Source organism: Halorubrum pallidum (assembly GCF_055380345.1).
Genome location: NZ_AP043945.1, coordinates 1608762 through 1665314, shown reverse-complemented (window position 1 = coordinate 1665314; position 56553 = coordinate 1608762). Strand labels below are relative to the sequence as shown.

Below are 56553 nucleotides of genomic sequence, written 5' to 3'. Positions count from 1 at the left end.
GCGTCATGCCAGTCAGTCCCCCCACGAGAAGCAGGTACCCGCTGTAGAATGGGTTCCCGTGGGGCCCCGCGACGCGCACGAACGCGAGCGTCGCGAGCGAGACGGCGGCGACCAGCGCGAGCACCGCCGCCGACAGCGGGTCGGCGACGAGTTCGATACCGATCGGCGGCGGGTAGCTCCCGAGCGCGTGCGATATCCGACCGCCCGCGGCGACGCTCGCGACGACAGCGGCGGTGATTCCCGCGAGCGCGGTCGTCGCGAGCGCCGCGACCGGCCAACCGACGTCGTCGTACCGGAGCCCCAAGGCGATCGGTAGCGTCGCCGCCACGAGCGGCACCGCGATGGCGATCGGGAGGAGCACGTCAGTCATCCGACTCACCTCCGCCGACGTCCGTCCGAGCGCTCTCGGATCGAGATCCGAGATCCGGGCCGTCGGGGATCGACCCCTCGTCGCGGAGCAGTTCGCGGAGGACGTCGGTTCGGAGCGTCCCGTACTCGTCGTAAATCCGGATACAGAGCGCGAGCCCCACCGCGGTGAGGCTCACGCCGACGACGATGGCGGTCAGTACGATCACGTGCGGGAGCGGGCTGACGTATGTCCCCGTCTCTGCGCCGCCGGACGGAACGATCGGGATCGCGCCGCCCTCCACGTATCCCGACGTGATGAAGAGCAGGAAGATGGCGGTCTGGAACAGATTCAGTCCGACGATCTTCTTCACGAGGTTGGGATTCGCTATCATCATGTAGAGTCCGATACACAACAGCAGCGCGAACGCGACGTACGCGTGTCTGGTCGTCAGAATCTCGACGGGACCGGTCGCCGTCGCGGCGACGGTCGCAGACGAGACCGCACCGAGTGCCGTCTCGCCCGTCATGCGTCACCCCCGTGGGGCTCGCGGCCGCCGTCAGCAACCGCGGCCGGCGACGCGGTCCCGTCTTCGGGTCCGTCGCCGTCATCGCGTTCGGCGTCCTCGTCGGCCGCGTCCGAGTCCGCCGGATCGTCCGGTTCGAACCCGTCGCCGTCGAGGGCGAAGCCGTTGGCGAGCAGGAAGAACAGCCCCATCAACACGCCGGCGACGAGGGGAGCGATCCCGAGGATCTCGACCCCCTCCAGCCCGTACTTGATCGGGATCGGTAGCAGGTCGTACTGGAGGAACGCGCCGCCGAGGGCGACCGGAACGAGCCCGATGCCGGCGAACGCGAGCGCACCGCCCACCGCGAGCGCGACGACGACCGTGTTCGCGAGCCAAGTACGGGTCGATTCGATACCGAACGCGAACGCGATCATGAACACGACCGCGGCCATGATCGCGCCGCCCTGGAACCCGCCGCCCGGCGAGCCGCCGCCGTGGAAGGTGACGAACAGCCCGTAGGTGAACGCGAACGGGGCGACGATCTTCACGGTCGGCATGATAACCTGACTCTCCGTGTAGGGGGTTCCCTGCCGCGTTTCGGAGTCGAGTCGACCGGACCGATCGACCGCCCGGTGCGGCGGGAGATCGTCCGCGTCGCGGTCGGCGTCGCTCATGCGAACACCTCCCGTTGGAGGACGATCAGGGCGGCGATCCCGCCGGCGAAGACGACGATCGCCTCGCCGAAGGTGTCGAACCCGCGGAACGCCGCCAACACGCCCATCACGGTGTTCTCGACGTGGACCTGCGCGTACGTCTCGGAGAGGTACCACTGGCTCACGTCCGGGTCCGACCACACGGGCGCGTCCGGCGAGCCGATTGCCGGAATCGACCCCATCGTGAGCAACAGCCCGGCGAACAGGAACCCGGCCGCGCCGGCCGCGGGGTAATTCACCGATTCGAAGGCGGCCTCGTGGTCGATCCGCGTCGTCTTCGCGAGCGTCAACAACAACAGCACGGTCGTCACGCCGGCGGAGATCGCGGCCTCCGTCAGCGCCACGTCCGGCGCGCGGTAGAACGTGTACAGCGCCGCCATCCCGAGGCTGTACGCCCCGAAGATGATGACGGCCGCGAGCACGTCTCGCGCGAACGCTGTCGCCAACGCCGTGAGCACGACGAACGCGAGCAGGCTCGCCTCGATGGCCGTGACCTGTGCCACGACGCCCGCCGTGACACCGCTTGCCCCCGTCATCGTCGCTCGTCCCCCTCGGTCCACGGAACGACTCCCTCCTCGAAGGCGGCCCGAGCGATCCCGTGGGCCGCCGTCGGGTTCGTCACGAAGATGAAGAACAGCAGGAGCACGCTCTTGAAGCCCGCGCCCTCCCAGCCGACGGTGAGCGCGACGGCCGCCAGTCCGAACCCCGCGCCGAGCGTGTCGGCCTGCGAGGCGGTGTGCGCCCGCGAGTACACGTCCGGCAGTCGGAGCACGCCCGTCATCGAGACGAACGAGAAGAACAGCCCGAGCAGGACGAAGACGACGATCAGCCCCACCCGAGCGGTCTCGATCGCGTCGATCACAACACACCACCCCGTTCGACCGTGAACTTCGAGATGGCGATCGCCATCAGGAAGTTCAACAGCGCGTACACTAAGGCGACGTCGAGGAACGTCGGCTCGTCCAGCGCCGCGGCCAACAGTCCGAGGATGACGACGGTGTTCGTTCCGAGGACGTTCACCGCCAGCACGCGGTCCTGCATCGTCGGGCCCTTCACCGCCCGATAGAGCATGCCGATCGCGAGCACGGCGAAGCCGGCCGCCGCGTATAAGAGCACGTCGCCGACGGTGTAACCGGCGACGACCGTCGCGTCGACGAGCGTCATCGGTCGGTCACCTCCGCGGCGTCCCCCGCCGACTCGTCGGTCGGGGTCGAACTCCGATCGCCCACCGCCACCGGTGTCTCACCCGTTTCCGCACCGCCGTCGGTCGCGGCGATCGGGAGGTCTTCGGTCGCGTCCGGCCCCTGCAATATCGCGCAGTCGTCGCGCTCTCGGGGCGTCGGGAGTCGGGCGGACGACCGCCCGTAGTAGACGAACCGGGTCCACCGCTCCAGGGACCCGTCGAAGAGCCCGTCGCGGGCCCACGGGATCAGCGAGTGGACGTAGAGGTCGCTGTCGCGGGCGCGGACCGTCAGGGTCCCCGGCGTCAGCGTGATCGAGTTCGCCAGCGTCATCAGCGGGAGCCCGCTCCCCACGATCACCCGCATCCGGTTCATCGTCGGATCGATCGGGAGTCGCGGGTCCAGTATCACCCGCGCGACGACGAGGTTCGCCATCACGATCTCATAGAGCAACACGGGAACGTAGATCGCGCCGCGAACCAGTCGCAGCGGCGTCCGCGGTAGCGCGGGATCCGCATCGAAGCTTATCCGCGAGAGGGTGATCGAGACGATCGCCGCGCTCGCGACGCCGGTCACCCAATCGAACCAGTACAGCGGATCGCCGAGCACGAAGTAGAACGCCAGCGAGAGGCCGAACATCGCGGCGAATCGAATCCCCGTCGCCTCGCTCCGGAGACGCTCGCGCCGCGTCGGTCGGGTCACGGGAGCGGTCTCGACGGTCAACTCCGTGTTCGACAGCGCGAACTCGAGCGGCTGGAGCAGGGTCGTGTTGCCGACGGGCGTGTACTCCGGATCCAACAGCACGGAGTCCACGTCGTTGTTCGCGGCGTACTCGGCCAACACGCGGACGTAGTCGTCCGGTCCGAAGAGGTAGTCGTCGGACCCGATGAGGTCGGTCACGATAGCGACGTCCGCCCCCTCGGCGTCCGAGTCTGCCAGGTCCGCCTCCGCCCACGCCGACACGCGTTCGAGGACGCGTTCGGCCGCGGCCGTTCGATCCTCGCTCTCCGGATCGCCGTCGCGCCACGAGGCGATCTCTACGAAGTGCACCGCCGAGAAGTCGCCGTCTGCCGCGGTCTCGATCGCGTGTGCGACCGTCGCGCGGAGGGTCGGCGTCCGTTCGACGGGCACGACGACCGCACCCGGCCGTTCGTCTCCGCTCGTCGCCCCGGAACCGCTCCCGGCGGCGGATCCCGACGGTACGTCAGGATCGGCCGAATCCGACTCGTCACCGGTGTCAGCCACCCACCACACCTCCGGCGGATCTGGGGATGACGGTCTCTGTGTGCATCGGTGTCTCTACCCGGATCCTTTTCCTACCGCCTCAAAACAGTTTGTATCCCAGCGGATATGGGCACGGCGGGACCCCGCGACCGGTCGACCCCCGTCTGACGTCCGCCGCGGACCGCCGCTCGTGGTCGTGTCCTCGCTCACTCGCTCCTGTCGAGAACGTCGGCGAGCCGGTCCGCGATCCGCCCCGCGACTGCGTCTTTCGAGCCGATGACTTCCTCGGGGTCCGTGCCGCTCTCGGCGACGAGGAGAACGCGCGTCTCGTCGTCGCCCATCACGCTCGCGTCGTTGGCGACGACGAACGCGAGGCCGACGCGGTCGCGGATCCGCTCCGCCTCCGCGATCATCGCCGCGTCGTCGCCGGCCGTCTCGGCTTTGAACCCGACGATTGGGAGGTCCGGGTACGCCTCGCGGACCGAGTCGATCAGCTTCGGTGTCGGCTCCAGATCGACCGACAGCGGCGATCCCGATCGGATCTTCTCGTCGACCGCGTCGGCGGTGAAATCCGAGATCGCGGCCGCGGATATCAGGGCGTCCGCCGTCGCCGCGGTCCGTCGACACGCCTGCATCATCTCGTCTGCGGTCTCGACGGCGACCACGTCGGCGTACGGCACGTCTGGTCCATCCTGAACGAGGGTGACCCGCGCGCCGCGGACGTACAACGCGCGAGCGACCGCGCGGCCGGTCTTGCCCGAAGCCCGGTTCGTTAAGATTCGGATCGGGTCGATGCGCTCTTTCGTCGCGCCGGCGGTGACGACGACGCGCGTCCCGGAGAGCGTCTGCGGCGTCGTCGCGCGGGCGAGCGCCGTGACGATCGCCGCCTCGTCCGCGATCTTCGCTTTCCCCTCTTCGATCCGAGGGTCGACGAGGTCCACGCCCCACGACTCCAACCGGTCGAGCGCGTCGAGCACGCCCGGGTGATCGTACATCGGCTCGTGCATCGCCGGGACCATCACGACCGGCACGTCCGCGCCGAGCGCGGTCGTCGCGCAGGTCGTGACCGGCGTGTCGTCGATCGCGGACGCGACCTTTCCCGCGGTGTTCGCGGTCGCCGGCGCGAGACAGAGGACGTCGGCCCAGCCGTCCCGACCACAGAGCTCGACGTGTTCGACGTCGCCGGTTATCTCGGTGACGACGGGCCCGTCCGTCGCGAAGTCGACCGCCCACGGATGGACGATGTTCGTCGCCGCCGGAGACATCACGGCGCGGACGCTCGCGCCCTGTCGGCGGAGTTCGTGTGCGAGTTCGACTACTTTCACAGCCGCGATGCTTCCGGAAACGCCGAGCGCGACGTTGACGCCCGCAAGCATCGACGGTGACCCCTCGGACATTATCGGACGGGTTTCGCCCGCGACGGCTTATAGGATGGCGTTGCGGTGGACGAAATAAGAATAAGACAGCGTTGCGGTGGGCGGATCGCTCACTGCGCGCCGGAGCGACGGGGCTCAGGCAGATTCGTTCGTCGAGTCGTTTGTCGAATCGTTCGTCGCCGGCTGTTGCGGTTCGGGGAACTCATCGGCCGCGAGCAACGCGCTCACCGATCCGGCGTCAAGCACGCTCAGAACTGCCGCGGCATCTCCGGAAACGAGAACGGCGCCCGCCTGAGCGTTCGTCTGACTGACGGTCAGGCCCTCGGTGTCGCTCGCGTACGACTCGACCGTCGAGGCGGCCTCGGTGAGGAGGTCGAGTTGGGTCTCTCGGATCTCGGCTTGCGCCTCCGTCTGAGAGAGGTTCCCGTCTTGGAGGCGCTGTTGGATGTCCGTCTGTGCGGCTTGGAGGTCCGACTGGATGTCGAGGGCGACGGTCGCGCTCGCGTCGTCCCCGCTGCCGTCACCGGAGGACTCACCGTCACTCGTTTGGGTCGACCCGTCGGAGTCTGTACCATCGGATTCGAGCGAGCTACAGCCGGCGAGCGAGAGCGTCGATCCGGTCGCCGCGGCCGCCAACACGCGTCGTCGTGGGGTCCCAACCATGGCTCCGCTCGTGGGGCAGTACACTTGTCGCTTCCGTCCGAGAGGCGCGGTTCACCTCCTCGTGGTGTCGTCGAAACCCGACGATGCGTGGGGTACTCGCGATCTGAACCGGTGTCGGGACGCGTCCGCTCGCGCGGCGCTCAGATACCGAACGTCGCGCGGAGCATGTCTCGGCTGCCGGGCCCGAGTCCGACCGCCAGCACGGTGATGAGAAGCATCAGCGTGTACCGCGGCGACTCCTCGAACATCTCGCCGTTGAACACCCAGACGACGAACGTCGCGGCCGCAAGCTTCACCAGCAGGAACGGCCAGGCGTCACCGGTGACGGCGACGACCGAGTCGGGGAGCAGCCGTCCGGTCCAGTCGACGATGAGGGCGTTGACCACGTGTTTCGGGACGAGGTTCGGCGTTCCCGTGAGCGCGGGCATCCAGTTGAGTCCGATGACGTTGGCGACGCCGTCGACCGCGTGCCCCCAGATGATCAGTATCCCCGCGAACCCGGTTCCTCGCCTGACCGTCGGCTCGTATCGGGTCGCGAGCGCCCACGTCACGGCCGTCGCGAGCGTCGCGATGACGAGCGTCGACACGAGGACGACGGGATAGAAATCGACGTAGTCCGTGGCCGCTGCGAGGTACGAGAGGTACCCGAGCGCGAGAGCGAGCGCTCCGACGCCCATCCCGAACAGCGGTCGCGCGTAGTCGTCGACTATCTCCCGCCCGGCGAGCCCGTACGCGGTGACGACGCACGCGAGCGTCGCGCCGAACACGGTGAAGTAGATGAACGGACTGATCAGGAACGCGCTCGCCGGAAACGGAATGAGCGGCTCGACGCCCGCGTCCATCGCCGCGATACCGGCGTCCTCGACCGTCCGGAGCGCTCCGCCGAGCAGCATGAACGGGAACAGCGCGTAAAAGAAGCGCAGTTCGTTACCGATGTCGAGCCGCCGGAGCAGGAACACGACGCCGACCAGCATTCCCAACAGGACGATCACGTAGCTCACGGTCGAAACCGTCGTGTATCCCGGGGAGGCGACGACCGCGCCGGCGTCGACGGCCTCCGCACAGGCGGCCGAACCGTCGAGGAGGGTCGTCCCGCCGGCGTCGCGAACGGCGCACTGTGCACCCTGCCCGTCGGCCGCGACCGGTCCCCAGAAGTACCGCCAGAGGAAGCGGTCGTACACGACTCGCGGGAACGCGATCGATCCGATCGCGAGAACGGCGGTGACGAGAACGACCACGGCCCCCCACGCCCGTTCCGACGACAGCTCGACGCGCCCTCCGTCCGTACTCATGCTCCCCGATGAGAGCCTCCCCGAGTTGAGCGTTCCGGTCCACCAACACCGACCCGACCGTCCCTACACCGGCGGCCCGTCCTCCTCGTAGTCGGTTTCGAGGATAATCATCGTCTGTGAACGCGAGAACCCGTCCACCTCCGCTATCCGATCGAACATCAGCTCTCGGAGGCTGTCGGTGTCGGCGGCGACGACGCGGAGGAGCACGTCCCACTCGCCGGTCGTCAGGTGAACCTCTCGGATCTCGTCGACGTCGCGGAGCTTGTCGAGTGCGTTCTCCTCGCGCCCCTGTTCGACCCGGAGCCCGACGAACGCGCTCACGCCGTAGCCGACGGCCTTGGGATCCACCGCGGCGTGATACCCCTCGATGACGCCCGCGTCTTCCATGCGGCCCACCCGATCGTGGACGGTCGCACTGGACATGTCGATCCGGCGCGCGACCTCGGAGAACGGGGTTCGTGCGTCCGCCTGGAGGATACGGAGAATGGCGCGGTCCGTCTCGTCGAGTTCCATGCACGTGATACGACTCTACTGGACTTGTCCCTTCCGACGCCGACAGGGAACGTACTACACCATCGATTTCGCCCGCGAACGCGGGTCAGACCTCGTCGTTCGCGTCACGTCGGCACTCGTCGTTCGCGTCGCGTCGGCAGTGAGGTCCTAGACAACGCATCGCACGGCAGTACGTGACTCCGCCGTATTCAAATATCCGCGCCAAGTCCACTCCGTATGGACGATATCGACGACCAGTACGCGCCCGCCGACGTCGAGTCGGCGGTCGACGAGTACTGGGACGACGCGGACGCCTACGAGGCGGCGAAAGAGGCGCACGCCGACGACCCGCCGTTCTTCTTCGTCGACGGGCCGCCGTACACCTCCGGGCAGATGCACCTCGGGACGGCGTGGAACAAGACGCTGAAAGACGCCGTCATCCGCCACAAGCGGATGACTGGCCACCGCGTCACCGACCGACCGGGCTACGACATGCACGGGCTCCCGATCGAGGTGAAAGTCGAGGAGGAACTCGGCTTCGAGAACAAGCGGGACATCGAGGAGTACGGGATGGAGTCGTTCATCGAGAAGTGCAAGGAGTTCGCCCTGCGCAACCGGGCGGCGATGGACGAGGACTTCCAGTCGATCGGCGTGTGGATGGACTGGGATGACCCCTACGAGACGATCGACCCCGAGTACATGGAGGCCGCGTGGTGGGCGTTTTCGAACGTCGCCGACAACGGGCTCGTCGAGCAGGGGAAACGCTCAATCTCGCAGTGCCCGCGCTGTGAGACCGGTCTCGCCAACAACGAGGTCGAGTACGAGGACGTCGAGGACCCGTCGATCTACGTGAAGTTCTCCCTGTCCGACCGGGAGGGGAGCCTCGTTGTCTGGACGACGACGCCGTGGACGATCCCCGCGAACACCTTCGTCGCCGTCGACGAGGACCTCACCTACAACGCGGTCCGCGCCGAGAAGAACGGCGAGGAGGAACTGCTCTACGTCGCCGGCGAGTGCGTCGAGGACGTCCTCCAGGAGGGGCGCTACGAGGACTACGAGATCGAGGCGGAACTGTCGGGAAGCGACCTCGTCGGCTGGGCGTACGACCACCCGCTCGCCGACCGCGTCGCCGAGTACCCCGACTTCGACGGGGCGGGTGAGGTGTACGCCGCCGACTACGTGGAGGCCGATCGCACCGGACTCGTCCACTCCGCGCCGGGCCACGGGGAGGAGGACTTCCACCGCGGTACCGAACTGGGCCTCGAGATTTTCTGTCCCGTCGGGCCGAACGGGGAGTTCACCGAGGCCGCCGGCGAGTACGCCGGCCGGTTCGTGCGCGACGCCAACGACGCGATCATCGACGACCTCGTCGCCGACGGACGCATGCTCGCACACGGGACCATCGAGCACAGCTACGGCCACTGCTGGCGGTGTGACACGGGTATCATCCAACTCGTCACCGACCAGTGGTTCATCTCGATCACGGACGTCAAGGAGGACCTCCTCGACAACATGGAGGAGTCGGAGTGGCACCCGCAGTGGGCGCGCGACAACCGCTTCCGCGACTTCATCGAAGACGCCCCCGACTGGAACGTCTCTCGCCAGCGGTACTGGGGTATTCCGATCCCGATCTGGGTGCCAGAAGACGCCGACCCGGACGACCTCGACGGTGACATGATCGTGATCGGCACTCGCGAGGAGCTGGCGGACCGGGTCGAGGAGGACGTCGATCCCGAGTCCATCGACCTCCACCGGCCCTCGGTTGACGACCTGACGATCGTCGAGGATGGCACCGCGTACCGCCGCGTCGAGGACGTGTTCGACGTCTGGCTCGACTCCTCCGTGGCCACGTGGGGCACGCTCGGGTACCCGAGTGACACCGAAGCGCACGACGAACTGTGGCCCGCCGACCTGATCATCGAGGCGCACGACCAGACCCGCGGGTGGTTCTGGTCGCAACTGGGCATGGGGACCGCCGCGGTCGGCGAGATCCCATACGAGAAGGTTATCATGCACGGATTCGCCAACGACGAGGACGGTCGCAAGATGTCCAAGTCCGTCGGCAACATCGTCACGCCCGAGGAGGCGATCGACCGTGCCGGTCGCGACCCGCTTCGGACCTACCTGCTCAGTCACGACCAACAGGGCGTCGACCTCGCGTTCGAGTGGGACGGTCTCGGGGAGATCCAGGGGAAACTCAACATCCTCTGGAACGTGTTCCGGTTCCCGCTGGAGTACATGGAACTCGACGGCTACGATCCCGCCGCGGCCGACCTCGACGACGGGGATCTCGAACTCGTCGACGAGTGGGTGCTCTCGCGGCTCCAATCGGTCGAGACGGAGGTCACGGACGCGTGGGCAGACTACCGCGTCAGCGACGCCGTCAACGCCGTGATCGAGTTCGTCACGCAGGACGTGTCGCGGTTCTACGTGAAGGCCGTCCGCGACCGGATGTGGGAGGAGGCCGACTCGGCCTCGAAACGCGGCGCGTACGCGACCCTCGCGACCGTCCTCGACGAGGTGATCCGGCTGCTCGCGCCGATCGCCCCCTACCTCACCGAGCGGATGTACCAGACGCTCGACGGGGAGGCGACCACGGTCCACCAGTTGGCGTACCCCGCGCCCGACGACGCGCTCCGCGACCCGGACCTCGAACGCGACGTGGCTGTCCTCCGAGACGTCGAGGAGGCCGCGGCCAACGCCCGCCAGCAGGCCGGCCGCAAGCTCCGGTGGCCCGTGCCGCGCGTCGTCGTCGAGACCGGAGACGACGAGGTCGCCGCCGCCGTCGAGCGGCTCGTGGACCTCATCGCGGACCGCGTCAACGCCCGCGAGGTGACCGTCACCGACGCCTTCGATGAGCTGGTCGAGACCGCAGAGCCGCAGATGGGCGAGATAGGCCCGGCCTTCGGTGGCGACGCGCAGAAGGTGATGAACGCGGTCCGAGGGGCGCCCCGAGAGGCCGTCGAGTCCGGTGACGTGGTCGTCGACGGCGAACCGATCGACCTCGACGACGCGATGGTCGAGTACGTCGCCGAGCCTCCGGAAGACGTCACCGGGACCGACTTCGACGGCGGCTCCGTCTACGTCGACACGTCGCTGACACCCGACATCGAGTCGGAGGGGTACGCTCGGGACGTGATCCGCCGGATTCAGGAGATGCGGAAGGAACTCGACCTCGACGTCGAAGCGCGGATCCGCGTCGGCGTGCTCGTCGGCGACGACCGCGTCGCCGGCTTCGTCGACGAACACGCGGATCTGATAGCCGGCGAGGTCCGCGCCGACGCGTGGCTCGACGATCCGAGCGCCGCGGGAGACGGAGGGCTCGTCGAGGAGTGGGACGTGGAAGGCGTTACGGTCACGATCGGAATCGAGCCGATCGCGTAGAGGATCGAGAGACGACGGCGGTGACGTCGAATCGAACGAACGCGCGCCCCTCGTCCGTGCGACCGCCGCCGATCGTCCGTTCTTCTACCGATTCCGTGAGGGATATTGACATCCCGAAACATATACGTGATCGCTTTCCCCATGGCTAGGTATGCATGTCCGGGCGGCCCGGCCCGACGACGCGGAGGCGCTGCGAACGGCCGTCTCGCGAGCGCGCGAGGCGACCGTCTTCGACGATATCGGAGCACCACTGCTCGACGTGTCTGCCGCCGGCGTGCGCGAAGCCGCCGCGGAGGCAGAGTGGTCGTTCCTGATGGAGGGCGACGACGGTCCCGTGGGCGTCGCCATCGCGCATCCCGACGTCCAGGGGTCGGAAGCGGAGCTGCTCGCGCTGTGGGTCCATCCGAACCACGCCGGAGAGGGTGTCGCCCCCGAACTGCTCTCGCGAGTCGCCTCCTCGGTGGGCGATCGCGACGTCGATACGCTCCGCGCGAGCGTCCCCGCCGATAGTCCCGGTGCACAGGAGTTCTTCAGCGCTCACGGCTTCGAGCCGTGTGATACGCGACGCGGCCCCGCTGGCGACGAGACGATCGTCGCCGTCGACGTGAACACGCTTCTGTGAGGTCACTCGGAGGCCAGTGCCGTCGGAGTTTGCCGGCGGGCGTCGGCCGCGGACCTCTGTGTCGGCCCGGCGACCGGTCTCTTCGCGACGCTCGCGTGTCGGTCGGCCCGGCTGACCGCCTCGTTATCTGAATCCCATCGCTTCGATCTGCTCTTGGTACCGGTTGCGAATGGTGACCTCGGTCACTTGCGCCACATCCGCCACCTCGCGCTGGGTCTTCTTCTCGTTACAGAGCAGCGACGCGGCGTAGATGGCGGCGGCGGCGAAGCCTGTGGGCGACTTCCCCGAGAGCAGCCCCTGTTCGGCGGAGACATCGATTATCTCCGTCGCCTTCGACTGGACCTCCTCCGAGAGCTGGAGCGAGGAGGCGAATCGAGGGACGAACTGCTTGGGGTCGACCGGCTTCAGTTCCAATCCGAGTTCCTGGGAGATGTATCGGTAGGTCCGCCCGATCTCCTTCTGTGGCACCCGAGACACGTCGGCGACTTCGTCGAGGCTCCGCGGAATGCCCTCTTGCCGACAGGCGGCGTAGAGTGCGGCGGTGGAGACGCCTTCGATGGAGCGGCCGCGGATGAGGTCCTCGTTGAGCGCGCGGCGATAGATGACTGAGGCGACCTCGCGGACCGAGCGCGGGACGCCGAGCGCCGAGGCCATCCGGTCGATCTCAGAGAGCGCGAACTGGAGGTTCCGCTCGCCTGCGTCCTTCGTCCGGATCCGTTCTTGCCACTTCCGGAGCCGATGCATCTGAGACCGCTTCTCCGAGGAGAGCGATCGACCGTACGCGTCCTTGTCCTTCCAGTCGATCGTCGTCGTCAGCCCCTTGTCGTGCATCGTTTCCGTGATCGGAGCGCCGACGCGCGATTTCGACTGCCGCTCCGAGTGGTTGAACGCCCGCCACTCCGGGCCGCGGTCGATGTTCCGTTCGTCGAGCACCAGCCCGCAGTCCTCACAGACGAGTTCCTGATCGGCGTCGGTGACGATCTCGGTCGAGTCACACTCCGGACACGAAAGCGTCTCCTCGTCCGACTCTCGCTCCGTTTCTCGCTCCTGTTGGCGCTGGCGGCTCGGACGTTCCATTATAAGGTTTCTGGTTATTGCCGCATTTAAGTCTTTGTCCGGTCGGCCGATCGCACGTCACCGTGACGCCGACGGCAACGCGATTCAACCGGCCGACTGCACCGCTGCGACACCGGTTTCGATCCCCGGAGTCGGCGGGGACCTATTCGGCGAACGGCCACGCGGTCCGAGCGACGAACACGAAACGTGACCGCCGCCGGCGGTCGGGACCGTTGCCGGCGGTCGGAATCGTCGCAGCTGGCTGACGGCCCGGTTCGCCGTCCGTCCGCGCCGGGGTCGGAGCGGCGTTCGCGGTCCGACGGGAACCTCCGAGGGCGCGAGTCGTCTCTTCTGGTATTAACGAACTGTTTTATATTTCATCCCCGTTCGTCGCGGTATGCACGCGACGCGATCCGACGGCGTCGATTCCGGTGAGGTCCGCTCGGACATCTGTGGGCACGATACGCGGGCCGAGAGGATCAGACAGAGCCGTCGTGTCCGTCCCGTCGATTCGGACGAACCGTAACAGATGGCATCGAAACGCTCACTCGCCGCCAAGTTGGGCGTCGTCACGGGCTTCGAGAACCCGCAGGCGGCACTCGAACAGTACCCGACGCCGCCCGAGTTGGCCGCACACGTCGTTCACCTCGCCGATCTCCACGGCGACGTCGACGGGCGGACCGTCCTCGATCTCGGCACCGGCACGGGGATGCTCGCGCTGGCGGCGGCTCTCCGCGGGCCCGCGCGCGTCTTCGGCGTCGAACTCGACCGCGCCGCGCTGGCGACCGCGACCCAGAACGAGCGTCGCGTCGCCGCGAGCGCCCCCATCCACTGGGTGCAGGCCGACGCGACGCGGCTCCCGCTTTCGGTTCCGGACCCCGTCACCGTCGTGATGAACCCGCCGTTCGGCGCACAGGACGGGAACCGCAACGCGGACCGCGGCTTCCTTTCGACGGCCGGCCGCGTCGCGGACGTCTCCTACTCGCTTCACAACGCCGGAAGTCAGGAGTTCGTCGACGCGTTCGTCTCCGACGAGGGCGGCGAGGTGACGCACGCGTTCGCGGCCGACTTCGCGATCGACGCCCAGTTCGACCACCACACCGAGGCGTCCCGCGACATCGACGCCGAGGTGTACCGGATCGAGTGGACCTGACGGATCGGCCGTCGATCGCGGCGCGTCCCGCCTCTACTGTCGCCCCTCGTAGCGCTCCTCCCTGGCGATCTGTACCCGCGTCTCGCCCCGTTCGGCGTACACTCGAGTCTCCTCTCGGACGAACGAGACCCCCCGTACCGTCACCGACTCGTTTGCTCCCGGCACGGGCGCGGCCTCGGTCGCCCCCTCGTGTTCGACCTGCAGTTCGAACCCGCGATCGACGGGGGCGAGGGTGACGTTCCGGCCGTCGATCCGGCCGTCGACGCGCGCGGGATCGCTGGTGAACAGCGTCGAGCGCGTCTCGTTTCTGACGGCGTCGACCCGGTACGCCGGGGTGCCGTCGGTCGTGACCCACCCCGTCCGCTGGACCCAGACGGTCGCTCGTCGGCCCGTCCCGCCCACGTCGACGGCGCGGTACCCCCAGAACGCCATGTTCCCGCGAGAGACCGCGGTGGTCCAGATCTCCCGGTCGGGGTTCGCGACGATCACCCCCGAGGTGTTCACCGACGTCGACCGGCCGAACGCCTCGACGTCGACGACGCTCACGAGCCGGTTCTCGACGTTCTCCGCGTAGGTGATCTGGTATCCCTCGACTTCGATCGGATCGCCCGGAAGCTCCCCGTCGTCGACGGTCACGAGGTTCGGGGGGATTCCCGGTCCGGCGACGGCGGCGAGCGCGGCGACGAGACAGAGCGTCCCGACGGCGGCCGGCGTCGCCGACCGAACCGCGTCTCGAACCGTCTCGGGGCGGGAGACGGCTCGGTCCGGCCACAGCGGCTCGTCGCGGCCGGCGACGGCGACCGCGACGACGCCCGCGAGCACGGCGAGCAGCCCGATCCCCAGCGCGCGGTACAGCTCGAACTGCTCGTTTCCGAGGTACCAGTACACCGCCCAGAGGCGGCGTGACGCGCCGAAAAGCAGGATTCCCCCGAACGCGGCGAGCGCGGCGGTCCCCGAACGCCCGTCGTCGTGAGAACCAGCGTCGGTGCCGACGCCGGTCCCCCGCTCGCGTCGCCGGCGGACGAGCCACACCGCGGCGAGCGCGCCGACGATAAGGCCGAGCGCGTGGCCCTGTACGGCGACGTTTGCCCACCCCGGCGGGCCGTACGAGCCGCTCGCTTCGCCGGTCGCCACCGGGCTCCGAAGCGTCCAGTAGGCGACGTTCGCGAGCGTCGGTCCGGTCAGCGCCGCCAGCGTCCGGACCGGGTAGTGGACCAGGGCGAACCCCCAGAGCGCGAAGACGGCCGTCGAGAACCCGATCACCGGCCCCAGCACGAACAGCGACGAGAGGACCGCGAACCCGAGGATCGCCGCCGGTACCACGACGAACGCGCGGACGTACGGGTGCGAGACGAGCGCGCGGTCGCCGGCCGACTCGTCGAGGAGGTTCTCCTCGATCGAGGCGGTGCGACGGAGGTCGCGTCCGCCCGGAGCGTGGCCGTAGGCGTACTCGGCGACGCCGCCCGCGACGAGCGCGGACAGGAGGTTTCCGGAGAGATGACCCAGACCGGAGTGCGCGAGTCCGGCCCACAGGAGCCCCTCGGGGTAGAAGTACGACCACGACCGAAACGGGATCACGACGGGCCGGTACGGGTTCCCGATCCCGCTCTGGACGAACAGGTAGACCGCGAGGACGACCGCGAGCGAGACGAGCGTCCCCCACGGGACGCCGTAGAGGAGCCGCGACCGCAGTGCTCGCGTCCACGCGCCGTCGGGGCGGTCGACCGCGTAGACGGCGAGCACCGCGCCGGCGACGAGCGCGGCACCGACCGCGAGGTGCGCGGCGTCCGACAACAGCACCCCAGTCACCATGTCGTACAGCAAACGGCCGTCCGCATATCAATCCGCGGGTGAGGCTCCGATCCGCCCCACACGTCGCCGGCGGCGGACTCCACCCGCCGACTCAATCGCGCACGGCGCGCGGCTCGCCGTCTTCGACGACCACGTCGAGCCCGTGGTCGTGGACGAACGCGGCGGTGTAGTCGGGGACGACCCGCTGGGCCGCGAACCGCGCGCGCAACACGGGGAGGGCGTCGAGGAGGTCGTCGCCGTCGACCATCGACGGGGACGGTTCGACGAACTCGACGTCGAGGTCGGCGTCGCGCCCGCGCGCCGCCAGCGTCGGGAGGCTCGGGGGCGCGAACGCCCCGTCGAAGTCAATCGGCTCCGTGAACCCCGCGTAGTAGGTCCGCCCGCGAGTGGAGGGTCCGAGCACGACCTCGTTCGTCCGGAGCTTCATCGCGGCCGAGTCGACGAGAGTCCGCGAGAGCAGCGGCGCGCTCGGCGTGACGACCGCGACGGAGTCCGCGTTCTCCTCGCGCAGCAGGTGCGTGACGGTGTTGCCGGCGCGCGCGCCGAACGACGATCCGACCTGCCGCTCGAACCGAGCGTCTCCGGTGCCGCCGAGAGTGTCGGCGACCAGTGTGCGGAGTTCGGCCTCCGGAGTCGTGTCGGTGCGATACTCGGCGGGGAGGTCGTCGTCGACGGGATAGTTGACGAGGAGGTCGCCGCCGGAACGGTCGACTGCGAGCACGGCGTCGCGGAACAGCGACTCGTACAGTTCGGCGGCCTCGGCGGCCGACAGCGGCGTCGACTCCGCGATCCCGGTCGCGACGAGCCCCTCGCGGGGCGGTTTCGCCAGCACGACGACGACGGTCATGTCTCGAACCGAGTCGCCCGCGCGCCTTCAACTCGCCGCTTCGGTTGCGGAGGCGCGGTCCGAACGCGCGGCGGTCCGCCTCAGGAGAAGTCGCGCCGCATCGCGATCTCGAACCACGGACACAGTCGGAGCTGTCGGTACAGCGCCGGGTTCTCGTGGAGGTGATCGTAATCGACCCACAGCATGCCGCCGATCTCCTCGTCGTCGGGGTCGAGTTCGGCGTCTTCGAGGGTGACCTTCAACACTGCACAGACCTCCCACTCGACGCCCTCGTTGGGGTAATAGCGCTTGTACTCGAACTTGTCCGTCATCCGGAGGTCGTCGTACTGATCGGGCGTGATACCCAGTTCCTCTTCGAGCCGCTGTGCGGTCGCGTCTTCCTGTGACTGTCCCTCGACGGGATGGGAGGCGACCGTTCCGTCCCAGTGGCCGTCCCAGAGCCGCTTCGTCGGCGCGCGCTGTGCGAGCAGGATGCGCCCGTCGGTGTCGTACACGAGGCAGGTGAACGCGCGGTGCCGGATCCCGTCGCCGGTGTGAGCGTCGAGCCGGTTCACCGTCCCCTGCTCGACGTCGTCGGGGTCGACGGCGATCACGTCCTGGCGTGCGTTCTCGTGGCCGGCGTCGGTGACGTCGCCGCCGGTGGCCGTCCCGCCCGCGTCGTCGGCGTCGGTGGCGGCCGCACCGGTGTCGTCGCGTGTGGCTCCGCCGACGGCGTCGTCGGCGTCCCCTACGTCCTCGAAGCTCATGCTACACCGGTCTCTCACCAGGGATAATAAGCGTTCGATACGCCGGTCAGTGACCGAGCGGACGTTCGGTTCTTTCGGACGGGCGAAGTCCGACGCGCTTAACCGCGTCCCGCGGCTATCTCGCGCGGATGAGTGATCCGGCGCTCGACGTCGTCGAGTTCGTGTTGACGACGCACCTCTACACCGAGAACCGCGATCTCGACGAAAACGACCTGCCACCCAGGTTCCGTCAGGTGTTCTGGTCCGACGACGCGGCCGAGGACGCGCCGGGCGGCGTCGAGCGACCGCTGAAGGCGACCGACGGGGTGACTCGAACCGCTACCGGAGTCGACCGACCGTGGGAAGCCGTCTCGGAGCTGCTGTTCACCCAGCGCACCGACTTCTCCGGCGAGATATCGCTGACCCAGCCCGAGATGGCGCTTGAGTGGTACGTCGACCGCGCGGACGACGACCGGATCGGGGCCAACCCGACGATCGTCGCCGCTCTCGCCGACGCGGACGACCTCGACGCGCCGGTGACCCACGAGGAGTCCCGGGACAACGTCCGCCCGGTCCAGGCCGATCGCGTCTGGATCGACGCCCTGCTCGACGAGTACTTCGACGAGGAAGAGGACGCCGAGATGCTCGACCTCGTCAACGTCCGCGCGCCCGAAGAGATCGAGACGACGCTCGCGGACCTCGTGCTCACCGGCGATCAGGAGGGGGAGATCCAGAAGATCGTGAAAGCGATCGAACACCGCGAGTACCTCGCGAGCATCGGGCTCCGCGAGATCGGCAAGCTGCTGTTCGTCGGCCCGCCGGGAACCGGGAAGACGACGGTCTCTCGCGCGCTCGCACACGAACTCGGGCTCCCGTTCGTCGAGGTCAAACTCTCGATGATCACGAGCCAGTACCTCGGCGAGACGGCGAAAAACGTCGAGAAGACCTTCGAGGTTGCGAAGCGTCTCTCACCGTGTATCCTCTTCATCGACGAGTTCGACTCCGTCGCGAAGACCCGCCGCTCGGACGAACACGCCGCGTTGAAGCGCGCCGTCAACACCCTGCTCAAGTCGATCGACGAGGTGTCGCTGATCCGCGACGAGGTCCTCCTCATCGGCGCGACCAACCACCCCGATCAGCTCGACGCGGCCGCGTGGCGGCGGTTCGACGAGATCGTCAACTTCCCCAAGCCCGATCGCGACATGCGCGCCGACATCCTCCGCGTCGTCACCCGCGAGATGGAGATCGCCGACTTCGACCCGGCGGAGGTCGCGGACCGGACGAGCGGACTCACGGGATCGGACCTCCGGATGGTGCTCCGCGAGGCCGTCCTCGGTGCGCTCACCGAAGACCGGATGACGATCACTCAAGCGGACGTGATGGCGGCCGTCGAGGACTTCGAGGAGCGCGATAATCTCAAGAATATGGACATGATCGACGGCGAGGGCGCGGAGGTGCTCGGTGAGACGGGCTCCGACGGACAGGAGCACACGCACGACGAGTCGGGCGACGACGGCGTGCACGACCACGACCACGCCGCGCACGGTCCTTCACAGGACTGAAACCACCGACGAGACAGTTTCCGGCGGTGTCCTCGCCGTCGGCGGTTGTTTATGGGCGATGGCGACGGGATCCCGAGCACGAGACCGCTGACAGTGCCGTCTGCGGCGCCAACAGCTTTTCACCGCCTACTGCCGTTCTCGTTTAAAACCCCTCCGAAAGCATACATCCGTTCGTATTCGAATCGTCCCATGAAGCGCAGAGCGCTTTTGGCACACAGCGGGATTCTCACCGGTTTCAGCGGGTGTCTGAGCCGAGGCGTGGAACCAGCTGACAACACCGCCGACACGACGGCACCGAATCGTACTGCGTCCGGTAATTCAACAGTCGACGACACTGAAACGGATCGCGACCAGCCCTCGTACGTGATCACCGTCTCGAGAGAGGACGTCGAACAGCCCGACAACGGCTGTCGCTTCGAGGATCTCCCTGAGGGAGCACAAGAGGAAATCGAAAATGCGATAGGGAATCTGAACGCCGATTCCGACGATAGCGGGAGCCACGACGTGTACGAGAGACCACGACTGCTAGACACGGAGTGTTACGCTGCGTATATCGAATACGACGGCGGGTACTACTGGACCTCGATAGACGCGGTCGGCGGGTGATCGGCTCCGTACCCCACGTACCTGCCACCGACGGCGCCGAACCGCTCCTCAGGCGAATGTGTCGACGACCGTGCCGGTGTCCTCACCGGTGGTGTAGTAGTAGCCGTCCTCCTCGGTGAGTGTTCCCCAATCGGCCCAGCTTCCCTCGTAGTTGCGAACGTCCTCGAAGTCGAACTGGTCGAGAACGAACCACCCGACAGACGCTCGGATGGCGGTCTGACAGTAGGCGATCGTCGTCTCGTCCGCCGAGAGGCCGGCGTCGTCGATCCACAGCGTCTCAAGCTCTTCTGGCGACCGCAGACGTCCCTCCTCGCTGTCGATGCTCTGGACGAAGTTGAGGTTCGTCGCGCCGGTGACGTGGCCGAACCGGTCGAGGTCCCCCCGTTGGTCTTCCCCCCAGTACTCCGCCGGCGAGCGCATGTCGAGGATCGGGACTGCGGCACCGTCCTCGTCGACGTTCTCTGCGACGAACTCGCGAGTCGCCACCACGCCGGTGTCGAGTTCCGGCTCGTAGGTCGCTTCCCGTGGTTCGGGCGACGAACTCGTCGTCTCCTCGCTCGCGGCGTCCCAGACGGTGAACCCGCCGTCGAGCAGGCTCACCCGCCCCTCGTGGCCGAGGGCGTTGAGCGTGTAGATGGCGTACGTCTCCCAGAGGTCCGAGTCGGCACCGTACACCACCACGTCGTCGTCGGGCTCGATCCCCGCCTCCGAGAGCGTCCACGCGATCGCCTCGGGCGAGGCCTCGAACCCGTCCGGCGTCTCCTCGGCGTAGCTGTCGAGCATCTCGGAGTTCGGGAAGTGGTACGCGCCGGGGATACGGCTCTCGTCGAACGCCTCCCCGTCGCGGACGTCGAGCAGGCGTACGTCCCCCAGATGCTCCGAAAGCCACTGGCTATCGACGACGGCGTCGAACTCCGCCGCCGCGGGCGTCGTGTACGCCGCCGGCCGGTCGTCGCCGCTCGAGCCGAGACAGCCGGACGTCGCCGCGATCGCCGCGCCCGCCGAAGCCAATACCGCCCGTCTGGAGGTCCGCGTCTGTCGGTCCTGCATTCGGACAGCGATAGCGGCGCGGCGGGCATAACCCTGTTATTCGAGGTCCGTCTTACCGCCGCGCGTGACGGAACCGGCGTCCCCGTCGTCGGCACCGGCCAGTCTTGCGAGCACCGGGGCGGTCACGGCTCCTCCGTAACGCCCGCGACGGTGTATCCGAACCCCCGGTCGACGATCCGCGGGTCGAGCCCCGCGTCCGCGAGGTCGTCGGAGAGTTCGCTCGGAGACCGGAACCGGGACGCCATCCCGACCGCGTGTTCGGCGGCGACGAGTCCCCTGCCGAGCGGATGAGTCGGGTCGAACTCGCGGATCACGATCACGCCGCCCGGCGCGAGGACGCGGGCGGCCTCGCGAAGCGCCGCGTCGTGGTCCGGCAGGTGATGGAAGGCGTCGACGACCGTTATCGCATCGACGCTCGCGTCACGGAACGGAAGCCGACCGGCGTCGCCGCCGACGGCCGAAAGGCCTCTCGCGTCGCGAGCGCGCGAGAGCATCTCGTGAGAGGCGTCGACGACGATGATTTCGGGACCGGATAACGCGGCCGCGGCTCGTCCGGATCCGCCGCCGACGTCGAGCAGGCGGTCGATCGATCGCGTCGCGTGGTCGAGTCCGGCCCCCAGCGCCTCGCCGTTCGCCGGCGGCATCGCGAGGTCGTACAGCGGAGCCAACCGATCGAAGAACCGAACGTCGCCCAATCCGTACATATCGGCGTTCGGTGTCGAACCACTGTAAATCGTCCCCCGTGTCCCGCCGCATATATACGGGCGAGCCGTACCGATCGCCATGGAGTTCGCGCTCGTGGGCACGTCCGGGTCGGACGCCACGCTGCGGCTCGACTACCGGGCGTTCGCGTACGCCGGGAAGTTCGTCCTCGGCGAGCCGGGGAAGGCGGTGTTGCGGACGCCGGACGGCTCTCCGGCGGTACCGGGGTGGGAGCCGGACGAGCCGCTGGCACCGGCCGTCGACGAGAGCGCGTTCGACGACGACGTAGTCGCGGCCGTCTCGTTCTCGCCGGACCGCACCGATCCGGACTGCTGTCGTATCCGGTACGTCACCGTTCACGTCGCGCGGCGCGGCGAGGGGCTCGGCCCGCGACTGATCGATCGGACCGTCGAACGGCTCTCGAGAGCGGGCTACGACCGGGTGAAGATTGCGGTCAACAACCCGTTCGCGTACGCGGCGCTATATAAGAGCGGCTTCGCGTACACGGGCGAACAGACCGGGATCGCGGAGTTGGAACTGGCCCGGCCGGTCGACGCGTCGGCCGACGAGGATACAGAACGCTACCGGGCGGGACTCCGAGCGTTTCGCGAGGACGACCGCGACCTCGACCCGGTCGAGGAGGAGTTCATCGCTGACCGGCTGGAGTGCGGGTGACCAGAGCGGTTCTCGCGGCTCACCTCGGCGATCTCTCTCACTTCGTTCGAGAAATGTGCCGGCCGGGATCCCCGCGAGCGCAGCGAGCGGGGGTACGGGCGGCGCACGACCGTAGGGAGTGCGCCGGCCGGGATTGTGAACCAGAGCAAGACGGTCCTGCTCGCTCACTTCGTTCGCTGCGCGGGCTGCGACTTCCGGGGTTCAAATTCCTCTTGGCGATTATGTCTCTCACGTTCGTTCGAGACAGTAATGCGCCGGCCGGGACTCCCGCGAACGCAGTGAGTGGGAGTACGGGCGGCGCACGACCGTAGGGAGTGCGCCGGCCGGGATTTGAACCCGGGCCATGAGCTTGGAAGGCTCAGGTCCTACCACTAGACCACCGGCGCGCGTCTACACGTAGGCAGAACTGTTTTGATAAACGTTCCGTGTTCCCGACGGCGATGGCGCTCGCGTCCCAAATCGCATATAAAACACCATAGTATCGCGGGGCGTTCCAACGCTCTTAGAACGGTTTTCAGACGCGTAGAACCGTTCTCGGCATCTTTAGGGATAGGTCCTCTACGTACACCCGTGAGGTGACGACCATGTCATATCAATCGAGCAATCCCCTGGCCGAGGACGTCGAGTTCGCCCTGGACGGTCCGTGGGTGGCGTACTGGATCGCGTTCCTGCGCGTCGTCACCGGCTGGTGGTTCTTCCACGCGGGCATCACCAAGCTCATCGAGGACGGGCTCTCATACACCTACGGGACCGCGTACATGCAGGAGATGTCGGGCACGGCGCTCGGCGGGATCCCGGTCTGGATGGGGAACAACCTCGCGTGGCTCATCGAGCCGGGCGTGCCCCTGTTCGAGACCCTGATCGGACTCGCGCTGATCGCCGGCGCGTTCACCCGTTTCGCCGCCTTCGGCGGGGTCATCTTCATGGTCCTGTTCTGGGTCGGCAACGCGGGCTTCGGCAACGGCCTCGTCAACAGTGACTTCATGGGCCTGCTGTTGTTCATGACGATGATCGTGCTCGCGGCGGGCCGGTACTACGGGCTCGACGCGGTCATCGAGAAACTCGATGTCGTCGAACGACATCCCAAGCTGCGATACCTGCTCGGCTGAGAGGTGACTACCAATGACGAACATCGATATCATCGACAGAGCGGCGATGGTGCTGAGCGCGGGACTCATGCTGCTCGGCATCGTCGGCATGGGGATCGTCGAGATCCTCGCCGGCCAGCCGTACAGCCCAGTCCCGATGACCGACGAGGCGGGCGAGGTCGTGGCGACCCCGCTCATCTCCCCGCAGATTCGGACCGGCGTCGTGCTGGCCGGGGTCGCGGTACTCGGGGTGTACGCGGCCTACAAGATCGTCGTTCCGGTCCCCGAAGACGGACGGAGCGGCCACGAGACCGTCGCGGACTGAATCCGTCGCTACTCTTCTGTGCTCCCGTTCCGAACGCCGTCCTCCCCGCTCTCGTCCGAGTCGTTCACACCGGTATCGGACCGGTCGTCGACGCCATCGACCGCCGTCGACCCGCGAGCGACGCCGCCGTCGGCGCTCACCGCGCCGCCGGCGTCGCCTCCGACCTCCGGGTTGCCGTCGTTCTTGGCGTCCGATTCCGCGCCGACATCGCTCGTGTCGTCCGAATCCGCGTCGACACCGCCTCCGACCTCCGGGTTGCTGTCGTTCCCGGCGTCCGAATCTGCGGCGGTCGCGCCGAAGGTGAACTCCGACTCCGCGCCGCCGCTGTCGGCGTCGACCGCGACCTCGAACCCCTGAGTCATCCGTCGTAGGTCTCGCGCACGTTCGGTCAGGTCTCGCGCCTGAGCGGAGACCTCGCCGAGCGTCGCGGCCTGTTCCTCGGCGGTCGACGCGACCGTCGTCGCCTCGGCGGTCGTCTGCTGGCTCACGCCAGCCAGATCGTCGACCGCCCCGGTCACCTCGCTGACCGATGACGCCTGTGCGTCCATCGCACCGGAGATCTCTTGGACGCCGTCGTCGGCCGCCGCCACTCGTTCTGCGACCTCGTTCAGCGCGTCCTCTGCCTGCTCGACCGTCTCGACGCCGTCGTCGATTCCCTCGCGGATCGCGGTCATCTCGGCGACGGTCGCGTCGGTGCGCTCGCGAAGCTCGTCGATCAGCGCCTCGACTTCTGCCGCCGACTCCTGGGTCTCCTCGGCGAGCGATTTCACCTCCTCGGCGACCACGGCGAATCCGGAACCGGCCTCGCCGGCACGGGCGGCCTCGATGCTTGCGTTCAGCGCCAGCAGATTGGTCTGGTCGGCGATCTCCGAGATGGTCTCGACGATCTCGTCGACCTCCTCCATCTCCGCTTCCAGCCGCGAGATCGTCTCGGCGGCGGACTCGGAACGCTCCTCGATCTCGTGGAGTTCTCCGGTCGCGCTGACGGTGGCCTCACGGCCCTCTTCGGCGGCCTCGCTCGCGCGCTGTGAGGTGTGTGCGACCTCCTCCGACGACGACGCGACCTCCTCGACGATCGCGGACATGTCCTCCATCTCGCCTGCCACGTCGGAGAGGCGTCGGCTCTGGCGCTCCGCACCCGCGGAGATCTCGTCGACCGCGTCGCTCGTCTCCCGACCCGCCGCCGCGACGTCGTCCGCGCCGTCGGAGACCGCCTCGCTCTCCTCGGCGACCGTCTCGGCGAAGGCGTCGACCTCGGCTATCGCCGTCTCCAACTCGTCCATCGCGCCGTTGAATCCGTCGGCGATCTCCCGGAGTGCCTCCGGGTCGTCATCGTCGGCGTCGAGACGGGCCGTGAGGTCGCCGTCTGCGCAGTCGTCCATCGTCTCGCCGAACGCCGCGGCTCGAGCCTTTAGTTGGTCGGCGAACGCCTCGCTTTCGGCCTTCGCCGTCTCGGCGCGCTCTCGTTGTGTCTCGGCCGACCGGATCTGTTCGCGCAGAGAGTCTCGCATGGTCGAGAACGCGCCGTACAGGTCGCCAAACTCGTCCCGGCGTTCCGTGTCGAAGGTCACGTCGAGATCTCCGGATTCGAGCGTCCGGGCCTTCCTGGTGAGCCGGTTCAGCTCAGTGACGGTCCCGCGACCGAGCGTCGCGCCGAACAGCCCGAGTCCGACGATCGCGACCCCGACGATCAACAGGAGGTTCCGGCCGATCATCCCGGAGAGCGCGTACGCCTCGGAGAGCGGAACGTGGACCGCGACGTCCCACTCCGCCGACTGGACCGGCGCGTACGCGACGAAGTACTCGGTGTCTTCGGCGAACTCGAACGTCGTAGACGGCACGTGGCCCACATCGGACTTCTCGACTATCGCCGTCTGCATCTCGTCGGCGTACCGCTCGCCTGCGACGCCGTCGCGGTCGCTCGCGCCGATCGTCCCGTCGGACTCGACGAGCGCGGTGAACGACCCCTCCGTCGGCTGACGTAGGTCGCCGATCACCGACGCGAGCGACACCTCCATCACGAGGTAGTTGCGTCCCGGCGTGTGCGCGACGTACGATACGTACCGCTCTCCGTCGATCTCGTAGGTCGGCGACGTGTAGGTGTCCGTTCCCACCAGGAGGTCGTCGGCCATCCAGCCCTGACCGACGACCGTGGAACCTCGCACCCTGTCGGTCGAGGCGACCAGCCTCCCGTCCGTTCGCTCGACGAAGTGGAGAGCCACGACGTCGTCCGCCTGCCACGAGAGGTGCGACGTGAGGTAACTCTCCGCTTCCTCGGGCGATCTCGTGGCTCCGAGCGACTCACTTTCTGCGAGGTCGCGAGCGGTCGTTCGGTGCTCGCTCGTCCACACGTCGAGCTCGGTGCCGCTCAGTTCCGCGACCGCCGTGTAGTCCTGCTGAGCGCTCGCTTCGAGACTGTCAGTCGTCTGCGCGTAGGTGACCGCACCGACGGCTCCGATCGCCGCGACGATGAGGAGCACGACGACCGCGAACTTCGCGAGGTAACTCCGGGTGATCACGTCGGGACTCACGCGGCGGAGGAGACGACGGAGAGGATTCGAACTCATTGCTTCTTCGGGCGCGACAAAGCGTAATTAATGCTTACCCTTCGGTATCTATATTGATAATCAAGGGGCACCGTCCGTCACGACGGCGTAGCAGTTCCCGCTGGAGACGGTCGATTCGACGACCGACAGCCGGCTTTCCGCGAGATCGACCTCGAATTCATCGGGTGCGTAGACGTGGTAATACCGCGGAACCGTCTCGCCGCCCGGCAGCGTCCAGTCGACGGTCGTGTCGAACCCCGACTCGCGCTCGAACCGGTCGTGTGCCGTGCTCCACGCGCTCACCAGCGCAGTCCCGTCGGCGTCGAGGACGCGAGCCAGTTCGTCGAGGCTGCGAATGCGGGCGTCCCGAGTGGGCAGGTGGTGGAGAGTCGCGACGTACACCGCGAGACCGATCGCGTCGTCGGCGACCGGGAGCGCTGCGGCGTCGCCGTGGACGAACGACGCGATGTCATCGAACTCTCGATCTCGCGCGCGCTCGACGGCCTCGCGGAGGAGTCCGCGGCTGATGTCCACGCCGAGGACGGAACGGGAGCACCCGGCGAGCACCTCCGTGTGCCGGCCGTTACCACAGCCGACGTCGAGCGCGACCGCCGCCGAGCGGTCCGCGAGGAACGACTCGACCTCCGGCCACGCGTGCTCTCGGGTCTTCGAGAAGTGAGCGGCGATGCGGTCGTAGGTCGCCTGCGGATCCATACGGACGTGTCGGTACCCGACGGTATAGGTCCGGTGACAGCGGCCGCGAGTGACGTGTGAGTCGATACGACAACCGGCGGACGATGCGACAACCAGCGCGACGACACGACAACCGGTACGACGACCGGCGCGACGACGCCAACGAACGGATCAGGTGAGACCGATCAGCAGGAACGCGACGAGCGTCAGCGCGAGCAGCACGACGACGTGTTTGACCCCGTCGCGAACGGACCCCTCGCCGAGCTGTCCGGCGACCAGTCCCGAGCAGACCGCCTGCACCGCGGCCGCGTGGAAGAACAGCTGCTCGTAGGCGAACCCGTCGATGTCGCCGAGACCGTCCGTGATCCCCGACGGGCCGCCCGGGAGACCGCCGCCCGCGTCGGCTCCGCCGCTCGGGACCGCAGCCGCCTCGACCGCGGGGATGAACGACACCGAGAGCGCCGCGATGATCCCGAGGAAGACGAAGAAAGAGACGTAGATCACGACGAGGTACGTGAGCATCACCTGCCGGCGCTCGCGGCGAAGCGACCACGTCGCGCGCGCTTCGTCGGCGGCGATCCGGAGCACTGGACCGATGTCACCGCTCGCGTACATCGCGTTGGTGACGAGCGTGATCGCCCGCGAGACCATCGGCGATCGGACGCGCCGCTCCAGCCGCCACAGCGCGGTCGCGACGTCCGCTCCCCAGTCGATGTCGCGTCGCGTCCGCTGTAGATCGGCCGTCAGCGCCTCCAGGTTCGAATCGGCCACGCGGCGGATGCCGCCGACGACCGAGGTGCCAGCCTCGTTGACGCTGGCGAGTCGATCGAGGAGGTCGGGAACCGCCGCTTCCCGCCGCCGAACGCGGCGCTTCCCGACCTCGTAGACCAGCGCGTACGCCCCGAGGACGGCGGCGGTCGCGACGACGAGCGGCGTGTCGAACTGGTCGACCACCTCGACGGGCGTTCCGCCGGTCACCGGAAACACCGCGGCGAGGAGGGCGACGACCGCCGGCGGCACGGCGACGAAAAGCACCGTGTGCGGCTCGTCGAGAACCCCCGAGATCGGCGCTCTGACCCACTCTCGAACCCGACCGAGACTGTCGTACACGCGGAGCCGGTCGCGGCTCGCGGCCCACGGATCGGCCGAGTCGTCGCCGGTCAGACCGCCGGCGACCGCGTCCGGAGCGCGAACTGTTGAACCGCCGTCGGCCTGTACCGTGGCCGACCGATGCAGCGCCGCGTCGTCGTCGTCCGCCTCCTCGCTCTCGGCCGCGTCGGAGACGGTGGCGGTCCCGCTGCCGCCGACGCCCTGTGCCACGCTGTCGACGTAGACGACGAAGCCGAACGTCGCGAGCGGGAGCCCGACGTACACGATCACGCGGAGCAGCGGGAGCGTGTTCTGTAACACGAGCCCAATGACGACGAGGATCGTGATGAAAAACAGCGGACCGGCGACGAGTGCCGTGACGTACGCCTCCGCGAACGTCGCGAGCAGTTCGAGGTACTGCTCCTGTTTCGACTCGGCCTCCTCCTGATACCGATCGTATTGGTCGCTGAGGAACGTCGAGATCGGCTGGCCGGTGCCGAGCACCGACGCGAGGTTCTCGGCGAAGTCGGCGAGATCGTCGCTCGGCGTCCGCCGGGAGGTCCGCTGGAGCGCGGTCAGCGCGTCGGTCCCGAACGCGTTCATGTCGCGGACCGCGATCGAAAGCTCCGTCGCGGCCTCGCCGTAGACCGCCTCGTTCTCCGCGAGCGTGTCCATCACCCGCGGGAAGGCCATGCCCGACCGCGAGAGCGCGTACATGAACGCGACGGTCCGCGGGAGCGTGGCGTCGATCTCCGTCGAACGCGTGTGAGCGCGCTGGCGCAACAGCTCCCAGCGGCCGTAATACGTTCCCGCCGCGAGCGCGGTCCCGACAGTCGCCGAGGCGAGCGCCAAGAGGAGGAACAGCCGCGGCAGCCCCAGCCCGGTGAGCCCCGCGAGCCCGGCGAGAACCGAGAGCGCCTCGGGCAGCGCCCCGCGCAGCGTCTCCTCTCCGACCTCCAGCATCGAGAGGAGCCCGCCGACTGCGTACACGCCGACGACGCTGCCCGCGACGCCGAGGACGGCGGCGTACAGGAGCGTCTTGGAGGCGTACACGCGATGCGTTCCCTCGACGTGCGCCGCGCGAAGCCGGTCGCGCTGGTGCCGGCGGCGCTCGACGTCGCGGGCGACCGCGTCGCCGAACACCAGCAGCGCGAGCCGCGTGACGAACAGGTCCGCGCGCCGGCTGACCGTCGGGAGCAGCACGCCGGCACACAACGCGACCGCGACGGCGAGCGGGAGGAAGGCGATCATTTCCGTCCGACACCGTCGTCGTCGACGGCGTCGGTTCGGCGGTTGCCGTCTCGCGCATCCTCGCCCGTCGCGCTCCCGCCGGGGCCGGCCCCCGTCTCGCCGGCGCGCGATTCGAGCCGGTCCATCACGCGCTCCGGGTCCGCGTAGTACTCGTTGACCAAGGCGGTGAACGTCCGGTAGTCGGTCACGTCGAGGCCGCGGAGGAGTTCGAGGAAGCGCTCGCGACGCTCGATCTCGCGGAGGAGGTCCGAGCGAGACCAGCCGCGCTCGTCGGCGATCTCGTCCATGAGCGACGAGTCGTTCCGCCGGAACTCGTCGTCGCTCGCGCGCCACTCGAACGCCGAGGAGTAGTCGAGTTCGCCGGTACGCTGGTCGATACCGCCGATCTCGCCGATCGTCTTCGCACGGCGGACGCGCTGGTCGCCCGACCGCGTCAGCGTCTGGATCGAGAGGATGTCGAGCGACTGGACCATCGCGCGCGGCACGTTGATAGGCTCGTTCTCCAGCCGGTTTATCACCGTCTCGATCGAGTCGGCGTGCATCGTCGAGAACGTCGTGTGACCCGTGTTCATCGCCTGAAACAGGGTGATGGCTTCGTCACCACGCACCTCGCCGACGATGATGTACTCCGGGCGGTGGCGCAGCGCGGAGCGGAGCAGATCGTACATGTCGATGTCAGTGCCCTCGTAGCGACGCTCGCGGGTGATAGAAGAGAGCCAGTTGTCGTGGTACAAGGAGAGTTCGCGCGTGTCCTCGATGGTGAGCACCTTCGCGCGCGGCGGGACGAACATCGACACCGCGTTCATCGAGGTGGTCTTCCCGGAGGCGGTGCCGCCGGCGAAGATGAGGCTCTTGTTGTGCTCGATACACAGCCAGAAGTACGCCATCTGCTCGATCGAGAAGGTGCCGTACTCCACGAGGTCGATCGGCGTGAACGGGTCCTCGGCGTACTGGCGGATCGTGAACGCGGAGCCGCGCGGCGTCACCTCCTCGCCGAGCGCGAGCTCCGCGCGCGAGCCGTCCGGCAGCGTCGTCTCCACGATCGGGTCGCCGACGGAGACGTGCCGACCGGACTGCTGGGCGAGCCGGATCACGTAGCTGTCGAGTTCCCGTTCGCCGAAGGAGACGTTCGTCTCGACGTCGGTGTACTCGTCGTGGTAGACGAAAATCGGCAGGTCGTAGCCGTCACACGAGACGTCCTCGACGTGGCGGTCGTTGAGGAGGGGATCGACCCGGCCGTAGCCGCGGAAGTCGCGGTAGAGGTAGTACGCGAGGGCGTGAAAGGTGTCCATCCCGGCGTCGACGCCGTAGCTTTCGAGCAGTGACTCCAGTTCCTCGCGGAGCGTCGCCGCGTCGGCCTTGCCGGTCCCCTCGCGGTGGAGGAGCGGATCGCGGATGTCGTCGACGACGCGGTCGAGGAGGTCGCGCTCGAACCCGTCCAAATCCGGTTCGACCGCGTAGTACCGGTGTTCGCTGTCCGCGTCGTCGTACGTGATGACGACGTACGCGTACGGGGCGTTCACCCAGTAGCGGTCGACCTCGCGTTCGCCGTCGGGGAGCCTAAAGGAGGCGAGCGGACCGTCCTCGCCCGGCCGGAACGGGCGAACGTCGATGTCCACGCCCCGAAGCGTCTCCCACACGCGCGAGAGCCGTCGCCGGAGGTCGTCGACGCTGTTTCCGGAATCGGTCGCCCCCGTGTCACTCGCCATCTCGTTACCGGCCGTATGCGCCGGGGCGATTTAAATTCCCCTCGGCGAGTACGCGGATGAGACCGGTTCGACGCGACCGACGCCGACGTCGCCCGTCAAGTTGATACGGGACGACCGCAAAGAATCGACCAGGCAATGCGGCGTGACTACTTCGAGCTGACCGTCGAGGGCGTCGACGACGCCCGGGCGACGCCCCTGGTCCGCATCGACTTCCGCGGACCAGACGGGCTGTTGCGCGACCGCCTCTCCGACAGCGACGGCGATCTGCTCGCCGCGGGCGACATCGACGTCGCGTACCGCCTCCGCGAGCCGCTCGGAACGGCCGACGATCCGGACGGCGTCGTCGCCGTGACGAACCGATACACCGGGGACTTCGTCCTCGAACTCAACGAGACCGCCACGGACGTCCTCCCGTTCATCCACGCCGCGCGCGACTCGGCGGGCGACGAGGACGCCCACTACCGCGTCGAGATCGACGTCGACGGCGAGCGGCTCGTCGCCTACGACAAGGACACCTTCCTCGTGTACGATCACGAGGGGAACCTCCTACGGAACGAGAGCCTGATTCCCTCCGGCGTCGAACTCTGATTTCTGAGCGTTCACAGCCGCTGATCTCCCCGGCGCTCACAGACTGACGTTGTCGGCGACGAACCGCACCGCGTCGCCGGGGCGCATGTCGAACGCGCCGTCGCCGCGGCCGTCGTTCACGTCGCACTCGACGTAGCCGTGGCTCCCGACGGTGACGAGTCGCTCGCCGGAGTCGACCGCACCGAACGTCTCCACGACCGGCGTGAGGTCGCCGTCGACGCGGACCCAGTCGCGGTCTCGAACGAGCGCGCCGGGGACGTTGGTTATCACGTTCCCGAACCGGTCGATCGCGAGCACCTCGCCGTCGACGCCGGTCACGTCGCCGCCGTCGTCGCGCTCGACGCTCGGCTCCGGAAAGACGAGGTCGACCGGATCGGCCGCGGCCGTGAGGTCGGCCATCCCCGCGAGCGCGTCGTCGATCGCCAAGGGGGTCGCTCCGTCGGGGGCGTCCCCGGATTCGTCTACGACCGCCTCGTGGACGCGCGCCGCGGTCGGAGCGAACACGTCGCGGCCGTGAAACGTCGCGCTCTCAGGGTCCTCAGCGGCGATCGACCAGACGTCGACGTCCGTCTCGTCCGCCGCCAGCGCCCGCGACGGCGGCAGCGCGAGCCCGTTGTCCGGGGCGACGATGACGTGTGACCCCGCCCTGATGACGAGGGCGTCTCGTCCGGTTCCGACGCCGGGGTCGACCACGGCGCAGTGGACCGCGGGCGGGAACTCCGGGAGGACGAACCGGAGCCAGAACGCGGCCGCGCGCGGGTCCCCGCGAGGCAGGTCGTGGGCGACGTCGATCAGTTCTGCGCTCGTGTGCCGGCGGATCACTCCCTTCATCGCGGCGGGATACGGCGAACCGAAATCGGAGGTGAGCGTGATCACACGCGATCCGCGGTCGGCGGACGCTTAAAGGGGACGGGAGACGAATCCGTCTCGGCGCGCGGTGGATCGCGATACGAGGGGCGACCGCGGAGGTGCGGCGCCGTCGATCTCCGGAGAGCGTGACGAGCGTCTCGGGGCGTGAACTCCCCTCTCACACGACGTGGTCGTCGACGGTCTTCGGGACGATCTCGGCGTCGACGAGCGGAGCGACGTTGATCGCGACGCCGTGTTTTCGGTTCGGGCGGTAGCCGGCGGTCGTGATCTCGGCGCGGGCGCGGGCGGCCCAGTCGCCCCGCTCGGCCGCGGCGAGATCCTCGCAGGCGTCGCCGATCTCGGCGGCCAGATCAACGTACGACCCGAGATCGCTCGCGAGGTCGGCGATCAGACGTCGACGACCGGAACCGGTGCCGGTGTCGACGCCGTCACTTCCGTCGCCGTGGGCGACGCCGTTACTTCCGTCGCCGTGAGCGACGCCGTCACTTCCGTCGCCGTGGGCGACGCCGTCACTTCCGTCGCCGTGGGCGACGCTGTCTCCGATCATCGTCTGGTCGGAGTCGGAGCGGGTGTCGATCTCGTCGGCGAGGCCGTCGTAGTAGTAGGTCGGAAACAGGATCCCGTTGCTCGCGTAGTGGTCGGAACCGACGAGGTCGTCGTAGTAGTCGAACAGGTCGTACAGGTGTGCGTCGACGGGCTCTGTGCCGTCGGCGGCGTAGGCTCTGCAGGCGGCTTCGAGGTCGTCGAGGGCGTCGAGCCACTCCTCGCGGTTGTCTTCGACGGTCTCGTAAAACGAGGGGCTGAACAGGTCGGTCATGTCGACGTCGTCGCGAGCGGCGAGCGAATCGAGGGCGTCCAGACGATCGGCGGTGCGGTCGCGGAACTCGGCGACTCGCTCCGCGGTCGCGGCGGCGGTCTCCTGTGCCTCCGCGGGCCAGTCGCGCGGGGTGGGTTCGGCGAGGTCGCCGAAGCGGTCTTCGAGGACGGCGATCTGTTCGAGGCCGCTCTCACAGCGGGTGTACGTCTCGGCGGCGGCGGCCTGCTCGCTCGTCGGGAGTGATTCGTCGTTGCGGCGGCGGTTGGCCGCCGACCGGCGTTCGCGGAGGAGGGCCTTCCGCGGTTCGAGGTAGCGGTTCGAGAGGCGGTCGAACAGCCCGTCGTCGAGCTGGTGGTAGTCGAGCAGGCAGGCGAACCCCTCGCCGGTGGGATCGGAGACGAGCCTGGTCGACGTGAGCCGCCACAAGATCGGGGTTCGGTCGAACGTCGAGACGTGGTAGTCGAACAGGTCGTCTTCGAGCCACGCGCGGAGGTTCGGATAGGCCTCCTCGTCGGGGGAACGCGAGCCGAGGACGCGATCTGCTTCGATGAGTCGATCATCTGCATCTTCTCCGAATGATTGCTCGAATTGGTTGATTATTTCATCGAGAAGGTTATTTTCTGAATTAACATCACTGATTGGAATGACTCCATCTGAGTTCTCCTGAAGAGCAACTAAGGTGAAGTGATGAATCAAATCTTTCACCATCTCTTCAAATTCTTCAGAATTTTCGGTTATCTCGACAGCTTCACCAACTATCCGATCTTCTGGATCTTCTACAGTTCGAAGCCATATCTCTTGTCTAATCTGATCTTGAACAGTTGATGGGACGTTCAGTGTTTCAAATATTTCACTATCAATCTCATGAGCAAGATTCTCGATCTGCTCCCGTCGACTGCGCTCGCTATTTTCTGCTTGTTGAGCTAATTCAGTGAGAGTATTTTTTGCCACGCCAGTCTGGAATAACTCGCCTGGTTCTATTGAAACTAATTTGGCATGTTCGTGTGTAGAATACCAGAAGTCATTATTCTTAGAATTTGGTAACAATTCTGGACCGATATAGTAAGGACTGTTTATATCATGTACACGCTGCTGAATGAATAATTCATACTGTTCTTGAACTTTCTTTTCTAATTCTTCACTCTTTTCTAATTGTCTAAACCAAGGTAAGCGGCCGATATATCCTGATTCCCACCGGCGTTCTGGAGTCAAACATAGCATTAAACCATGGAACAGATCCGAATTTAATGCACCGAGTAGCAACCACGGTGACAGGCCATCTTCAGCGAATAGCATATTGCTTGCATGACCAAAGACTCCCCCCTTCGGATAGTAACCAAATCGACGACCAGTTCGCTTTATATATGCCCAAGTAAGCCCTTCTCTCTCATAATATTTTGAATTCTGGAATCGGGCACTAGAATTTCTTGCAATTCTTTTTCCATTTTGCTCCCAATTTATCATTTCATCTACCTGTGGTAGTACCCAAACGTCACCTCCCGCATTGGTAAATGGGCGCGAACCAGATTCGGTTAATTCCCAATGTTTTCGAACATATCTCTGGTTATTTCCCGTCTGCATTCCGACCTTCACATCGCTAACACCAGTTCCCTCAATTCCTGGTACACTTGGATCGATCTTTAGATTAGTATTATGTAACTCGCGAGCTTTTGAAGGGAGAGAATAGCAGATCGGTGTTCCAGGAATCTGTTGGAATTCATCGAGAGACACTCGAAAGACACGCTTGATATCTTCCTCTACCGAATTAAAAGCAGAATTGAGATATATTTTCTCTTTATCTTCCTTATTTATGTCATGGAGACGAATGAACGTACCATCTGTTTCTTTTTGACTTCCTTTTCGAACAATCGTGCCTGCTGTCCCTACTGTCGCATTGTCTAAGACACCATAGCCGAACTCGGCGAGAAAGTCGAACGAACCTCCTTCCCCGACAAAATCAGATCGAAATGATTCGAGGGTTTGATTAAAAAGAAATGAACGTGGAACTAGCATACCAACACGACCATCTTCTTTTATAGATCTAATGCACGATTCGAAGAAATTCACATAATATTCCGGCATATATTCATACGCTCTTCTGTAGGAGATTGTTGATACTGCTGAGCTGTCGCTGTGGAGTCGAAGAGGACAAGGACACCGCGTCAGCGGTGTCCGACACGAATGATTCCGCTGGATGTGTTTGGGTCGGAATCGGTCGCAGCGGACCTGTTACAGCAGGTTCGCTGGCGTGACGGGGTTTCTTGTCCTCGCTGCCGTTCTGACCGAACGGTCAGAAACGGCAGCTACGGGCACTTTCAGCGGTATCTCTGTAAGGATTGCGGCCGCACGTTCAACGATAAGACCGGCACAATCTTCGCTCACTCGAAGATCGCACTCCGCAAGTGGCTGTTTTCGATCTACGCGTTTTTGCGGTTTAACACGAGTCTCAGACAGTTACAGTGCGAAATCGACGTCACCTACAAAACGATTCACAGGCGTGTCGAGCGCTTCAGCGAAGCGCTCGACGCGCCGTCACTCGATCTCCGTGGCCCGGTTGAAATTGACGAGTTCTACGTCTCTGCCGGCTTGAAAGGCCGCGAGCGCGACCGCTGGTCGCGCTCTCGCGGCCTCTCTCGACGCGGACGCGGAACGTATGATCAAGACAAACCGCCCGTGTTCGTCCTCGTGGATCGTGGCACCGAGCAACGGTACGTTGTGCCGGCGAAATCCGCAGACGAATCGGCGATCCGGCTCCTGCTGGCTGACCGCCAGCAGGAGCCTCTCACGGTCTATACCGACGGATTTTGCGCGTACGATCCGCTTGATGAAGATGAGCAATTCGACCGCGAATACGTCGTTCACGGAGACGGTGAGTACGCCGACGAGACGGTCCACGTGAACACCTGCGAGAGCCACGCGTCGCTGGCGCGACGATGGCTCTCGCCGCATCGAGGCATCTCAAAAGATCGCCTCACACAGTATCTCCGAGCGTTCCAACTCAGACGAGAACTCTACCGCAAACCCGGACGAGAAGCGCTCAAACACGCCGTCAAAGCAACTCTCTGAAATCAACAATGTGCTACACAAGAGCGTATTCATAATTATTTTCAACATATTCAGTTACTGCCTTTGGCATTCTCCCCCGCGAGCCGTACGGCGGGTTCATAAGCGCAACATCGTAGTCCTGCGTCAGGACGACGAGGAGGGTCAGGAAGCTCCGCAGGTTCTGCTCGCCGAAGGAGTCGTCGGTGCGCTCCTCGACGGCGGCTTCGAGTCGGCGCAGGAACTCGTTGAGCGTCTTCGGGGCGTCGCTGTCCCAGCCCATCACGTCCGCCTGCCCGCTCTCGAACTCGCTTTTTAGGGCCCCTTGCACGTCGAGTAAGCTGCCGAGCGCCTCCGTCGTCTGGAACTCCTCGATCACGTCGTCCAGCGCCTCCCGCAAGTCCGTCCCCTCGCCCGTGATATCGTCGAGCACGTCGATCGCCTCCTCCACCTCTGCGACGCGCGCGTCCGCGACCACGACCCCCAGGTTCGGCATCGCGAAGCCGTCGTCGCGGTCCGCCTCGGCCGCCGCCCGGGTTCGCGCCTTCAGGTAGAGGTTGAACGCCGCGAGCTGACACGAGCGGAGGTCGATGTCGACCCCGTAGAGGTTGTGTTCGAGGATCTTCGCGGGGATCTCGGCGCGGTCGAGTTCCGTCTCCGCCCACCAGATCCGTTCGAGGATGTCGAACGCGTACAGCAGGAAATGGCCGCTTCCGCAGGCGGGGTCGATGACGCGGAGTTCGCGGGGGTGGTCGAAGTCGGGCGCGTCCCGTGTGCCGTCGTCCGGAATCAGATACGTACAGAGGTCCGCGACGCGCGGCGCGTCCTCCGGCGTGACCGCTCGCGACTTCCGGTCGTCGGGGTCGAGCGCCCCCGGCTCCGGCACGGTGTGCTCGGCGTCAGCAGCTTCGAGATACAGCTTCCCGAGCGAGTTGTCGGCGAGCATGCGCACGACCCAGTGCGGTGTGTAAAACTGGTTCGCGGGCCCCACGTCACCGGCGTCGAGCGCGTTCTTCGCGTCCAGCGCCTCGACTACCGGCCGGTTGTAATACTCGTACACCCAGCCGAGCACGTCGTCGGCGCGCCACACCGCGTCGGGCACCGAATCCAGCGCGCCGCACAGGTCCTCGAAGGTGTCGTCGTCCGGGTCGATCTGGCCGTACGCGGCGTCCCGGTCGAACAGGATCTCGATCTCGTCGGCGAGGTCGTCGCAGGCGTCACGGTACGCCGCGAGGATGGCCTCGTCCTCCAGGAGGAACTCCTCGTGGACCAGCGTCTCCGCCGCGGGCGTCAGCCCGTCGTCCGTGAACACGGTCACCTCCTCGGCGATGAACCCCCGCACCTCCATACACCGGAGCGCGGCCAGTCGATTGACGATCGTGTACCCGACCCCCGTGACGTACTGCTCGAACGCGTCTTCCCACGACGCGCCGTCGACCGCCTCCAAATCGATCGCCTCCGCGAGGCGGCGCGCCTCCGCGTCGAGGTCGCCGTCCTTGTCGAGGGCGTCGCGCCCGGTCGGCTCCGTGTCGAGCCCGCGCTGCGTGAGCTGGTAGCGCACGTTGTCCTCGACGCGCTCGCGCATCTCGGCGACGACGGCTTCGAGGTGTTCGCGCTCCGCGTTGTCCAACTGCGCCTGCTGCTGATCGAGAGAGGATCCTGACATGCGTGACTGCGGATACCCCTACCGAGCCGGACGACCGACTTGAAGGTTGGTGACCCCCCGTGCGCTCGGGGCGTCGGACACGGTCGCGACGCCCCGACGCGGGCTGCACTCCCGACTCGCCGCCGTCGACGGACTCCGATCGACGCTCCCGCGACGGGACGCGGCGAGCGGTGATCCCGTGGAGTCGAACTCGCCGTTCCCGTTCCGCGGGGGCGACCGCGATATTGAAACGCCTGAGGCACGCAGTACGGATATGCACCGCAGACGGTTCCTCCGACGGACCGGCGCTGTCGCGGGCGCCGGCGCGTCGGCGGGGCTCGCCGGCTGCGCCGGCGTCGGGGGCGAACCGGGATACGACGTGGGGATGCTGGCCTCCGCGTTCCGGCCGACGGAGGTGACGATCGGCGTCGGCGAGACCGTCGTCTGGGAGAACACGAGCGCGCGGAGCCACACGGTCACCGCCTACGAGGGCGCGATCCCCGACGACGCCGAATACTTCGCGTCCGGCGGCTACGAGAGCGAGGAGGCGGCCCGAGAGGCGTGGTCGAGCGACTTCGGCGGACGGTTGGAGAGCGGAGACCGCTTCGCCCACACCTTCGAGGTGCCCGGGCAGTACGGCTACGTGTGTCTCCCGCACGAGACCGGCGGGATGGTCGGGACCGTCGTCGTGGAGGAGTGACCCGTGGCCCTCTCGGCGCTCCTCGGAGTCGACGTCCTCCTGTTCCTCGCCGTCGGCGTTCTCGGCGGAGCCCACTGTATCGGGATGTGCGGCCCGCTCGTCACCGTCTACGCCGGGCGAATGAGCGGGGGGTCGGGCGGCCGCACCGACGGGGGCGCGACCGGCGGGACGGGAAACGCCGGGCAGACCGACGCCGGCACCGCGTCCGGCCGGCGCGAGAGCCACCTCACCACCTACGAGGTCCGCCAGCACGCCCTGTTCAACCTCGGGCGTGCGGCGAGTTACACCCTCATCGGCGCGGCGCTCGGTGCGCTCGGCGGCGCGGTGCTCGTCACGACCGCGACGCTCACGGGCGCGGCGGGGGCGGTCCGCGGCGTCGTCGGCCTCGGCGTCGGCGCGGCCGTCGTCGCCGTCGGCGTTCGCTACGCGCTCGGCGGCGCGACCGGCGGAGTCCACCTCCCGGGGCTCGACCGCGTCACCGGCTGGCTCACGGGGCGCGTCGATCGACTGGCGAACGGCCCCGGGATCGTGGGGCTCGGGGCGCTCCACGGGCTGTTGCCCTGCCCGATCCTCTACCCCGCGTACCTCTACGCGTTCGCGAGCGGGTCGGCGACGAGCGGCGCGCTGGCGCTCGCGGCGCTCGGGGTCGGCACGATGCCCGCGGTGTTCCTCTACGGGACGCTCATCGAGAGTGTCGACGCGGTTCACCGCAGACGGGTCCACCGGCTTCTCGGGCTCGCGTTCATCGCGCTCGGCTACGTGCTGTTCGCGCACGGACTGATGGCCGTCGGCGTCCACGTCCCGCACCCGAGCCTCCCGTTCTGGAACCCTCTCGACGTCGCCGCCGCGGGCGGTCACGGAGGGGCCTGAGATGAGCGCGACGCCCCCGAACGAGATCGACGGGAGCGACGCCTCAGACGAAGCCGGTTGTGCCCTCTGTGATCTCCCGACCGACGGCGTCGACGTCGCCGACGAGGACGGGAACCGGTTCTGTTGTGCCGGCTGTCGAGACGTGTACGCGGCGCTCGGCGACGTCGACGCGGACGCCGAGGACGTGCGCTCACGGCGGTCCGAGAACGCCGAGGAGAGCGGCACCGCGCCCGGCGACACGAGCGACCGTGACGCCGCGGTCCCCGCCGATCACGAGGCGACGTTCTTGGAGGTCGACGGGATGCACTGTGCGACCTGCGAGGCGTTCATCGAGACGGTCGCGACGAACACCGAGGGCGTGAGCGCCGCGAGCGCGAGCTACGTCACGGACACGGTGCGGATCGACCACGACCCGGACGCGGTCTCCACCGACGACCTCTCCGAGGCGGTGAGCGGGCTCGGCTACGGTGCGTACCCCCGCGACGACGCCTTCGAGCGCCGCCGGGCGGACAACATGGCGACGGCGCGGCTCGCGGTCGGAGTGCTCGTCGGCATGGCGATCATGCTCCAGTACGTCGTCATCATCTATCCCACCTACTTCGCGTTCCCCTTCTACGACGAGCGCACGCTCGCGTACCTCGACGCGGCGATGTCCTCGACGTCGGGAACGTACTTCTTCATCGTCATCGCCGTGCTGACGACGATCGTGCTGTTCGTGACGGGCAAGCCGATACTCAGGGGCGCGTACGTCAGCGCGAAGACGCGCTCGCCGAACATGGATCTCCTCGTCGCGCTCGCGGCGGTCAGCGCGTACGTCTACAGCACGCTGGCGGTGATATTCGTCGAATCGCCCTCCGTCTACTACGACGTGACCGTGGCGATCATCGTTATCGTCACGGTCGGGAACCGCTACGAGGACGCGATCAAGTCTCGCGCGACGGAGCTGCTCTCGGATCTCACCGCCGTGCAGGTCGATTCGGCGCGGCGGGTCGCGCGGGGCGGGACCGACGGCGACGACGGCGCGACGGAGGAGGTCGCCATCGACGCCCTCGACCCCGGCGACCGCGTGCTCGTGCGCGCCGGCGAGCGGATTCCGGTCGACGGCGACGTCGCCGCGGGCGACGCCGCGGTCGACGAGTCGGTGGTCACCGGCGAGTCGATGCCGGTCAGGAAGACGGCTGGCGACGCCGTCGTCGGCGGCTCGGTCGTCGCCGACGGCTCGTTGACGGTCGCCGTCGGCGCGGACGCGACCTCCAGTCTCGACCGCGTCTCCGAGTTAGTCTGGGATCTCCAGAGCGGGAACCACGGCGTCCAGAAGCTCGCGGACCGGCTCGCGACGATCTTCGTCCCCGCGGTCCTGACGATCGCCGTCGTCGCCGCCGCGGTCAACCTCGCGCTCGGCAACGGCGTGACGCGGGCGATGCTCGTCGGGCTCACGGTGCTCATCGTCTCGTGTCCGTGCGCGCTCGGGCTCGCGACACCGCTCGCGGTGGCGGCGGGAGTTCGCGACGCCCTGGAGCGGAACATCGTGATCTTCGACGACACCGTCTTCGAGCGCGTCCGCGACGCCGACACCGTCGTCTTCGACAAGACGGGGACGCTGACGACCGGGGAGATGCGCGTGACCGAGCGAGACCTCGACGACGACCTCCTCCGGCTCGCGGCCGCGCTCGAGGATCGGTCGTCGCACCCGGTCGGACAGGCGATCGCCGCGGCGCGCTCGGCGGGCGACGCGGGCGACGGCGCGGGGACCTCGGGGTCCGACGAGGGCGGCTCGACCCCCGCGGTCGCGGACGGGGGAACGACCGCCGACGAGGAGACGACCGGAGAGGAGACGGGCGACGGCCGGTCCGGAGAGACGACGCCCATCGACGGGTCGCCTTCGCCCGAGGTCGTCGACTTCGAGAGCCACGCCCGCGGCGTCTCGGGCGTCGTCGACGGGACGCCGGTCGTCGTCGGCCACCCCGACCTCTTCGACGAGCGGGGGTGGGCGGTGTCCGACCGGATCCGCGAGGCGGTCGCCGACGCCCGCGACGTGGGGCGCGTCCCGGTCGCCGTCGGCCGCGACGGCGCGGCGGAGGGGACCGTCGTCGTCGGAGACGAACTGCGCGAGGGGTGGGAGGAGACGGTGACCGCGCTCGACGACGCCGGCGTCGACGTGGTCGTGCTCACGGGCGACGACGAGCGCGCGGCGACCGTGTTCCGCGAGCACGACGCGGTCTCGACGGTGTTCGCGGGTGTCCCGCCGGAGGGGAAAGCCGAGACTGTCACGCGGCTGAAGGCGGGCGGGCTCACCGTCATGGTGGGCGACGGGACCAACGACGCGCCGGCGCTCGCGGCGGCCGACCTCGGGATCGCGCTCGGCGGCGGCACCGCGATGGCGGTCGACGCCGCCGACGTGGCGATCGTCGACGACGACCTCGGCTCCGTGGCGACCGTCTTCGAACTCGCGCGCGCGGCCGGTCGGCGGGTGAAGGGCAACATCGGCTGGGCGTTCCTGTACAACGCGGTCGCGATCCCGCTCGCGGCGCTCGGGCTGCTCAACCCGCTCTTCGCCGCGGTCGCGATGGGGCTGTCCAGCCTGCTCGTCGTGACGAACTCCTCGCGGGCGCTGCTGTCCGACGAGGAGTGAAGGAGGCGCGAGGGCTCCGCGCCGTCGGCGGGGTCTCAAGCGAGTCCCGGTCGCACCCGCCCGTACCGCAAGCGATTTTCGGCTCACGCGAGTACACACGTCCGATGACAGACCAACAGCAACAGCCCGCGGCACCGCTCCGGAACGGGATGCCGGTCCTCGGCATCGGGACGTGGCAGAACGAGGACCCCGCACAGTGTACCGAGTCGGTGGCGACCGCGCTGGAGACGGGATACCGCCACGTCGACACCGCACAGGCGTACGGCAATGAGGCGGCCGTCGGCAAGGGGATCGCGACCGCCGACGTCGACCGCGAGGACGTCTTCCTCGCCACGAAGGTATGGATCGACCAGCTCGCGCCCGAGGACGTCGCCGCCTCGACCCGCGAGAGCCTCCAGAAGCTCGCCGTCGACAGCGTCGACCTGCTGTACGTCCACTGGCCGGCCGGCGCGTACGACCCCGAGGAGACGCTGCCCGCGTTCGCCGAGCTGCGCGACGACGGCCTCATCGACCGGATCGGCGTCTCGAACTTCGAGCCCGAGCACCTCGACGCGGCGACCGACGTGCTCGGCGAGGAGCCGTTCGCGAACCAGGTCGAGATGCACCCGCTCCTCCGACAGGAGGAGCTCCGCGAGTACGCCGACGGCGGCGACGTCGAACTCGTCGCGTACTCGCCGCTGGCCCGCGGCGCGGTCTTCGACAACCCGACGGTGACCGACATCGCCGAGAGACACGACGTCAGCGCGGCGCAGGTCAGTCTCGCGTGGCTCCGCGAGAAGGGCGTGACCGCCATCCCGAAGGCGACGAGCGTGGACCACATCCGCGACAACTTCGCGAGCCTCGACGTCGACCTCGCGGACGAGGACGTCGCGGCGATCGACGCGATCGAGGCCCGCGACCGCCGCGTCGACCCCGACTTCGGCCCGGACTGGGACTGAAAGTAGCGGCCGCTTTTCACGACCGGTTTCGATACGTACCCGCCGACTCCCGCCACCGCTGGGAGGCCAGATGGCCCCTCAGTTCACCCGCGTTCCGTCGGGACGCTTCTGTCCTTCGGAGTCGTGGACGACGACTCCCGCCGCGTCGGTCGGCTCGTAGCTGTCGCGGACCCCGATCGCTTCCTCCAGCTCCCGTACCGCTCGCTCTTTGAGGGCGGCCGCCAGCTCCTCGGCGTCCTCCCGCGAGATGTCCCTCCCGAGGCCCTCACATTCGTGCGCCCGAACCATCCCCTCCCGTTTGACGACGCCGCCCATCGGTTCGGTGGTTCCGAGGCCATCCTCCTCCCCGTCGTCACCGCGCCCGTCGCCGCCGACGCTGAACGGGTAGGTCTGACAGATCAGCGGTCGCGAGTCGTGGACGGCACACGCTCCCTGTCCGTCGGTCTCCTCGTAGAAGGTGCAGTCGCCGCAGTCGTCCGTCGCGAGCGCCCACTCGAACGTCTCGCCGGTCGGTTCGCCGTCGTCGCCCTCGGAGAGTCCGAACGGCATCGGCCGGGCCACGTCGCGCCAGTCGTACGCCTCGTCGAACGCGTCCTCGGCGGCGTCCGCGAGCGCGCGGATCTCGTCCGGGAAGACGGTGGCCGTGTGGGGCTCGCGGTCGCCGCCGCGGTCGCCTCTACTGTCGCCGCGGTCGCCCCTACTGTCGCCGGATTCTCCCGCGTCGCGGTCGCTTCCATCCCCCTGACGCTCGCCGACGCCCTCGCCGGCCGGTGCGCCGCCCGGCTCGTCGGGGGCGTATCCCGTACAGCAGCCGCCACAGCGCGTGCACTCGAAGCCGATATCCTCGATCGCGTCGGCCAGCTCGTCGGGGTCGAGACCGCGGGCCCGCGCGAGTTCGGCTTCGAGCGATTCCATGGAGACGGATTGTGACGCGGTCGGGTTAACGTCGTCGTCCGCGCGGCTGTCGAGCCGTCCCCTCGTCACGGCGATCACGGCGGTCGCCACACCGCTCACAGTCGGTGCGAAGAAGCGAAGTGCGCGCGAACCCTACGGCCTCGCCGTGAAGGAGTACGAGCGCAAGGGGCTCCTCGAACGCGTCAACCGCGAGGCCGCGACGGTGGGCGCGGAGATCCCCGAGGAGATCGAGGTTCAGGGCGAACCGATCGAACTGCGATCGTTCGTCTTCGAGATCAAGCGGCGCGACTCGGTGCCGCAGGGCGAGCGCGACCGCGTCGAGCGGGCGAAGCGGAACCTCCGACGCGAGCGGCTCGAACGGCTGGAGCCGATCGAAGAGAACGAGGTGAGCTACGACGAGGGCGAGGCGCTCGCGGCCTCGATAATCGGCATCGACCGCGCGCTGGACGCGCTCGAGGGACTCGACGCCCCCGATCCGGAGACGGAAGCGAAACGACAGGAGACGGCCGACCGCAAGCGCTGGATGAGTTTCCTGAAGAAGGCCCTCGGCCACGAGGAGGCCGGCGGCGGCCGGACTCGGTTCTGAGAGCGCGTCGCGGTCGCCGAGCGATTCAGCCGGCCGGCTCGAACCGTAACCGGTAGTCGTAGTACCGCCCCGCGTGCCGAACCGTTCCCGCGCCCGACTCCGTTCCCGCGCCGTCCGACTCGATGTTGCCGTCGAGGTACGGACGCTCGTGGAGCGCGCGCAACACGGCCGCGTACGCCTCCGAGTACGGGTGTGACTCCTCGTACCCGCCGTGGCTCGCCGACTCGATCACTTCCCGAGCGTCGGGCGAGAGGTCGCCCTCGGCGATCCGCGCGCCGACCTCGCGCGCTCGGAGGATCGCCTCCATTCGCTCCGGTGACTCCGCGATCACCGTTCCCGTGGCGCGGTACACCGGCTCGTAGAACCGCTCGCGGGCGACCTCGATCCGGTAGACGGTGTCTCGGACGGCCACGCGGTCCGGTCCGTCGTCGGCCAGCACGGAACTCGCGTCGATCGCGTCCGGGCGGCGGTAGACGTAGCCGCCGCGCTCGACCAGTCCGATCGGTACGCCGCCCCCGTTGCCGCGGGCCCGCGCGGCGAAGTGCGCGATCTCGACGGCGCGCCGGTCGCCCGGCGGAAGGGCGTCCGCCTCGACGGCGCCCGCGGTGTCTGAGGGCTCCGACTCGGCCGCGTCGCCGTCGGCGTCGTACAGCCGGAGCACCGGGCGGGTCGTCTCCGCCTCGTCGACCACGACGGATCCGAGGCGGTAGTACGTCCCGTCGTGGACGGCGTACCGGGGATCGTCGGTCGTCGAGAAGAACGGCTTCCGGTACTGGGTGGTGTAGTGCTCTCCGTCTCGCACGGCCGCGAACGCAGCGGTGTCCCACGTCGGTTCGGTCTCGGTCGGGTCGTCGACGAACCGATCGCGAAGCGTCTCTCCCACCGCGTCGAGGGTCAGCCGCAGAACGCGGTCGGCGTCGCCCGTGTCGTCACCTCCCAGCGGTCCCCCGAGACAGCCGGCGGTGGCGCCGATCACCGCCGCGACTCCGCCGGCCAGCACTCGGCGTCTGGAGGGCGTTCGCTCGTGCATACCTCCCGTTCGTCCGCCCCGCATAAAGGTGTCAGCGAGGCGTAAACGATCGTTTGCGCCTCCGAAGCGAGATCGCGGGTGCGTCGAGCGCGGTGGCGGGTACAGCGCGGCGACGCGTACAGCGCGGCGACCGAACCTTACCGCCCGCTGACGCGCGACTCGACGAACGCGACCACGTCGGCGAGTTCCTGCTGTCCGATCCCGTGGCCGCCGGGATAGCTGCCGCGCGTCACGTCGGCACCGATCGCCTCGAACCGGTCGGCCGCGGCCGACGAGCGCGACTCCGAGATCACGCGGTCGCCCGCGCCGGCACCGACGAACACCGGCTTGCCCTCGATCCCCGCCGGGTCGAGGTCGGCGTGCGAGTCGGCGAGATAGCCGTGAAGCGCGACGACCCACGCGTAGCGGTCCGGGTCCTCCAAGAGCAGCGAGAGGCTCGTGATCGCGCCTTGGCTGAAGCCGAGCAGCCCGACGCGGTCGGCGTCGATGTCGTAGGCGTCGACCGCGGCGTCGACGCTCTCGACGACGAGATCGAGGCTCCGCCGGAAGTCGTCGACGTCCGGCTGGCTCGATTCGAGGCCGCCCGCAGAGAGGTCGAGTTCGTACCACGTGTACCCGCCCTGCAGCGGGTCCGGTGCCCGCAGGCTCACGACGTGGAGGTCGTCCGGGAGGTGTCTCGCGACCGGCAACAGGTCCTCCTCGTCGGCTCCGCGGCCGTGGAGCACGAAGACGGCCGGGGCGTTGGCGGGGTCTGCGTCGGGTGCGACGTGGACGTGTTCGAGCGGAACGTCGGCGTGAGTGTCGGACATACACCCACGTTCGTGGGCTCGGGGTTTCGGTCTGTCGTCCCCGGCAGCGGCTCGGCTCGATCGCGGAGCCGACGACGGACCGGCGCGTCGACCGCGGGCCCGGGGGTTCGGTTCTGTCATCATCGACCGTCTTTCACGGCGTCGAACGCGCGGTTTAACCGTCCAGCCGCACAATTCGCTCGACATGAGCGGCTCCACGGAGGGCGACCTCACGAAAACGGGGATGGCCCTGAAACACGACCGCGAGTGGGACTACGAACTCGACCGAATATTGGAGGCGATAGAGGAGCGGAACGCCTCCAAGGTCGGACTCCAGTTCCCCGAGGGACTCAAGCGACGCGGCCCGAAGGTGGCCGACGACCTCCGCGAGGTCGCGCCCGACGACGTGACGTTCATGCTGTCGGGTCAGCCGTGTTACGGCGCCTGCGACCTCGACACGTACCTGATGCGCCGGACCGACGTGTTCGTCCACTTCGGGCACACGCCGATGAAGGAGTCCGACAGCATCGTCTACGTCCCCCTCTTCTCGAACGTCGACCCGTTCCCGATCATGGAGGACGCGCTCGCGGAGGAGTTGACACCCCCGGAGGAGGACGCCGACGTGGGGCTCGTCACGACCGCCCAGCACATGAATCGCTTCGAGGAGATGACCGACTGGCTGGAGGAGCGCGGCTACGAGGTCCACACCCGCCGCGGCGACGACCGGCTCACGAAGGAGGGACAGGTGCTCGGCTGCAACTACGCCTCCGCCGACATCGACGCGGAGCAGGTGTTGTACGTCGGCGGCGGGAAGTTCCATCCCGTCGGGCTCGCCATGGAGCACCCCGACAAGCGCGTGATCATCGCCGATCCGGTCAACAACGTCGTGAAGGTCGCCGAACACGATCAGTTCCTCAAGCAGCGCTACGCCTCGGTCCACAAGGCGATGGACGCCGAGAAGTGGGGCGTCATCTTCTGTACGAAGATCGGACAGGGCCGCTGGGAAACGGCCCAAGAGATCGTCGAGAACAACGACAACGCCTACCTCATCACCATGGATGAGGTGACGCCGGACCGCCTGCGCAACTTCGACATGGACGCGTTCGTCAACACCGGCTGTCCGCGGATCACGACCGACGACGGCCCGCGCTTCCACAAGCCCATGCTGACGCCCGGCGAGTACGAGGCCGCGATCGGCGAGAAGCCGCTCGATTCGATCGAGTTCGACACGTTCCACGACACCTGGTAGTCGCCGCCGTCTGCGGAACCCGGTAGTCGTCGCTCGTGGTGACAAGGTTCTTCAAACCCGTCCGCCACAGTGCGGACGATGCCCTCCACACCGCTTTCGACGCCGATAGATGGGATCGCCCCGGGACCAACGAACCCGACCGAGCCGCTCGAGTTCGCCGTCGCCGCCGGGATCTCTTTCGTGATCGAACTCGCCGTCGTCGGCATCCTCGGCGCGATCGTGATCGCCGTCGCGCCGGACTTCACCGACGAGGGATCGGAGTACGTCCGCGGCGAGCCAGTCATGGCGTTCGTCTACGGATTCGGGGCGTACCTCGCGATCGCGGCCGCAGCGATCCTGCTTGCCATCACGATCATCGGACTCATCGTCGTCGTTCCCGGTCTGATCGCGCTCGCGATCGTCGGCGTCGCGACGACCACCGTGGGCGTCGTCGCGCTCGGGCGGTGGATCGGCGCCGCGTTCGACATCGACGATGGGTTGGGCGCGGCGCTCGTCGTCGGCGCGCTCGCGTGGGCGCTCTTGGGACTCGTCCCGATCCTCGGCGGACTCGTGACCGGCGCGATCAACGCGATGGGATTCGGCTACCTCGTCGCCTACCTCCTCGACGACCGCGACGCCGGCGACCGGGTCGCGTCCGGGATCGACGGATCGCCGGGCGGCGGATCCGGAGGGAACCGAACCCCCCACGACCACGCCGTCGAGAGCGACGGTCGAGACGAGCCCGACGACCGGTTCCAGAATATCGCCGCGGCCGAGCGAGACGCCGACGATGCGGACGCCGACTCGACCGCCGGCGACACGGATGCCGACGATGCAGACGACGACCCCGCGTGGCGCTGACGGAGAGGGTTCCCGGTACCCTCAGCGCGACGGCGAAGCGTTCGGGGCCGCGCCGCCGGAGCGGACACCTCGGCGTCGGGGCTCTGTCGGACCGATTCGGTGCGTGTGTCACCCCGACACCGTCGAATCGCTCCGTTTCACGCAATAGTTATACGGCACGGACTGAGCGATGGGTACACGAGCCCTCCGATGTCATCGCCCAGTAACTCGATCGCCGTCGCCCTGATCGCGAGGCCGTCCGAACGGGCGGCGGAGATAGAGACGTCGCTGGAGCGTGCGGACGGGCGGTTCGTCGTCGAATCGGTTGCCGAAGTCGACGCGGCACGTGAGGTGCTTCGGGAGTCGACGATCGACTGTCTGGTCGTCGCCGGCGGTCCCGGAGAAGCGGCCGGCGTGTCGATCGTCGAGACGATCCGCGACCGTCACCCGACCCTTCCGATCGTGTTCGCCCCCGCCGAGCCGCTCGAACCGGACGCCGTCGCCGAGGCGTTCGAGGCGGGCGCGACCGATGTCGTGCGGGCGTGCGGCGACTCGGACCGGACTCCCGTGCTCGTTCATCGGATATCGAACGCCGTCGAGTCCGCCCGCGCCGTCGCCGAGGCCGAACGACAGCGACAGCGACTCGACGCGTTCGTCCGCGGGGTGTCACACGACCTCAGAAATCCCCTCAACGTCGCACAGGGGCGGCTCGAACTGGCACAGAGCGACTGCGACTCCGACCACCTCGACCACGCGACGGCCGCGGTCGATCGAACGCTCGAACTGATCGCTGACTTGCTGACCCTCGCGAAACAGGGCGAGAAGCCGCGGGAACTCGAACCGGTCGACCTGTCGACCCTCGCCGACGACTGCTGGGCGAACGTCGAGACCGCCGACGCGACGCTCGTGGTCGACTCCGACCGCCGGATCTTAGCGGATCCGAGCCGACTGAAACAGCTGTTAGAGAACCTGTTCCGCAACGCGGTCGATCACGGCGGCGACGACGTGACGGTCTACGTCGGCGACATCTCGCCTATGTACACGACGACCCGGGCAGAGACCGTCCTGCCGTCGGGCTTTTTCGTCGAAGACGACGGTCCGGGAATTCCGCCCGAGGATCGCAAGCGCGTGTTCAAGGTCGGATACACGACCGAAGAGAGCGGCACGGGATTCGGTCTCAACATCGTCAAGGAGGTGGCAAGCGCCCACGGCTGGGAGATCGCCGTCTCCGAGGGCGCGAGGGGAGGCGCCCGATTCGAGATAACGGGCGTCGAGAGCGACGAGTGACCGAACGCGACGAGTGACGGAAACCGACACCTGATCGGACCGACGAGCGATCACGAGGGTTCAGTTCGTCTCCGCCGCTCTCTCAGCGTAGTCGACCGCCGCGGCCGGCGAGTCGACGGCCGCGACTCCCTCGACCGCGTGCGTGTCGAGCCCCGCAACCGGCCGTCCGTGCGCGAGTGCGAGTCCGATCTCGGAGAGGGTCCCCGGCCCGCCGTCGACCGCGATCGCCGCGTCGCCGTTCAACACGACCAACGCGTTGCGCGCGTGGCCCATCCCCGTCGCGATCGGCGTGGTGACGTGGTCGTTCGCGTCCGCGCGTCTGGCGGTCGGGAGGATCCCGATCGTCTCCCCGCCGGCCTCGCGAGCGCCGCGGCAGACCGCCTCCATGACACCGCCGAGGCCGCCACAGACCACCACGTGTCCCCGATCTGCGAGCCGCTCGCCGAGTGCTTCGGCGACCGCCGCGGTCTCCGCCCCGATCGAACTCCCGCCGATGACGCTCACGCGCATACGCTACCCACGCCACGAGGGGTGTAAAACCGGTCGCCCGCGTGTCTCGTCGCCGATAATCCGACTGAAACGCTTATCCCTCTCGGCCGTCGACGTGATGTATGACGTACGATACCGTCGTGTTCGACAACGACGGTGTCCTCGTGGGCCGCACGCGATTCGACGTGCTCCGGGACGCGACCCGGGATGCGTTCGTCGAGTGCGGCGTCGAGGAGCCCGATTCGGATGACGTAGAGCGGATGACTATCGGCGCGACCCCCGGAAGCGTGGGGACCGTCTGTCAGACGTACGATCTCGATCCGGGGTCGTTCTGGCGGACTCGCGACGACGTGGTCTCGAAGGCCCAACAGCACGAGGCGCGCGCGGGTCGGAAGACTCCGTACGACGACCTCGACGAGCTTTCCGATCTCGATGTGGAGATGGGGATCGTCTCCTCCAACCAACAGGCGACCGTCGACTTCCTCGTCGACCACTTCGAGGGGTTCGAGCGGTTCGGTGCCGCGTACGGCCGCGAGCCGACGATCCACTCGCTGCAGCTCCGCAAGCCGAACCCCCACTACATCGAACAGGCGCTCGGGGACCTCGACGCGGACGACGCGCTGTTCGTCGGGGACAACGAGTCCGACGTTCGGGCCGCCGAGAACGCCGGGATCGACTCGGCGTTCATCCGTCGGCCGCACCGCCGCGACTGGGACCTGAACGTCTGGCCGACTTGGGAGATCGAGGAACTCTCGGACCTCCACGACATCGTCGGGTGAGGCTTTCGGAAGCCGCGCGGACCGATCTCTCGGCCGTGGACGGCGACCACGAGCGACCGCAACGCTCGGGCCGCGACCGCCGATGAAGCGTTTAAATCCGATGCCGCGTAACCCGTCTCCGTGACCGACTCGCCGCCGTGGGCCGACATCTTCGGCCACCCCGAGCCCTATCCTGAGCAGGCCGACGGCATCGACGCCGCTATCGACGCCGCCTCCGACGGCGGCTTCCTCGCCTTGGAGGGCGCGTGCGGGACCGGCAAGACGATGCTCGCGCTCACGGCCGGCCTCGACCGCGTCCGCGATCCGGACTCCGCGTTCGAGCGCGTGCTCGTCCTCACCAGCGTCAAACAGCAACTTCGCCAGTTCGAGACGGATCTGGAGGCGGTGAACGAGAATCTCCCCGACGGTTACGATCCGGTCTCCGGGCTCACGCTCGTCGGGAAGGCGGACGTCTGCCCGTACGCGCGACAGAACCGCGCCGGAATCGACCGCGAGACCGTCTACGAGCGCTGTGAGGGACTCCGCGAACGCACCCGCAACCTCGTCGGCGACGGCGGGGCCACGACGACCTCGAACCTCGTGCGCGAGGCGCGGAGTCAGCAGGTCGGGCTCATGGATTCGGGCTCGTCAGGCGGTTCGTCGACCGGCGGTTCGGACGCCGGCGACTACCTCAGCGTCGACGGCGAGCCGACCCCGTACCGCCCCGACACGGAGGAGTACGAGGGGACCGAGTTCTGTCCCTTCTACGCCGGATTCCTCGACGACCTCCCCGAAGACGGCGACCCCGCCGAGGCGGTGCCCTTCGACGTGACGGAGGTGGGTCACGTCGACGCGGACAAACTCGTTCGACTCGCCGCGAGCCACGGCTCGTGCCCGCACTCGATCATGGGGGCGCTCGTGCCCGAGGTCGAGGTCGTCATCGGCAACTACTACCACTAAGTCTTAGATCTACTAGTAAAACCTACGACCTCTGCTTGTGGCTGGAGTTTACTAATTTGGCAAAGTTTGAACGATAGTCCATCAAGCCAAATAGAGCAGCTTTGTTGAAACCCTTAGAATAAGATACATTCTATCTCGATTCCGGTCAGTACAGACAAGTCACGGACCGATCGTTTTCGTAAAATCGCTTATAGTCGGCCAAGAACGCCGTATTAGGTAAATTGACTCACGCACATCGAACATAATAGTTGGATCGTTGGATGTCATCCTGTTCGATTTAGAGTCGACCAATACTTCTATGACAGGCTCGCTAGTTTAACGCCCACGTATGCTCGTTTCAGATGAATACATTATTGAACGGGTTGAGATTGATGAACGTGAATTAGATCGAGACCCTGCGGGTGTACAGCTGCGATATAATCAAACGGAGCCGGGCATCATCAGAGATGGCGTCGATGGAATCGCCGTAATTGATGAGAGTGACGAGCAGTACCGAGTTGATTTCTGGGGCTATGCCTTCGGCCGGTTGTACGTTAAATCTGAGGGCGTGGAAGAGATCGGCCAGAAACTCACCAGCAACGATGGTGAAATCCCCTCGTGGATACTTGACTCCGAAACCGTCAACGCTGACGACCCGCCATGGTGGGTTCCTGAGTCAGTTGCTATCGAACCGACCGTGACCTGTAATAACTGTACAGAAACTGTCTCTGCCCAAGAGGGCCTCACCCCACGGAATCTCCCCCCAAGCATAGATGGGCCCGTGGTCTGTCAAACGTGTTGGGACCGGCAGTAGTTGGTTATTACAAATAGCGGTACATTGAGTCAATCCCCATCGACTCCAGCGGTTTTTCCTACAGTAATTCTGGAGTAGAATAGAACTAATGACTGTTTTGTGAGTTCGTTGTTGTAGTGTTCATATGGTGAAATTCCCACCGGGGGAACGACAGGAAGTCTGTGCTATTTGTGAACAGGAATTTGAGGGCTATGACCCCGAATTTGCGGGTAACTACGCGAATATGGTATGCGACGAGTGCGATGAGAAAGCGGTCACGAAACACGGATCAGAAGAGCGAACGCGGCCAGCCAGCGAAACGTGGGGCAACCCAGTGTATATTGATGGACAAAAGTGCTGGCGGCGGTACCGATTCGGCGGGTACATAACACGACTCGATGAACACGACTGTGATTCCGTTGAGGAGTTTCATCAGCAGCACCGGCCAGATTGGGAATAACTGGCTCTGTTGAAATCCTCAACCAGTGATATGTTCTTAGAGCCGTGCTGAATACAGAGGTTCAATTCAGCACAGAAAATTCGTTCTGTTCATTCCCGCCTAAGGGCCGTCACATCAATTCTAACCATCACCACCCATACATTCTATCGGGAGCCGATAGCAGTCACAACGCCGAGAACACGGATGCGATGAAAGATAATAGAGTCAGCGTTAACGACAGCTTGACTCCGTTGAAGCCCTCTCAGCGTTTAAATATACTATCTAGAATCAGGCAAAGCAAAATTCCACCGACTAATTTTGCAAAGTCGCCGTGGCTGTACTCGTCCTTCCGCCACTTGTGGTACAGCCAGATAGGGCCAAATATGACACCCAAGATAGCGACTTGTCGAAAGCTTAGCCTTTTTTTGATTTTCTTAGCAGTGGTATATATTACTGGACCAACGTATCGTGCTCCTCGATAGACGAACCGCTTACTTGTTCTTCCGACACGGATAGCTGCTCGGGAAATGCTCGAAGCTGCTTTCCGGACACTTTTCGAGGCAACCGACCGAACTCGGCTGAAACACCATTGAGTAACGTCCCCGCCACTCGGTGAAGTGTAGTCCGACCCTGTAGTGAGTTCGACTCCTGCTTCCGACGCAAGCTGATGGGCGGCATCAGAGAATCCCCCCTTATTGAAGACTCTCACATCCGCGTCTGAGTTTTCATGGAGAGTAATATACCGATTTAGGTCGTGAACGCTCATCGACCTCTCCCAGTTTTTCACCTCGTAATATAACCGGCGTTCTCCTGACTCTACGATGAGATCCTTCCCACCATCTCCAGTCTGAGGCGTTCGAGTAACTGTGGCAGAGGGGTTTTTTATACGAAGATCTCGCGCGAGCTCTTTTTCCTTGGCTACACCTTTCGCTAAGCTGGAAGACGGTTCACCCGTCTCTGTGTCTAATATGGACATCATTTGTCCAGCGTTGCGCCAAGGAGCGATATGTTCCTATTTGACCAGTTCTAGGCTGGCATTAGACCGAGGATTGGCGCTCCTAGCAGCTTATGCTGTGGGGTACAACTTAAATCTTGAGCTCATACCGTCTGCTCTTTTGCCAGGTAGGGGGAAACACTGATCAAACAAGAGTGAGCAATTACTGGCGAGACAAGATGAGCGACGATGAACCAACTGGTGCCGGAGACGAAGAACAATCTGTTGTGACACCCGATCCTGTTGGATGGGCAGAGGATGCGCCGGGAAAAAAAGTTGTCCACCGGCATGGCACAACTTCAATTGATCATGTAGACATCAGAAATGCGGCACACATGTCGTATTTAGATTATCTCCACGACAGAGCATCCGCAATCAACGACGAGATTCAGAACGCCATTGCCGAACAGCACAATGAGCCCTCAACAACTACCACCACCAGTCAAATCGGATTCAAATTAGTCGAATCACACGCGCTCACTCTTACGTATTTTGAGGGAGTATGTTTCCAATTTCTTCGATGGGCATGGGAAATGGATCACGAACTAGTCGGCTATGTGCAAGACGAAATGCGAGGTGACTTTCCAGATGGGTCTCCCAATGATTGGGACAAAGAAGCAAGGAAATCACTATCACACGCCATGTCTCCGCTAGATTGGATAAAAGTGTTAGAGAGGTTAGATCCATCTACAAAATCTTTTGATGCATTACATAATGTGAAGAATCGGAGAGGGGCATATGTTCACAGTCCAGGTACTGCTTTACAGTTTCTGAAGAGTAGCGACTCATATCCCGGGAAACAATTAGAAAACATGGATGTTGATGTCCCTGAAGCGGTTCAGGAACAACAAGAGGGGGAGTCTTTGGTGCAAATTGTTACAGACTGCCAAAACGCACTTCAAGAGATAACAGAGATAGTGGACAAACACTTCCCCATTGACGAAGAGATCTACCGCGCCCTCAGAGATGACACGTGACTTCAAATAGAAGTTCGAGAGAACTCACCAATGATACATCTTAAACCCCACTGATAAATACGATTTGAAGGCGAATTTGTTCTGACTGCTCTGTTGAATAGCGACCTCTGAGCAACGATCAAGCGACACCGAATTTGAAACCATGCAGCTCATCAACTTGTGAACCGGGTCACGTTTGGATTGCCCACCCAATCATCGTTACTCACACTCTTCTGCAGGAGACCGCTGATACAGTCATCGCTGGCTGAGTGGGAACGGGGATTGGGTTTCATAGCACCTCTACTGTGGACTCACAATTCAATTCATATAGCCACACATCGCAAGACAACAGTCCGTCAACAATATGTTACACAAGAGCGCAGCTATTCAGCTATCTGTTTCCCACCGGTGTTCGCATTTTTCGCATACAAACTTTGGAGAGGTGTTATTCTCTATATCCAAAGTGGCACCTACTCCGCTACAATTAGGACAAGAAAGAGGTATAATTGTACTAGTGACTAAACTGAGTTTGTTACGAACTTTGCTTAGTTCACTCTGAGCTGATCTTCGTTCTGATTTCTCACTACGAATTGTGTCGATAGTTTCTTCCGAAGCACCTGGATCATCTGAAAAGTTGAATCCACAATGTCTACAAGTCCATCCATCACCCGTTGAAGACATCATTGACCCGCACTCATCACAATGTTCCATGTGACAAATAACCGAGCAAACGAATAAAATTGTTTGGGTATGAATAGTATTCTTATTCTCATTACGCAAGCGCGTTCTATCGGCTAATTCGGCTGTAAACTCACGAAAGAAATAACATGGTAACTCTTCTATGACACCCTAATGGTAGGATAGGCCATCTCTCTGCGGTATTGGAAGGATACGGCAGTAGTGAGAGGTTCGTCAACTAGCGCCTATTAGTAACTATACGTGGGAGTTAACGAACTTACTAGTCGAAAAAGAACGACCGCTCAGAAGACACGACTCGGACGCAATACCGCCGGTAGGTACCGGGGCAAATTTAATCCGACGGCTGAATTCGTCGCCGTAGTCAAGATCCGGTAAGGCACTTCTCAGGGAAACAATTTCTCCTGATAGACTGTTTGTATACTGGTTGCAGGATACCGTACCGCAGTTGGTACGAACAGTTAAAAACGCGGTCTCTATTTAGGTTATCTCGTATAGCCTTGTTCAGCAAGGAAGTCATAGTTCCGCCGTCCACATATGATTCCGTCCGATTTTATATTTGATTCCGCATTCTGTTCTAGGATCTCTTGTGAGGAGAATACTACGCCGTAGTGATGCTCGAACTCCGGCGTTGGGTCAACGATTTTCTCGCCATCAAGCATCGCCCAGGCGTGTTCAACCACAGTATCAGGACGGAACGATGGAGACGCATATCCTTCAGTGTATCTGAGGTGATGATCGTATAACGACAGGTTGAGAGCGTTTCTGAAGCACTCTTTCCCACGAGGCTGGATTGCTCGAATCGCATCTTCGATCAATGCTTGTTCATCCTGTGTCATATCCGCTGAAACCGTGATTTGACTGCCTGCAAGTGAAATCTGCTTGAGGTCAGATTCAATTACAGTCCCATGGTCCGTTACGTATTCATGAGGTGGTGATATATCTGCGAGTTCCTCGACGTGTTGTTTTACAGGGTTCATCCCCAGCAAAATAACAGCCTTTCGCTTAAAAACCTCATGAGAA

The 56553-nt window shown here is 65.9% G+C and carries 50 protein-coding genes, 1 tRNA gene and 2 pseudogenes (1 of these 53 cut by a window edge); 22 read left to right on the top strand and 31 right to left on the bottom strand.

All coding sequences use genetic code 11. The features are described 5' to 3' along the window. The 11 genes from ACZ45C_RS10110 to ACZ45C_RS10060 form a co-directional block, all read right to left on the bottom strand. On the bottom strand, positions 1–370 hold the 5' end (the start) of the coding sequence (locus tag ACZ45C_RS10110; RefSeq protein ID WP_460558910.1) for a proton-conducting transporter transmembrane domain-containing protein. It extends 1244 nt beyond the left edge of the window; 370 of the gene's 1614 nt are visible here — the first part of the coding sequence; its start codon is at positions 368–370; its stop codon lies off the left edge, out of view. Continuing rightward, a complete protein-coding gene (locus tag ACZ45C_RS10105) occupies positions 363–875 on the bottom strand; it encodes a cation:proton antiporter subunit C (protein ID WP_460558908.1) in 513 nt (170 codons plus the stop codon). Before ACZ45C_RS10105 ends, ACZ45C_RS10110 begins: the two co-directional genes overlap by 8 nt. Continuing rightward, positions 872–1528 (bottom strand): MnhB domain-containing protein, encoded by a 657-nt coding sequence (locus ACZ45C_RS10100; protein WP_460558906.1) that lies wholly within the window; start codon positions 1526–1528, stop codon positions 872–874. Before ACZ45C_RS10100 ends, ACZ45C_RS10105 begins: the two co-directional genes overlap by 4 nt. Next, positions 1525–2103 (bottom strand): DUF4040 domain-containing protein, encoded by a 579-nt coding sequence (locus tag ACZ45C_RS10095; RefSeq protein WP_460558904.1) that lies wholly within the window; start codon positions 2101–2103, stop codon positions 1525–1527. Before ACZ45C_RS10095 ends, ACZ45C_RS10100 begins: the two co-directional genes overlap by 4 nt. Further along, the gene (gene mnhG / locus ACZ45C_RS10090; protein ID WP_460559152.1) at positions 2100–2426 is read right to left on the bottom strand and encodes a monovalent cation/H(+) antiporter subunit G; all 327 of its coding nucleotides are present in this window, start codon (positions 2424–2426) and stop codon (positions 2100–2102) included. The genes ACZ45C_RS10095 and mnhG overlap by 4 nt, the downstream gene beginning before the upstream one ends. Then, positions 2426–2731, bottom strand: a complete 306-nt coding sequence (locus tag ACZ45C_RS10085) for a cation:proton antiporter (RefSeq protein ID WP_256418831.1) — start codon at positions 2729–2731, stop codon at positions 2426–2428. Before ACZ45C_RS10085 ends, mnhG begins: the two co-directional genes overlap by 1 nt. Beyond that, on the bottom strand, positions 2728–3993 hold the full coding sequence (locus ACZ45C_RS10080; RefSeq protein ID WP_460558902.1) for a monovalent cation/H+ antiporter subunit E: 1266 nt from the start codon (positions 3991–3993) through the stop codon (positions 2728–2730). The genes ACZ45C_RS10085 and ACZ45C_RS10080 overlap by 4 nt, the downstream gene beginning before the upstream one ends. A 185-nt stretch (positions 3994–4178) precedes the next feature. After that, positions 4179–5348 carry a bifunctional phosphopantothenoylcysteine decarboxylase/phosphopantothenate--cysteine ligase CoaBC gene (coaBC, locus tag ACZ45C_RS10075; protein WP_460559150.1) on the bottom strand — a complete coding sequence of 390 codons (1170 nt, stop codon included), beginning with the start codon at positions 5346–5348 and terminating at the stop codon, positions 4179–4181. A 135-nt stretch (positions 5349–5483) separates the two neighbouring features. Next, positions 5484–6011: a hypothetical protein gene (locus tag ACZ45C_RS10070; protein WP_460558900.1), complete on the bottom strand. Its 528-nt coding sequence runs from the start codon at positions 6009–6011 to the stop codon at positions 5484–5486. Between the two features lie 140 nt (positions 6012–6151). Next, complete coding sequence (locus ACZ45C_RS10065; RefSeq protein WP_460558898.1) at positions 6152–7303, bottom strand: DUF63 family protein; 1152 nt, start codon at positions 7301–7303, stop codon at positions 6152–6154. Between the two features lie 63 nt (positions 7304–7366). Beyond that, positions 7367–7816, bottom strand: a complete 450-nt coding sequence (locus ACZ45C_RS10060) for an Lrp/AsnC family transcriptional regulator (protein WP_460558896.1) — start codon at positions 7814–7816, stop codon at positions 7367–7369. A 216-nt stretch (positions 7817–8032) separates the two neighbouring features. Here ACZ45C_RS10060 and ileS point away from each other — a divergent pair, with 216 nt between their 5' ends. Together ileS and ACZ45C_RS10050 are read left to right on the top strand one after the other, a co-directional pair. Continuing rightward, entirely contained in the window at positions 8033–11179 is a 3147-nt protein-coding gene (gene ileS, locus ACZ45C_RS10055) for an isoleucine--tRNA ligase (RefSeq protein ID WP_460558894.1), read from the top strand. Between the two features lie 151 nt (positions 11180–11330). Further along, entirely contained in the window at positions 11331–11801 is a 471-nt protein-coding gene (locus ACZ45C_RS10050; protein WP_460558892.1) for a GNAT family N-acetyltransferase, read from the top strand. A gap of 123 nt (positions 11802–11924) precedes the next feature. Here the strand turns inward: ACZ45C_RS10050 and ACZ45C_RS10045 are convergent, their stop codons facing one another. Continuing rightward, positions 11925–12878: a transcription initiation factor IIB gene (locus ACZ45C_RS10045; RefSeq protein ID WP_460558890.1), complete on the bottom strand. Its 954-nt coding sequence runs from the start codon at positions 12876–12878 to the stop codon at positions 11925–11927. Between the two features lie 508 nt (positions 12879–13386). On the opposite strand from ACZ45C_RS10045, the gene ACZ45C_RS10040 reads away from it, so the two are divergent. Continuing rightward, entirely contained in the window at positions 13387–14010 is a 624-nt protein-coding gene (locus ACZ45C_RS10040; RefSeq protein WP_460558888.1) for an METTL5 family protein, read from the top strand. Positions 14011–14043: 33 nt separating this feature from the next. Here ACZ45C_RS10040 and ACZ45C_RS10035 read toward each other — a convergent pair whose 3' ends face one another. From ACZ45C_RS10035 to ACZ45C_RS10025, 3 genes are all read right to left on the bottom strand, one after another. Next, a complete protein-coding gene (locus tag ACZ45C_RS10035; RefSeq protein WP_460558886.1) occupies positions 14044–15822 on the bottom strand; it encodes a rhomboid family intramembrane serine protease in 1779 nt (592 codons plus the stop codon). A 91-nt stretch (positions 15823–15913) separates the two neighbouring features. Then, positions 15914–16669 carry a DUF2064 domain-containing protein gene (locus tag ACZ45C_RS10030; protein ID WP_460558884.1) on the bottom strand — a complete coding sequence of 252 codons (756 nt, stop codon included), beginning with the start codon at positions 16667–16669 and terminating at the stop codon, positions 15914–15916. Between the two features lie 80 nt (positions 16670–16749). Next, entirely contained in the window at positions 16750–17415 is a 666-nt protein-coding gene (locus ACZ45C_RS10025; protein WP_460558882.1) for an NUDIX hydrolase, read from the bottom strand. A gap of 128 nt (positions 17416–17543) precedes the next feature. Here ACZ45C_RS10025 and ACZ45C_RS10020 point away from each other — a divergent pair, with 128 nt between their 5' ends. Both ACZ45C_RS10020 and ACZ45C_RS10015 read left to right on the top strand, forming a co-directional pair. After that, positions 17544–18956 carry an ATP-binding protein gene (locus ACZ45C_RS10020; RefSeq protein ID WP_460558880.1) on the top strand — a complete coding sequence of 471 codons (1413 nt, stop codon included), beginning with the start codon at positions 17544–17546 and terminating at the stop codon, positions 18954–18956. A gap of 258 nt (positions 18957–19214) precedes the next feature. Continuing rightward, complete coding sequence (locus ACZ45C_RS10015) at positions 19215–19562, top strand: hypothetical protein (RefSeq protein WP_460558878.1); 348 nt, start codon at positions 19215–19217, stop codon at positions 19560–19562. A gap of 48 nt (positions 19563–19610) precedes the next feature. Here the strand turns inward: ACZ45C_RS10015 and ACZ45C_RS10010 are convergent, their stop codons facing one another. Together ACZ45C_RS10010 and ACZ45C_RS10005 are read right to left on the bottom strand one after the other, a co-directional pair. Continuing rightward, a complete protein-coding gene (locus ACZ45C_RS10010) occupies positions 19611–20612 on the bottom strand; it encodes a sulfurtransferase (protein WP_460558876.1) in 1002 nt (333 codons plus the stop codon). A 122-nt stretch (positions 20613–20734) separates the two neighbouring features. After that, positions 20735–21316: a class I SAM-dependent methyltransferase gene (locus ACZ45C_RS10005; RefSeq protein WP_460558874.1), complete on the bottom strand. Its 582-nt coding sequence runs from the start codon at positions 21314–21316 to the stop codon at positions 20735–20737. Positions 21317–21395: 79 nt separating this feature from the next. On the opposite strand from ACZ45C_RS10005, the gene ACZ45C_RS10000 reads away from it, so the two are divergent. Then, the gene (locus ACZ45C_RS10000) at positions 21396–21989 is read left to right on the top strand and encodes a GNAT family N-acetyltransferase (protein WP_460558872.1); all 594 of its coding nucleotides are present in this window, start codon (positions 21396–21398) and stop codon (positions 21987–21989) included. 315 nt (positions 21990–22304) lie between these two features. On the opposite strand, the gene ACZ45C_RS09995 is transcribed toward ACZ45C_RS10000, so the two are convergent. After that, a tRNA-Gly gene (locus ACZ45C_RS09995) sits at positions 22305–22375 on the bottom strand. 198 nt (positions 22376–22573) lie between these two features. Between ACZ45C_RS09995 and ACZ45C_RS09990 the strand changes: the two genes are divergently transcribed. Further along, positions 22574–23098, top strand: coding sequence for a DoxX family protein (locus tag ACZ45C_RS09990; RefSeq protein WP_460558870.1), 525 nt, complete (start codon positions 22574–22576; stop codon positions 23096–23098). A 13-nt stretch (positions 23099–23111) separates the two neighbouring features. Next, positions 23112–23402, top strand: a complete 291-nt coding sequence (locus ACZ45C_RS09985) for a hypothetical protein (RefSeq protein WP_460558868.1) — start codon at positions 23112–23114, stop codon at positions 23400–23402. An 8-nt stretch (positions 23403–23410) separates the two neighbouring features. Here ACZ45C_RS09985 and ACZ45C_RS09980 read toward each other — a convergent pair whose 3' ends face one another. The 4 genes from ACZ45C_RS09980 to ACZ45C_RS09965 all read right to left on the bottom strand — a co-directional run bounded on the left by ACZ45C_RS09980 (position 23411) and on the right by ACZ45C_RS09965 (position 30690). Further along, complete coding sequence (locus ACZ45C_RS09980; protein WP_460558866.1) at positions 23411–25969, bottom strand: methyl-accepting chemotaxis protein; 2559 nt, start codon at positions 25967–25969, stop codon at positions 23411–23413. 60 nt (positions 25970–26029) lie between these two features. Beyond that, a complete protein-coding gene (locus tag ACZ45C_RS09975) occupies positions 26030–26662 on the bottom strand; it encodes a class I SAM-dependent methyltransferase (RefSeq protein WP_460558864.1) in 633 nt (210 codons plus the stop codon). 150 nt (positions 26663–26812) lie between these two features. Beyond that, positions 26813–28981, bottom strand: coding sequence for a type II secretion system F family protein (locus tag ACZ45C_RS09970; RefSeq protein WP_460558862.1), 2169 nt, complete (start codon positions 28979–28981; stop codon positions 26813–26815). Continuing rightward, on the bottom strand, positions 28978–30690 hold the full coding sequence (locus tag ACZ45C_RS09965) for a type II/IV secretion system ATPase subunit (RefSeq protein ID WP_460558860.1): 1713 nt from the start codon (positions 30688–30690) through the stop codon (positions 28978–28980). The genes ACZ45C_RS09970 and ACZ45C_RS09965 overlap by 4 nt, the downstream gene beginning before the upstream one ends. Positions 30691–30825: 135 nt before the next feature. On the opposite strand from ACZ45C_RS09965, the gene ACZ45C_RS09960 reads away from it, so the two are divergent. Continuing rightward, positions 30826–31278: a DUF5793 family protein gene (locus ACZ45C_RS09960; RefSeq protein WP_460558858.1), complete on the top strand. Its 453-nt coding sequence runs from the start codon at positions 30826–30828 to the stop codon at positions 31276–31278. Positions 31279–31314: 36 nt separating this feature from the next. On the opposite strand, the gene ACZ45C_RS09955 is transcribed toward ACZ45C_RS09960, so the two are convergent. After that, a complete protein-coding gene (locus ACZ45C_RS09955; RefSeq protein ID WP_460558856.1) occupies positions 31315–32154 on the bottom strand; it encodes an SAM hydrolase/SAM-dependent halogenase family protein in 840 nt (279 codons plus the stop codon). Positions 32155–32305: 151 nt separating this feature from the next. Then, positions 32306–35074: a BREX-5 system adenine-specific DNA-methyltransferase PglX gene (gene pglX / locus ACZ45C_RS09950; RefSeq protein WP_460559148.1), complete on the bottom strand. Its 2769-nt coding sequence runs from the start codon at positions 35072–35074 to the stop codon at positions 32306–32308. A 72-nt stretch (positions 35075–35146) separates the two neighbouring features. Here pglX (ACZ45C_RS09950) and ACZ45C_RS09945 point away from each other — a divergent pair, with 72 nt between their 5' ends. Beyond that, entirely contained in the window at positions 35147–36031 is an 885-nt protein-coding gene (locus ACZ45C_RS09945; protein ID WP_464374315.1) for an IS1595 family transposase, read from the top strand. 25 nt (positions 36032–36056) lie between these two features. On the opposite strand, the pseudogene pglX (ACZ45C_RS09940) reads toward ACZ45C_RS09945, so the two are convergent. Continuing rightward, a pseudogene (gene pglX / locus ACZ45C_RS09940) lies at positions 36057–37673 on the bottom strand (BREX-5 system adenine-specific DNA-methyltransferase PglX); the annotation flags it as partial. A 253-nt stretch (positions 37674–37926) separates the two neighbouring features. On the opposite strand from pglX (ACZ45C_RS09940), the gene ACZ45C_RS09935 reads away from it, so the two are divergent. The 4 genes from ACZ45C_RS09935 (at position 37927) to ACZ45C_RS09920 (ending at position 42792) form a co-directional block, all read left to right on the top strand. Continuing rightward, the gene (locus ACZ45C_RS09935) at positions 37927–38352 is read left to right on the top strand and encodes a cupredoxin domain-containing protein (protein ID WP_460562117.1); all 426 of its coding nucleotides are present in this window, start codon (positions 37927–37929) and stop codon (positions 38350–38352) included. A gap of 3 nt (positions 38353–38355) precedes the next feature. Continuing rightward, the gene (locus ACZ45C_RS09930; protein ID WP_460562108.1) at positions 38356–39222 is read left to right on the top strand and encodes a sulfite exporter TauE/SafE family protein; all 867 of its coding nucleotides are present in this window, start codon (positions 38356–38358) and stop codon (positions 39220–39222) included. Between the two features lies 1 nt (position 39223). Then, positions 39224–41854 (top strand): heavy metal translocating P-type ATPase, encoded by a 2631-nt coding sequence (locus ACZ45C_RS09925; protein WP_460562106.1) that lies wholly within the window; start codon positions 39224–39226, stop codon positions 41852–41854. Between the two features lie 149 nt (positions 41855–42003). Continuing rightward, complete coding sequence (locus ACZ45C_RS09920; protein WP_460562115.1) at positions 42004–42792, top strand: aldo/keto reductase; 789 nt, start codon at positions 42004–42006, stop codon at positions 42790–42792. 78 nt (positions 42793–42870) lie between these two features. On the opposite strand, the gene ACZ45C_RS09915 is transcribed toward ACZ45C_RS09920, so the two are convergent. Then, a complete protein-coding gene (locus ACZ45C_RS09915; RefSeq protein WP_460562104.1) occupies positions 42871–43707 on the bottom strand; it encodes a YkgJ family cysteine cluster protein in 837 nt (278 codons plus the stop codon). Between the two features lie 145 nt (positions 43708–43852). Between ACZ45C_RS09915 and ACZ45C_RS09910 the strand changes: the two genes are divergently transcribed. Next, complete coding sequence (locus tag ACZ45C_RS09910) at positions 43853–44293, top strand: DUF5788 family protein (protein WP_460562113.1); 441 nt, start codon at positions 43853–43855, stop codon at positions 44291–44293. Between the two features lie 25 nt (positions 44294–44318). Here the strand turns inward: ACZ45C_RS09910 and ACZ45C_RS09905 are convergent, their stop codons facing one another. Both ACZ45C_RS09905 and ACZ45C_RS09900 read right to left on the bottom strand, forming a co-directional pair. After that, complete coding sequence (locus ACZ45C_RS09905; RefSeq protein WP_460562102.1) at positions 44319–45323, bottom strand: hypothetical protein; 1005 nt, start codon at positions 45321–45323, stop codon at positions 44319–44321. Positions 45324–45460: 137 nt separating this feature from the next. Then, complete coding sequence (locus tag ACZ45C_RS09900) at positions 45461–46132, bottom strand: alpha/beta hydrolase (RefSeq protein ID WP_460562100.1); 672 nt, start codon at positions 46130–46132, stop codon at positions 45461–45463. Positions 46133–46316: 184 nt separating this feature from the next. Between ACZ45C_RS09900 and dph2 the strand changes: the two genes are divergently transcribed. The 3 genes from dph2 to ACZ45C_RS09885 all read left to right on the top strand — a co-directional run bounded on the left by dph2 (position 46317) and on the right by ACZ45C_RS09885 (position 49466). Next, positions 46317–47360: a diphthamide biosynthesis enzyme Dph2 gene (dph2, locus tag ACZ45C_RS09895; protein WP_460562098.1), complete on the top strand. Its 1044-nt coding sequence runs from the start codon at positions 46317–46319 to the stop codon at positions 47358–47360. A 78-nt stretch (positions 47361–47438) separates the two neighbouring features. Next, positions 47439–48200 carry a DUF8173 domain-containing protein gene (locus ACZ45C_RS09890; protein WP_460562096.1) on the top strand — a complete coding sequence of 254 codons (762 nt, stop codon included), beginning with the start codon at positions 47439–47441 and terminating at the stop codon, positions 48198–48200. Between the two features lie 189 nt (positions 48201–48389). Beyond that, positions 48390–49466, top strand: a complete 1077-nt coding sequence (locus ACZ45C_RS09885; protein WP_460562094.1) for an ATP-binding protein — start codon at positions 48390–48392, stop codon at positions 49464–49466. 60 nt (positions 49467–49526) lie between these two features. Here ACZ45C_RS09885 and ACZ45C_RS09880 read toward each other — a convergent pair whose 3' ends face one another. Beyond that, positions 49527–49976, bottom strand: coding sequence for a TIGR00725 family protein (locus tag ACZ45C_RS09880; protein ID WP_460562092.1), 450 nt, complete (start codon positions 49974–49976; stop codon positions 49527–49529). A 101-nt stretch (positions 49977–50077) separates the two neighbouring features. Between ACZ45C_RS09880 and ACZ45C_RS09875 the strand changes: the two genes are divergently transcribed. From ACZ45C_RS09875 to ACZ45C_RS09865, 3 genes and pseudogenes are all read left to right on the top strand, one after another. After that, positions 50078–50734, top strand: a complete 657-nt coding sequence (locus ACZ45C_RS09875) for an HAD family hydrolase (protein ID WP_460562090.1) — start codon at positions 50078–50080, stop codon at positions 50732–50734. Positions 50735–50854: 120 nt separating this feature from the next. Next, positions 50855–51670, top strand: a pseudogene (locus ACZ45C_RS09870) (P-loop NTPase family protein); the annotation flags it as partial. Positions 51671–52001: 331 nt separating this feature from the next. After that, positions 52002–52466: a hypothetical protein gene (locus tag ACZ45C_RS09865; RefSeq protein ID WP_460562088.1), complete on the top strand. Its 465-nt coding sequence runs from the start codon at positions 52002–52004 to the stop codon at positions 52464–52466. Between the two features lie 680 nt (positions 52467–53146). On the opposite strand, the gene ACZ45C_RS09860 is transcribed toward ACZ45C_RS09865, so the two are convergent. Further along, the gene (locus ACZ45C_RS09860; RefSeq protein ID WP_460562086.1) at positions 53147–53860 is read right to left on the bottom strand and encodes a restriction endonuclease; all 714 of its coding nucleotides are present in this window, start codon (positions 53858–53860) and stop codon (positions 53147–53149) included. A gap of 197 nt (positions 53861–54057) precedes the next feature. On the opposite strand from ACZ45C_RS09860, the gene ACZ45C_RS09855 reads away from it, so the two are divergent. Next, positions 54058–54855: a hypothetical protein gene (locus tag ACZ45C_RS09855; protein WP_460562084.1), complete on the top strand. Its 798-nt coding sequence runs from the start codon at positions 54058–54060 to the stop codon at positions 54853–54855. 1160 nt (positions 54856–56015) lie between these two features. Here the strand turns inward: ACZ45C_RS09855 and ACZ45C_RS09850 are convergent. Beyond that, positions 56016–56510 carry a hypothetical protein gene (locus tag ACZ45C_RS09850; protein WP_460562082.1) on the bottom strand — a complete coding sequence of 165 codons (495 nt, stop codon included), beginning with the start codon at positions 56508–56510 and terminating at the stop codon, positions 56016–56018. Positions 56511–56553 lie beyond the last annotated feature (43 nt).

What these genes read in the sequence shown, in the direction of transcription:
- ACZ45C_RS10105 (WP_460558908.1), bottom strand. Translation starts at nt 875, where the DNA reads ATGACGGGCGAGACGGCACTCGGTGCGGTCTCGTCTGCGACCGTCGCC.
- ACZ45C_RS10100 (WP_460558906.1), bottom strand. Translation starts at nt 1,528, where the DNA reads ATGAGCGACGCCGACCGCGACGCGGACGATCTCCCGCCGCACCGGGCG.
- ACZ45C_RS10095 (WP_460558904.1), bottom strand. Translation starts at nt 2,103, where the DNA reads ATGACGGGGGCAAGCGGTGTCACGGCGGGCGTCGTGGCACAGGTCACG.
- ACZ45C_RS10085 (WP_256418831.1), bottom strand. Translation starts at nt 2,731, where the DNA reads ATGACGCTCGTCGACGCGACGGTCGTCGCCGGTTACACCGTCGGCGAC.
- coaBC (WP_460559150.1), bottom strand. Translation starts at nt 5,348, where the DNA reads ATGCTTGCGGGCGTCAACGTCGCGCTCGGCGTTTCCGGAAGCATCGCG.
- ACZ45C_RS10070 (WP_460558900.1), bottom strand. Translation starts at nt 6,011, where the DNA reads ATGGTTGGGACCCCACGACGACGCGTGTTGGCGGCCGCGGCGACCGGA.
- ACZ45C_RS10065 (WP_460558898.1), bottom strand. Translation starts at nt 7,303, where the DNA reads ATGAGTACGGACGGAGGGCGCGTCGAGCTGTCGTCGGAACGGGCGTGG.
- ACZ45C_RS10060 (WP_460558896.1), bottom strand. Translation starts at nt 7,816, where the DNA reads ATGGAACTCGACGAGACGGACCGCGCCATTCTCCGTATCCTCCAGGCG.
- ileS (WP_460558894.1), top strand. Translation starts at nt 8,033, where the DNA reads ATGGACGATATCGACGACCAGTACGCGCCCGCCGACGTCGAGTCGGCG.
- ACZ45C_RS10050 (WP_460558892.1), top strand. Translation starts at nt 11,331, where the DNA reads ATGCATGTCCGGGCGGCCCGGCCCGACGACGCGGAGGCGCTGCGAACG.
- ACZ45C_RS10045 (WP_460558890.1), bottom strand. Translation starts at nt 12,878, where the DNA reads ATGGAACGTCCGAGCCGCCAGCGCCAACAGGAGCGAGAAACGGAGCGA.
- ACZ45C_RS10040 (WP_460558888.1), top strand. Translation starts at nt 13,387, where the DNA reads ATGGCATCGAAACGCTCACTCGCCGCCAAGTTGGGCGTCGTCACGGGC.
- ACZ45C_RS10035 (WP_460558886.1), bottom strand. Translation starts at nt 15,822, where the DNA reads ATGGTGACTGGGGTGCTGTTGTCGGACGCCGCGCACCTCGCGGTCGGT.
- ACZ45C_RS10030 (WP_460558884.1), bottom strand. Translation starts at nt 16,669, where the DNA reads ATGACCGTCGTCGTCGTGCTGGCGAAACCGCCCCGCGAGGGGCTCGTC.
- ACZ45C_RS10025 (WP_460558882.1), bottom strand. Translation starts at nt 17,415, where the DNA reads ATGAGCTTCGAGGACGTAGGGGACGCCGACGACGCCGTCGGCGGAGCC.
- ACZ45C_RS10020 (WP_460558880.1), top strand. Translation starts at nt 17,544, where the DNA reads ATGAGTGATCCGGCGCTCGACGTCGTCGAGTTCGTGTTGACGACGCAC.
- ACZ45C_RS10010 (WP_460558876.1), bottom strand. Translation starts at nt 20,612, where the DNA reads ATGCAGGACCGACAGACGCGGACCTCCAGACGGGCGGTATTGGCTTCG.
- ACZ45C_RS10005 (WP_460558874.1), bottom strand. Translation starts at nt 21,316, where the DNA reads ATGTACGGATTGGGCGACGTTCGGTTCTTCGATCGGTTGGCTCCGCTG.
- ACZ45C_RS10000 (WP_460558872.1), top strand. Translation starts at nt 21,396, where the DNA reads ATGGAGTTCGCGCTCGTGGGCACGTCCGGGTCGGACGCCACGCTGCGG.
- ACZ45C_RS09990 (WP_460558870.1), top strand. Translation starts at nt 22,574, where the DNA reads ATGTCATATCAATCGAGCAATCCCCTGGCCGAGGACGTCGAGTTCGCC.
- ACZ45C_RS09985 (WP_460558868.1), top strand. Translation starts at nt 23,112, where the DNA reads ATGACGAACATCGATATCATCGACAGAGCGGCGATGGTGCTGAGCGCG.
- ACZ45C_RS09980 (WP_460558866.1), bottom strand. Translation starts at nt 25,969, where the DNA reads ATGAGTTCGAATCCTCTCCGTCGTCTCCTCCGCCGCGTGAGTCCCGAC.
- ACZ45C_RS09975 (WP_460558864.1), bottom strand. Translation starts at nt 26,662, where the DNA reads ATGGATCCGCAGGCGACCTACGACCGCATCGCCGCTCACTTCTCGAAG.
- ACZ45C_RS09970 (WP_460558862.1), bottom strand. Translation starts at nt 28,981, where the DNA reads ATGATCGCCTTCCTCCCGCTCGCCGTCGCGGTCGCGTTGTGTGCCGGC.
- ACZ45C_RS09965 (WP_460558860.1), bottom strand. Translation starts at nt 30,690, where the DNA reads ATGGCGAGTGACACGGGGGCGACCGATTCCGGAAACAGCGTCGACGAC.
- ACZ45C_RS09960 (WP_460558858.1), top strand. Translation starts at nt 30,826, where the DNA reads ATGCGGCGTGACTACTTCGAGCTGACCGTCGAGGGCGTCGACGACGCC.
- ACZ45C_RS09945 (WP_464374315.1), top strand. Translation starts at nt 35,147, where the DNA reads ATGATTCCGCTGGATGTGTTTGGGTCGGAATCGGTCGCAGCGGACCTG.
- ACZ45C_RS09935 (WP_460562117.1), top strand. Translation starts at nt 37,927, where the DNA reads ATGCACCGCAGACGGTTCCTCCGACGGACCGGCGCTGTCGCGGGCGCC.
- ACZ45C_RS09925 (WP_460562106.1), top strand. Translation starts at nt 39,224, where the DNA reads ATGAGCGCGACGCCCCCGAACGAGATCGACGGGAGCGACGCCTCAGAC.
- ACZ45C_RS09920 (WP_460562115.1), top strand. Translation starts at nt 42,004, where the DNA reads ATGCCGGTCCTCGGCATCGGGACGTGGCAGAACGAGGACCCCGCACAG.
- ACZ45C_RS09915 (WP_460562104.1), bottom strand. Translation starts at nt 43,707, where the DNA reads ATGGAATCGCTCGAAGCCGAACTCGCGCGGGCCCGCGGTCTCGACCCC.
- ACZ45C_RS09905 (WP_460562102.1), bottom strand. Translation starts at nt 45,323, where the DNA reads ATGCACGAGCGAACGCCCTCCAGACGCCGAGTGCTGGCCGGCGGAGTC.
- ACZ45C_RS09900 (WP_460562100.1), bottom strand. Translation starts at nt 46,132, where the DNA reads ATGTCCGACACTCACGCCGACGTTCCGCTCGAACACGTCCACGTCGCA.
- dph2 (WP_460562098.1), top strand. Translation starts at nt 46,317, where the DNA reads ATGAGCGGCTCCACGGAGGGCGACCTCACGAAAACGGGGATGGCCCTG.
- ACZ45C_RS09890 (WP_460562096.1), top strand. Translation starts at nt 47,439, where the DNA reads ATGCCCTCCACACCGCTTTCGACGCCGATAGATGGGATCGCCCCGGGA.
- ACZ45C_RS09885 (WP_460562094.1), top strand. Translation starts at nt 48,390, where the DNA reads ATGTCATCGCCCAGTAACTCGATCGCCGTCGCCCTGATCGCGAGGCCG.
- ACZ45C_RS09880 (WP_460562092.1), bottom strand. Translation starts at nt 49,976, where the DNA reads ATGCGCGTGAGCGTCATCGGCGGGAGTTCGATCGGGGCGGAGACCGCG.
- ACZ45C_RS09875 (WP_460562090.1), top strand. Translation starts at nt 50,078, where the DNA reads ATGACGTACGATACCGTCGTGTTCGACAACGACGGTGTCCTCGTGGGC.
- ACZ45C_RS09865 (WP_460562088.1), top strand. Translation starts at nt 52,002, where the DNA reads ATGCTCGTTTCAGATGAATACATTATTGAACGGGTTGAGATTGATGAA.
- ACZ45C_RS09860 (WP_460562086.1), bottom strand. Translation starts at nt 53,860, where the DNA reads ATGTCCATATTAGACACAGAGACGGGTGAACCGTCTTCCAGCTTAGCG.
- ACZ45C_RS09855 (WP_460562084.1), top strand. Translation starts at nt 54,058, where the DNA reads ATGAGCGACGATGAACCAACTGGTGCCGGAGACGAAGAACAATCTGTT.
- ACZ45C_RS09850 (WP_460562082.1), bottom strand. Translation starts at nt 56,510, where the DNA reads ATGAACCCTGTAAAACAACACGTCGAGGAACTCGCAGATATATCACCA.